The 52,955-nt window shown below is 65.3% G+C and carries 63 protein-coding genes, 1 tRNA gene and 1 riboswitch (2 of these 65 running past the window's edge); of the genes, 31 read left to right on the top strand and 33 right to left on the bottom strand.

From position 1 onward, the window contains the following. The 6 genes from ACSFA2_RS03655 to ACSFA2_RS03630 all read right to left on the bottom strand — a co-directional run. Positions 1–305, bottom strand: partial view of a DEAD/DEAH box helicase gene (locus ACSFA2_RS03655; RefSeq protein WP_435453933.1) — the 5' portion only. 1,210 nt of this gene lie to the left of the window's left edge; 305 of the gene's 1,515 nt are visible here — the first part of the coding sequence; the start codon lies at positions 303–305; the stop codon falls past the left edge of the window. Then, entirely contained in the window at positions 302–1,186 is an 885-nt protein-coding gene (locus tag ACSFA2_RS03650; RefSeq protein WP_435453932.1) for a ParB/RepB/Spo0J family partition protein, read from the bottom strand. Before ACSFA2_RS03650 ends, ACSFA2_RS03655 begins: the two co-directional genes overlap by 4 nt. Before the next feature lie 2 nt (positions 1,187–1,188). Beyond that, complete coding sequence (locus tag ACSFA2_RS03645) at positions 1,189–1,632, bottom strand: hypothetical protein (RefSeq protein ID WP_435453931.1); 444 nt, start codon at positions 1,630–1,632, stop codon at positions 1,189–1,191. Positions 1,633–1,741: 109 nt separating this feature from the next. Continuing rightward, entirely contained in the window at positions 1,742–2,047 is a 306-nt protein-coding gene (locus ACSFA2_RS03640; protein WP_435453930.1) for a helix-turn-helix domain-containing protein, read from the bottom strand. Continuing rightward, positions 2,037–2,417: a hypothetical protein gene (locus ACSFA2_RS03635; RefSeq protein ID WP_435453929.1), complete on the bottom strand. Its 381-nt coding sequence runs from the start codon at positions 2,415–2,417 to the stop codon at positions 2,037–2,039. The genes ACSFA2_RS03640 and ACSFA2_RS03635 overlap by 11 nt, the downstream gene beginning before the upstream one ends. Beyond that, entirely contained in the window at positions 2,414–2,650 is a 237-nt protein-coding gene (locus ACSFA2_RS03630; RefSeq protein ID WP_435453928.1) for a YdaS family helix-turn-helix protein, read from the bottom strand. The genes ACSFA2_RS03635 and ACSFA2_RS03630 overlap by 4 nt, the downstream gene beginning before the upstream one ends. A 78-nt stretch (positions 2,651–2,728) precedes the next feature. Between ACSFA2_RS03630 and ACSFA2_RS03625 the strand changes: the two genes are divergently transcribed. From ACSFA2_RS03625 to ACSFA2_RS03615, 3 genes are read left to right on the top strand one after another with little or no spacing between them, the layout of a single operon-like run. Continuing rightward, the gene (locus tag ACSFA2_RS03625; protein WP_435453927.1) at positions 2,729–3,139 is read left to right on the top strand and encodes a helix-turn-helix domain-containing protein; all 411 of its coding nucleotides are present in this window, start codon (positions 2,729–2,731) and stop codon (positions 3,137–3,139) included. A gap of 40 nt (positions 3,140–3,179) precedes the next feature. Then, positions 3,180–3,461 (top strand): type II toxin-antitoxin system HigB family toxin, encoded by a 282-nt coding sequence (locus ACSFA2_RS03620; RefSeq protein WP_435453926.1) that lies wholly within the window; start codon positions 3,180–3,182, stop codon positions 3,459–3,461. Next, on the top strand, positions 3,449–3,883 hold the full coding sequence (locus ACSFA2_RS03615) for a helix-turn-helix domain-containing protein (RefSeq protein WP_435453925.1): 435 nt from the start codon (positions 3,449–3,451) through the stop codon (positions 3,881–3,883). Before ACSFA2_RS03620 ends, ACSFA2_RS03615 begins: the two co-directional genes overlap by 13 nt. A 216-nt stretch (positions 3,884–4,099) precedes the next feature. On the opposite strand, the gene ACSFA2_RS03610 is transcribed toward ACSFA2_RS03615, so the two are convergent. The 3 genes from ACSFA2_RS03610 to ACSFA2_RS03600 all read right to left on the bottom strand — a co-directional run bounded on the left by ACSFA2_RS03610 (position 4,100) and on the right by ACSFA2_RS03600 (position 7,991). Beyond that, a complete protein-coding gene (locus tag ACSFA2_RS03610) occupies positions 4,100–5,467 on the bottom strand; it encodes a hypothetical protein (protein WP_435453924.1) in 1,368 nt (455 codons plus the stop codon). Positions 5,468–5,848: 381 nt separating this feature from the next. After that, positions 5,849–6,979, bottom strand: a complete 1,131-nt coding sequence (locus ACSFA2_RS03605) for a sensor histidine kinase (protein ID WP_435453923.1) — start codon at positions 6,977–6,979, stop codon at positions 5,849–5,851. 238 nt (positions 6,980–7,217) lie between these two features. Beyond that, a complete protein-coding gene (locus tag ACSFA2_RS03600; RefSeq protein WP_435453922.1) occupies positions 7,218–7,991 on the bottom strand; it encodes a hypothetical protein in 774 nt (257 codons plus the stop codon). 99 nt (positions 7,992–8,090) lie between these two features. Between ACSFA2_RS03600 and ACSFA2_RS03595 the strand changes: the two genes are divergently transcribed. Next, entirely contained in the window at positions 8,091–9,209 is a 1,119-nt protein-coding gene (locus ACSFA2_RS03595) for a hypothetical protein (RefSeq protein ID WP_435453921.1), read from the top strand. A gap of 346 nt (positions 9,210–9,555) precedes the next feature. On the opposite strand, the gene ACSFA2_RS03590 is transcribed toward ACSFA2_RS03595, so the two are convergent. Beyond that, positions 9,556–10,179 carry an Arc family DNA-binding protein gene (locus ACSFA2_RS03590; protein ID WP_435453920.1) on the bottom strand — a complete coding sequence of 208 codons (624 nt, stop codon included), beginning with the start codon at positions 10,177–10,179 and terminating at the stop codon, positions 9,556–9,558. A gap of 272 nt (positions 10,180–10,451) precedes the next feature. Here ACSFA2_RS03590 and ACSFA2_RS03585 point away from each other — a divergent pair, with 272 nt between their 5' ends. The 4 genes from ACSFA2_RS03585 (at position 10,452) to ACSFA2_RS03570 (ending at position 12,863) form a co-directional block, all read left to right on the top strand. Next, positions 10,452–11,222, top strand: a complete 771-nt coding sequence (locus tag ACSFA2_RS03585) for a BRO-N domain-containing protein (protein ID WP_435453919.1) — start codon at positions 10,452–10,454, stop codon at positions 11,220–11,222. Positions 11,223–11,380: 158 nt separating this feature from the next. Further along, positions 11,381–11,779: a hypothetical protein gene (locus ACSFA2_RS03580; protein ID WP_435453918.1), complete on the top strand. Its 399-nt coding sequence runs from the start codon at positions 11,381–11,383 to the stop codon at positions 11,777–11,779. Next, the gene (locus ACSFA2_RS03575; RefSeq protein WP_435453917.1) at positions 11,776–12,663 is read left to right on the top strand and encodes a hypothetical protein; all 888 of its coding nucleotides are present in this window, start codon (positions 11,776–11,778) and stop codon (positions 12,661–12,663) included. Before ACSFA2_RS03580 ends, ACSFA2_RS03575 begins: the two co-directional genes overlap by 4 nt. A gap of 35 nt (positions 12,664–12,698) precedes the next feature. Beyond that, entirely contained in the window at positions 12,699–12,863 is a 165-nt protein-coding gene (locus ACSFA2_RS03570) for a hypothetical protein (protein WP_435453916.1), read from the top strand. Positions 12,864–12,996: 133 nt separating this feature from the next. Here ACSFA2_RS03570 and ACSFA2_RS03565 read toward each other — a convergent pair whose 3' ends face one another. From ACSFA2_RS03565 to ACSFA2_RS03555, 3 genes are all read right to left on the bottom strand, one after another. Continuing rightward, on the bottom strand, positions 12,997–13,221 hold the full coding sequence (locus ACSFA2_RS03565) for a hypothetical protein (protein WP_435453915.1): 225 nt from the start codon (positions 13,219–13,221) through the stop codon (positions 12,997–12,999). A 76-nt stretch (positions 13,222–13,297) separates the two neighbouring features. Further along, positions 13,298–13,537 (bottom strand): hypothetical protein, encoded by a 240-nt coding sequence (locus ACSFA2_RS03560; protein WP_435453914.1) that lies wholly within the window; start codon positions 13,535–13,537, stop codon positions 13,298–13,300. A 253-nt stretch (positions 13,538–13,790) separates the two neighbouring features. Continuing rightward, positions 13,791–13,952 (bottom strand): hypothetical protein, encoded by a 162-nt coding sequence (locus tag ACSFA2_RS03555; RefSeq protein ID WP_435453913.1) that lies wholly within the window; start codon positions 13,950–13,952, stop codon positions 13,791–13,793. Between ACSFA2_RS03555 and ACSFA2_RS03550 the strand changes: the two genes are divergently transcribed. From ACSFA2_RS03550 to ACSFA2_RS03540, 3 genes are read left to right on the top strand one after another with little or no spacing between them, the layout of a single operon-like run. Further along, positions 13,951–14,100 carry a hypothetical protein gene (locus tag ACSFA2_RS03550; protein WP_435453912.1) on the top strand — a complete coding sequence of 50 codons (150 nt, stop codon included), beginning with the start codon at positions 13,951–13,953 and terminating at the stop codon, positions 14,098–14,100. The two genes, ACSFA2_RS03555 and ACSFA2_RS03550, sit on opposite strands and share 2 nt — an antisense overlap. Beyond that, positions 14,075–14,299: an NrdR family transcriptional regulator gene (locus ACSFA2_RS03545; RefSeq protein WP_435453911.1), complete on the top strand. Its 225-nt coding sequence runs from the start codon at positions 14,075–14,077 to the stop codon at positions 14,297–14,299. Before ACSFA2_RS03550 ends, ACSFA2_RS03545 begins: the two co-directional genes overlap by 26 nt. A 28-nt stretch (positions 14,300–14,327) precedes the next feature. Continuing rightward, positions 14,328–15,413 carry a site-specific integrase gene (locus tag ACSFA2_RS03540; protein WP_435453910.1) on the top strand — a complete coding sequence of 362 codons (1,086 nt, stop codon included), beginning with the start codon at positions 14,328–14,330 and terminating at the stop codon, positions 15,411–15,413. A gap of 118 nt (positions 15,414–15,531) precedes the next feature. Here ACSFA2_RS03540 and ACSFA2_RS03535 read toward each other — a convergent pair. The 11 genes from ACSFA2_RS03535 to ACSFA2_RS03485 all read right to left on the bottom strand — a co-directional run bounded on the left by ACSFA2_RS03535 (position 15,532) and on the right by ACSFA2_RS03485 (position 25,845). Continuing rightward, positions 15,532–15,608 (bottom strand) — tRNA-Pro (locus tag ACSFA2_RS03535). A 25-nt stretch (positions 15,609–15,633) separates the two neighbouring features. Beyond that, the gene (locus ACSFA2_RS03530) at positions 15,634–16,110 is read right to left on the bottom strand and encodes a MerR family transcriptional regulator (protein WP_435453909.1); all 477 of its coding nucleotides are present in this window, start codon (positions 16,108–16,110) and stop codon (positions 15,634–15,636) included. A 65-nt stretch (positions 16,111–16,175) separates the two neighbouring features. Next, positions 16,176–16,565: an integration host factor subunit alpha gene (locus tag ACSFA2_RS03525; protein ID WP_435453908.1), complete on the bottom strand. Its 390-nt coding sequence runs from the start codon at positions 16,563–16,565 to the stop codon at positions 16,176–16,178. Next, a complete protein-coding gene (gene pheT / locus ACSFA2_RS03520) occupies positions 16,562–19,000 on the bottom strand; it encodes a phenylalanine--tRNA ligase subunit beta (protein WP_435453907.1) in 2,439 nt (812 codons plus the stop codon). The genes ACSFA2_RS03525 and pheT overlap by 4 nt, the downstream gene beginning before the upstream one ends. 35 nt (positions 19,001–19,035) lie before the next feature. Next, complete coding sequence (pheS, locus tag ACSFA2_RS03515; RefSeq protein WP_435453906.1) at positions 19,036–20,112, bottom strand: phenylalanine--tRNA ligase subunit alpha; 1,077 nt, start codon at positions 20,110–20,112, stop codon at positions 19,036–19,038. A gap of 198 nt (positions 20,113–20,310) precedes the next feature. Continuing rightward, entirely contained in the window at positions 20,311–20,670 is a 360-nt protein-coding gene (rplT, locus tag ACSFA2_RS03510; protein WP_307689828.1) for a 50S ribosomal protein L20, read from the bottom strand. Positions 20,671–20,692: 22 nt separating this feature from the next. Then, positions 20,693–20,896 carry a 50S ribosomal protein L35 gene (gene rpmI, locus ACSFA2_RS03505; RefSeq protein ID WP_132733279.1) on the bottom strand — a complete coding sequence of 68 codons (204 nt, stop codon included), beginning with the start codon at positions 20,894–20,896 and terminating at the stop codon, positions 20,693–20,695. A gap of 144 nt (positions 20,897–21,040) precedes the next feature. Continuing rightward, on the bottom strand, positions 21,041–21,652 hold the full coding sequence (gene infC, locus ACSFA2_RS03500) for a translation initiation factor IF-3 (protein WP_435454169.1): 612 nt from the start codon (positions 21,650–21,652) through the stop codon (positions 21,041–21,043). Positions 21,653–21,727: 75 nt separating this feature from the next. Further along, positions 21,728–23,635 carry a threonine--tRNA ligase gene (gene thrS, locus ACSFA2_RS03495; protein ID WP_435453905.1) on the bottom strand — a complete coding sequence of 636 codons (1,908 nt, stop codon included), beginning with the start codon at positions 23,633–23,635 and terminating at the stop codon, positions 21,728–21,730. Between the two features lie 263 nt (positions 23,636–23,898). Then, positions 23,899–25,218, bottom strand: coding sequence for an isocitrate lyase (gene aceA, locus ACSFA2_RS03490; RefSeq protein WP_435453904.1), 1,320 nt, complete (start codon positions 25,216–25,218; stop codon positions 23,899–23,901). 234 nt (positions 25,219–25,452) lie between these two features. Beyond that, positions 25,453–25,845, bottom strand: a complete 393-nt coding sequence (locus ACSFA2_RS03485; RefSeq protein ID WP_435453903.1) for a gamma-glutamylcyclotransferase family protein — start codon at positions 25,843–25,845, stop codon at positions 25,453–25,455. A gap of 37 nt (positions 25,846–25,882) precedes the next feature. On the opposite strand from ACSFA2_RS03485, the gene ACSFA2_RS03480 reads away from it, so the two are divergent. The 16 genes from ACSFA2_RS03480 to ACSFA2_RS03405 all read left to right on the top strand — a co-directional run bounded on the left by ACSFA2_RS03480 (position 25,883) and on the right by ACSFA2_RS03405 (position 41,476). Next, entirely contained in the window at positions 25,883–26,821 is a 939-nt protein-coding gene (locus tag ACSFA2_RS03480) for a DMT family transporter (protein WP_435453902.1), read from the top strand. A 182-nt stretch (positions 26,822–27,003) separates the two neighbouring features. Continuing rightward, a complete protein-coding gene (locus ACSFA2_RS03475) occupies positions 27,004–27,426 on the top strand; it encodes an SWIB/MDM2 domain-containing protein (protein WP_262077107.1) in 423 nt (140 codons plus the stop codon). Between the two features lie 142 nt (positions 27,427–27,568). Next, a complete protein-coding gene (locus tag ACSFA2_RS03470) occupies positions 27,569–28,207 on the top strand; it encodes a TetR/AcrR family transcriptional regulator (protein WP_435453901.1) in 639 nt (212 codons plus the stop codon). A 113-nt stretch (positions 28,208–28,320) separates the two neighbouring features. Further along, positions 28,321–29,094 (top strand): ABC transporter permease, encoded by a 774-nt coding sequence (locus ACSFA2_RS03465; protein ID WP_435453900.1) that lies wholly within the window; start codon positions 28,321–28,323, stop codon positions 29,092–29,094. 49 nt (positions 29,095–29,143) lie between these two features. Then, complete coding sequence (locus ACSFA2_RS03460) at positions 29,144–30,151, top strand: ABC transporter substrate-binding protein (RefSeq protein ID WP_435453899.1); 1,008 nt, start codon at positions 29,144–29,146, stop codon at positions 30,149–30,151. Between the two features lie 13 nt (positions 30,152–30,164). Further along, positions 30,165–30,941: an ABC transporter ATP-binding protein gene (locus ACSFA2_RS03455; RefSeq protein WP_435453898.1), complete on the top strand. Its 777-nt coding sequence runs from the start codon at positions 30,165–30,167 to the stop codon at positions 30,939–30,941. Positions 30,942–30,975: 34 nt separating this feature from the next. After that, positions 30,976–32,403 (top strand): enolase C-terminal domain-like protein, encoded by a 1,428-nt coding sequence (locus tag ACSFA2_RS03450; RefSeq protein WP_435453897.1) that lies wholly within the window; start codon positions 30,976–30,978, stop codon positions 32,401–32,403. A gap of 172 nt (positions 32,404–32,575) precedes the next feature. Beyond that, on the top strand, positions 32,576–33,556 hold the full coding sequence (locus ACSFA2_RS03445; protein ID WP_435453896.1) for a tripartite tricarboxylate transporter substrate binding protein: 981 nt from the start codon (positions 32,576–32,578) through the stop codon (positions 33,554–33,556). A gap of 38 nt (positions 33,557–33,594) precedes the next feature. Next, positions 33,595–34,758: a Gfo/Idh/MocA family protein gene (locus ACSFA2_RS03440; protein ID WP_435453895.1), complete on the top strand. Its 1,164-nt coding sequence runs from the start codon at positions 33,595–33,597 to the stop codon at positions 34,756–34,758. Positions 34,759–34,769: 11 nt separating this feature from the next. Beyond that, positions 34,770–35,969 carry a dihydrodipicolinate synthase family protein gene (locus tag ACSFA2_RS03435; RefSeq protein WP_435453894.1) on the top strand — a complete coding sequence of 400 codons (1,200 nt, stop codon included), beginning with the start codon at positions 34,770–34,772 and terminating at the stop codon, positions 35,967–35,969. A gap of 41 nt (positions 35,970–36,010) precedes the next feature. Then, positions 36,011–36,982 carry a Bug family tripartite tricarboxylate transporter substrate binding protein gene (locus ACSFA2_RS03430; RefSeq protein ID WP_435453893.1) on the top strand — a complete coding sequence of 324 codons (972 nt, stop codon included), beginning with the start codon at positions 36,011–36,013 and terminating at the stop codon, positions 36,980–36,982. Continuing rightward, a complete protein-coding gene (locus ACSFA2_RS03425) occupies positions 36,972–37,673 on the top strand; it encodes an SDR family NAD(P)-dependent oxidoreductase (RefSeq protein ID WP_435453892.1) in 702 nt (233 codons plus the stop codon). Before ACSFA2_RS03430 ends, ACSFA2_RS03425 begins: the two co-directional genes overlap by 11 nt. Before the next feature lie 11 nt (positions 37,674–37,684). After that, complete coding sequence (locus ACSFA2_RS03420) at positions 37,685–38,602, top strand: NAD(P)-dependent oxidoreductase (protein WP_435453891.1); 918 nt, start codon at positions 37,685–37,687, stop codon at positions 38,600–38,602. 7 nt (positions 38,603–38,609) lie between these two features. Beyond that, complete coding sequence (locus tag ACSFA2_RS03415) at positions 38,610–39,488, top strand: sugar phosphate isomerase/epimerase family protein (protein ID WP_435453890.1); 879 nt, start codon at positions 38,610–38,612, stop codon at positions 39,486–39,488. Between the two features lie 42 nt (positions 39,489–39,530). Continuing rightward, positions 39,531–40,628 (top strand): DNA glycosylase AlkZ-like family protein, encoded by a 1,098-nt coding sequence (locus ACSFA2_RS03410; protein ID WP_435453889.1) that lies wholly within the window; start codon positions 39,531–39,533, stop codon positions 40,626–40,628. A gap of 98 nt (positions 40,629–40,726) precedes the next feature. Continuing rightward, positions 40,727–40,884, top strand: a riboswitch (FMN riboswitch). 88 nt (positions 40,885–40,972) lie between these two features. Further along, a complete protein-coding gene (locus tag ACSFA2_RS03405) occupies positions 40,973–41,476 on the top strand; it encodes a 6,7-dimethyl-8-ribityllumazine synthase (RefSeq protein ID WP_435453888.1) in 504 nt (167 codons plus the stop codon). A 59-nt stretch (positions 41,477–41,535) separates the two neighbouring features. Here the strand turns inward: ACSFA2_RS03405 and ACSFA2_RS03400 are convergent, their stop codons facing one another. Further along, positions 41,536–41,859, bottom strand: a complete 324-nt coding sequence (locus tag ACSFA2_RS03400; RefSeq protein ID WP_435453887.1) for an ArsR/SmtB family transcription factor — start codon at positions 41,857–41,859, stop codon at positions 41,536–41,538. Positions 41,860–41,888: 29 nt separating this feature from the next. Here ACSFA2_RS03400 and arsC point away from each other — a divergent pair, with 29 nt between their 5' ends. Further along, positions 41,889–42,326, top strand: a complete 438-nt coding sequence (gene arsC / locus ACSFA2_RS03395; RefSeq protein ID WP_435453886.1) for an arsenate reductase (glutaredoxin) — start codon at positions 41,889–41,891, stop codon at positions 42,324–42,326. Continuing rightward, entirely contained in the window at positions 42,316–43,038 is a 723-nt protein-coding gene (arsH, locus tag ACSFA2_RS03390; RefSeq protein ID WP_435453885.1) for an arsenical resistance protein ArsH, read from the top strand. The genes arsC and arsH overlap by 11 nt, the downstream gene beginning before the upstream one ends. Positions 43,039–43,049: 11 nt before the next feature. Here the strand turns inward: arsH and ACSFA2_RS03385 are convergent, their stop codons facing one another. Together ACSFA2_RS03385 and ACSFA2_RS03380 are read right to left on the bottom strand one after the other, a co-directional pair. Further along, on the bottom strand, positions 43,050–43,805 hold the full coding sequence (locus tag ACSFA2_RS03385) for a sulfite exporter TauE/SafE family protein (RefSeq protein WP_435453884.1): 756 nt from the start codon (positions 43,803–43,805) through the stop codon (positions 43,050–43,052). Between the two features lie 7 nt (positions 43,806–43,812). Next, positions 43,813–45,066 (bottom strand): MFS transporter, encoded by a 1,254-nt coding sequence (locus ACSFA2_RS03380; RefSeq protein WP_435453883.1) that lies wholly within the window; start codon positions 45,064–45,066, stop codon positions 43,813–43,815. Positions 45,067–45,151: 85 nt separating this feature from the next. Between ACSFA2_RS03380 and ACSFA2_RS03375 the strand changes: the two genes are divergently transcribed. Both ACSFA2_RS03375 and ACSFA2_RS03370 read left to right on the top strand, forming a co-directional pair. After that, a complete protein-coding gene (locus ACSFA2_RS03375; RefSeq protein WP_435453882.1) occupies positions 45,152–46,012 on the top strand; it encodes an AraC family transcriptional regulator in 861 nt (286 codons plus the stop codon). Positions 46,013–46,051: 39 nt separating this feature from the next. Continuing rightward, complete coding sequence (locus ACSFA2_RS03370) at positions 46,052–47,740, top strand: SulP family inorganic anion transporter (protein WP_435453881.1); 1,689 nt, start codon at positions 46,052–46,054, stop codon at positions 47,738–47,740. A 20-nt stretch (positions 47,741–47,760) separates the two neighbouring features. Here ACSFA2_RS03370 and ACSFA2_RS03365 read toward each other — a convergent pair whose 3' ends face one another. The 6 genes in view from ACSFA2_RS03365 to ACSFA2_RS03340 are tightly spaced (at most 26 nt apart) and all read right to left on the bottom strand, a layout consistent with a single transcriptional unit that may run on beyond the window. After that, positions 47,761–48,474 carry an ABC transporter ATP-binding protein gene (locus tag ACSFA2_RS03365; protein WP_435453880.1) on the bottom strand — a complete coding sequence of 238 codons (714 nt, stop codon included), beginning with the start codon at positions 48,472–48,474 and terminating at the stop codon, positions 47,761–47,763. Next, positions 48,471–49,229 carry an ABC transporter ATP-binding protein gene (locus ACSFA2_RS03360; protein WP_435453879.1) on the bottom strand — a complete coding sequence of 253 codons (759 nt, stop codon included), beginning with the start codon at positions 49,227–49,229 and terminating at the stop codon, positions 48,471–48,473. Before ACSFA2_RS03360 ends, ACSFA2_RS03365 begins: the two co-directional genes overlap by 4 nt. Then, positions 49,226–50,104: a branched-chain amino acid ABC transporter permease gene (locus tag ACSFA2_RS03355; protein WP_435453878.1), complete on the bottom strand. Its 879-nt coding sequence runs from the start codon at positions 50,102–50,104 to the stop codon at positions 49,226–49,228. Before ACSFA2_RS03355 ends, ACSFA2_RS03360 begins: the two co-directional genes overlap by 4 nt. Positions 50,105–50,120: 16 nt before the next feature. Then, complete coding sequence (locus tag ACSFA2_RS03350) at positions 50,121–50,996, bottom strand: branched-chain amino acid ABC transporter permease (RefSeq protein ID WP_435453877.1); 876 nt, start codon at positions 50,994–50,996, stop codon at positions 50,121–50,123. 7 nt (positions 50,997–51,003) lie between these two features. Next, entirely contained in the window at positions 51,004–52,224 is a 1,221-nt protein-coding gene (locus tag ACSFA2_RS03345; RefSeq protein WP_435453876.1) for an ABC transporter substrate-binding protein, read from the bottom strand. A gap of 26 nt (positions 52,225–52,250) precedes the next feature. Next, positions 52,251–52,955, bottom strand: the 3' portion of a protein-coding gene (locus tag ACSFA2_RS03340) for a metal-dependent hydrolase family protein (protein WP_435453875.1). The gene runs 528 nt beyond the window's last position; only the last 705 of its 1,233 coding nucleotides appear in the window; its start codon lies beyond the right edge, outside the window — the gene reads right to left on this strand; its stop codon occupies positions 52,251–52,253.

The following is a 52,955-nucleotide window of genomic DNA, read 5'->3' as shown; positions in this document are numbered from 1 at the left end:
GACCAGTCCTCGCGGGGGTGGTTGCCCTGGATCACGCCATGGGCGCCGAGGCCGTATTCGCCAGCCCGCGCGCTGGTCTGGTCGATCAAGGTGATGCGGTCGCACAGGAACGTGGCCCGCTTGCCCTGCTTGAGGGCCTTGTGGGCGATGCGCAGGCCGAGGTAGGTCTTGCCCGCACCCGTTGGCGCCATGAGCATCTGGTTCTTGTGGCCGGCCAGGACGCCCTCGGCGATCTTGATCATCGCGGTGCGCTGGAAGTCACGCGGGTCCGGAAACCCTGCCGGTTCGTCGAAGAGCGTGCTCATGCTGGCTGACCCGCCTTCTTCTGCCAGTGCGCCACCGATCGCTTGAGCGTTGCGATCTCGGTCATCATGCTGTTGATGCGCTGCTGCAGGCCACGGGCCAGCTCTCGCTGCTCCTTGGCATCCTTAAGCGCCGCCGCAAGCTGGTCGCCGGCGTCCAGGACCTTGGCGACCGCTTCGACCTCGCCTTGCGCTTCAGTCAACTGTTCACGCAGAGCGTGCACCTCCTCTTGGAGCGCTGCGACCTGACCTGTCGCGCTCTCGGCCTGCTTCGTCGCATCCGCAGCCTTGATCTCGGCCTTCAGCCACTTCGACGCCGGCACCTTCTTCGGCTTTCCTTGGAAGCGCGCCGGCTTGGAACCGATGAGTGCTTCGGCCTGATCGCCCTTCGGCAACTTGGCGATAGCGGCGGCGGCCTCGACCGAGGTGGCCCCGCTGCGCACGGCCTCGCGCACCTCTTCGACCCCGTGATCCACGATGTGCTTCGCGTCACGAAGGGTGCGCTCCGACACCTTCGCCATGGCCGCCACAGCACTCTGTTTCGGCAATTCGGCAGCGCTGCCGAATTGGGGATTTCCGGCCGATTTCCACTGGAAACAGGTGGCCGCGGCAAGGGCTCGCTGACTGGCGGTCAAGCTCCGGCGCGCGCTGTTCTGGGCCAGGACGAAGTGCCGAGGATCGACGTCGCCGAGCACCACGCTCGGGCAGTCGTACCCCAGCTCCTGCGTGGCCTGGTAGCGGTTCCAGCCGTCCAGCACCATGCCTTCGTAGATCGTGATCGGGTTTTGCACGCCGATGTCGGTGATGCTGTCGAGCAGCGCGTGGTACTCGTCCTCGCTCATCGCGGGGAAAGCGGCGGACAGGGGATGCTGTTGGTACGTCATAGTCAGAACGGCAGGCCGTCGTCGATCGCGGGCTCCCAGCGCACGACGAACCCGCCGACGACATCGGGAATGTCTTGCTCGACTCGTGCGGCCAAGTGCCTGATGTCGGCGGCTAGGAACGTGGTCACGTCGCCGACTCCCCGCAAGTTGCACATCAACAAGCCCAATCCGCAGCGAGCGTTCTCCACGATCCCTGCTGCCGCGAAGGTCGCGCGTGGGCCGCCACCCAGGGGCATCAAGGTGACGATTGGCTGGCGGTCTGGAGGCGAAGGCGGGCTCTTCGCCCAGACGCTGTTCACGATCCCCGCGCTTGTGCAGCTGGAACACACGAGTCCGCCGTACTGCAGCAGAACCAAGTAGTCGTTACCCTCAGCATCTGGAAGCCTGCCCAGATCAACGCTGATGCCGTCGACCATCGGGCCAATATCGAAAACGTTCAGTTCCATGCTCGTCCTTCGTGCTGCATGCACCAGCGGGCGTTCGACCACGACCGGTGAACGCTCAGGTAGTAGAGGAAGTGCGCGACGTAGATCACGCGGTTCACCGGGCGGGCCATCAGTCCCACTCCAGGTTTCGGACGGACTGCACGGCGCTCAGATGCTGCTTGGCCATGAGCAGCAGCGCGTCGACGTAGTCGGGAGGGAAGCAACGCGAAGTGGCGGGCGCGATCTTCAGCCCGGCATGCGCCAGCACCATGGCCAACTTCTCGAGGTGATCGCTGAGGAGGCGCGACACGGTCGATTCGCTGACGCCCATGGCAGCCGCGATCGCGGCCTGGGTGGCGTCGCGCTGCGTCGCCTGCAGGATCGCGGAGACCATCTTTCGGGCACGAGCCTCGGGAGGCTCCAGTTCAAGCAGCACAGGCGCTCCCCTTATTGCGGAGGCTTGCGGCCGGTGCACGGCGCCGCAAAGTGCTGCATGAAGTTGCTTTGCGTCTTGCTGGTGATTCCAGGCAGCCGTGGCCAGACTTCAGGGCAATGAACACACGCCCTCCCCTGGCCGCCGCCAACGATCCCGCCCTGCTGCACTCGAGCACCAGGACCACGCTGTCCACGAACAAGGACGCCGCCACCTGGCGCAGCCGCGTCATGTTCCGGGTCACGAAGCTGGAGATCCGGGTGCTCGACGACGAGGTGGTCATGCGGTTCACCGCCAACGAGTTGGATGTGACGCCGCGCGGCACATCCGCTCGGCGCGAGCGCACCACGCCGTCGAACACGATCGAGTTCACTTCTTTGCCTTCGCGGACGCTGGGCGAGCGCGACGCCGCAAGACGCCCCAGGGCACGTCCGGGCGAATGACTTCGCATCGCACACCCGTCTCCCGCTCGATCGCCGGGCAGTGCTCGGCCGGCACTCTGCCTCGCCAGATCCAGTTACTCGGCGTGCTGTTGGCAACGCCGATGCGGCGCGCCAGTTGCCCGATCCCACCTGCAGCCAACACTGCTTGCCAGAAGCCTTGCATGAGAACCTCACATCTAAACACGATAGAAGCCTCAACCTTAACACGAACGCACTCAGAAGCTATGGGAGAATTTCGTTCGTGAAGACCATCGCAGAACGAGTGAAGGCCGTCCGCCAGGAACTGGGCTGGAGCCAGGTTCAACTGGCGGAAGAGGTGGGCGTGTCTCAGAGTTCCATCGGGAACATCGAGTCGGGCTTCAGGCAGCGCCCGAGGGAGCTCGTCTCAATCGCCAGAGCGCTAAGGGTCTCCCCAGAGTGGCTGGAGACGGGCAAGGGCTCGAGAACAGAGCGTGCGCCCCTCACGCTTGTCGGAGCTGAGGCCGAGCCGGACGTGAGAGCGCTGGTCGAGTACCTAGCCGGCATCGCAGCTCAGCAGCGCCCGACGCTGCGCAAGAACTTGGGGAACCTGCTGGTTGAACTGGTCGAGCATCCCGACGACTTGAGCGTCGTCGAGCAGACCATTGCGGACATCGAGCGGTTCTACAAGTGATCGCGAGCGCGATATCTCATTTTGAGATATGCTTCGGTTCATGCGCCTCATCTCAAACAAGGCCCTGACTGAGTTTGCAGCCAAGCACGTCGAGGCGGATGCGCCCTTGCAAGCTTGGCGCAAGATCATCGAGACAGGTGCTTTCTCGAACTATGCAGAGCTGAAGAACAGCTTCAACGCGACCGATAAAGTGGGTGAGTACTACGTGTTCGATATCGGCGGGAACAAGTACCGCGTGATCTCGGCCATCCACTTCAACCGCCAGATGCTGTTCATCCGCCACGTCTTCACTCACCAGGAGTACGACAAATGGAAGCCGTAATCGACCGCCAAGCAGCTGACGAGTTGGCAGGCCACTTCGCCGCCATCTCGAAGCACGTCCCCCTGCATCCCGTCAGGTCAGAGGGCGAATACGACGCGGCCGTCGCCTCCTTGAATGCCCTCTTGGACGCTGGTGCCGCGGATGAATCGCACCCGCTGGCCGACCTCGTTGCAACGCTGGGAGAACTGATCGGCGACTACGACGAGGTGCACTACCCCGGCAAGGATGTCGCTCCGAGCGAAATGCTTCGTTTCCTCATGGATCAGCATGGACTGAAGCAAACCGATCTCGCGGACGAGCTTGGATCGCAGGGGGTCGTCTCAGAGGTGCTAAACGGTAAGCGAGAGTTGAACCTGCGGCAGATGCGCGCGCTCGCGGGGAGGTTCGCCGTGCCCGTGGCGGCGTTCGTTAGCAACTCTTAGCACCGCCTTAGCCCTGAATGAGGCACTCCGGGTGGCCACTGAATCACGGCATGTTGATTTGAAGGGCAAGCGAGTGAGCCGCATCAGCGATGCGCGCCGCGAGGAACACATCTTTCCACGCTGAGCCTGCTGAGCCTGCTGAGCCTGCTGAGCCTGCTGAGCCTGCTGAGCCTGCTGAGCCTGCTGAGCCTGCTGAGGCTGCTGAGGCTGCTGAGGCTACTCGCCGATCTTTCCCTGCGAGCCTTCCACAAACGGAAGGTCTTGTTCTAATGGAACATCAGGTGCCCTTGGCGGCAATTCCCCGAGTCCGATCAATTCTTTCAAGCCCTGACGGTATTGCGCACCAAGAAACAAGGTGAATCCACTGTCGACGATGCGAAGCATATTCTCTGAAGAATCAAAGTCGAGAATGACAGGCTGAACACGCTTTAAATGCTGCAACTTTCCCACATTCCGAAGCGCCTGGAGTGTATTGTTATAACGAAGGCGCTCTCGATACGGATGAACACGCTGCATTCGCGTAAATATATCGAACGCTTTTAGTCCTCCACGAAGGTCACTAGCGGTCGCATCGATAATCACATACATCAACCATTTGTACATCTCAAGATCGCTTTTCGCGATCCCTTCAACGAACTGCGTTAAAAAGTTCTGGTATCGCCCGGCTTGTTCGCGTGCGAGTCCTTGAACAATTGATTCAACAGCATTAGCATCGTCTATCACAACCGTGGTCGGCTGTGTTTCCGTGACGCGCTTAGCTTCGCACAATCGATAGCATGCCTCTTGCAAAATCCCGACATTGCCTTGAGCTGCGTTCAAAATTGCAAGTCGAACATCCTCACTGAAGCTAATGTTTAACAGCGCCTCTCCTGTGAGAATAATTTTCTTGAGATCATCTTTTTCCCAATTATCCGCATCGATGGGGATAAGCCGGCCAGCAAGGTCCCCATTGTACATAACCAAGCGATTTGACTCTAGCCAGACACCGACAACAATAAATGACAACCGTGATTTTTCATGAAAGGCTTTTAAATCCATCGCAACTTGACGCTGCACCTCCTCGGAAAGATAGTGAAAATCCTCCAGCACAATAAATTTGCTGAAGCCCATCGAAGTCAGTACGCGAATTACATCATTCGGATCTGCCGAATCAATTTCCAGATTTTTCCGCTCTGAAGCCGTTTCCGTTTGCGTGCTGGAACTGCCAACGCCACTTCCTTGCGCGGACGTCACGAATGGGATCGATACGCCTGCCTTAAACTCAACACTCAGTTTCTTTTCGCCCCGCAGGGTGGACTTCTCCGAGACCTCGAGTATTGCACCAGCCTCTTTTAAGACTGAAGCATAGAGCTGACTGATCTGGGTTGCGTTTGCACACTGAACGACAATGTAGTCATCTTCGAGAAGCGAGTGTTTTCGCAGACAGGTCTTGCCTTGTTTCGACCCTCCATAAACCACGATATGCTTCTCGCGGTAGAGGCTGTTTACGAGCTTTAAGTCCACGTAGTCACGAGGCTGATACGTCAGCGGCAACTGCCGTGAGACCCCAAAAACTTCGGGCAAGCGGTGTTTGTCTTGAATCAAGTCGGGACCTCGGGAACGGCAACTGGCCGCAGCGAATTATTGCTCGGGCATCCTAACGAGATCAAAAATATATATAGGTCATCTCGCCGAGCGGACGTTCATGTTGGTCACCCGCCGCATGCTTCCGCACCTACGAGGCCAGCCTACGAAAGGGCAACCGTGTCTGGGCTGAGGATGCCCTGGTCGTGAACTTGGTGCTCGCCCTAACGCTCTCCCTGATATCGCTCGCGGTGAACGGCTCCGTCGGGCCCCTCCCGGCGTAACCGTTCGCCCGCGCTATGCCAGCGCCTTGGCGTCGCCCTTAAGGCGTCCTTCCAGCCCTTCGACCTGCCGTCTGAGCACTTCGACCGTTTCGCTCAGCTCGACCCGCTTGGCGTTCCGCTACGCCAGCCTTCGCAGCGGCAAGCTGATCGTGAAGACGCATCCCTTGCCCGCTATGTCTTGTACGGTCAAGCGTCCACGATCGGCCTCGACACTGCGCCTTGCGATTGATAACCCCAATCCGAGACCACGCTTGTCGTCGAAGCCTTGCTGGAAAGGCTCGAACATCGTGTCGGCGCTGCCGTCCGGGAGTCCGCCGCAGCAGTCCTCCACGTCAATGCTGATCGAATCAGTGGACGTATGCGCATGCAGCGCAACCTCGCTACCTGGCCTGGTGAATTTGAAGGCGTTCTGTAGCAAGTTGCCGAGTGCCGCCATCAGCAGTTCGCGATTGCCTTCGATCGCGAGTTGCGCCTCCACTACGGCGATGCGGAGCGTGCACCCCGTGTCGGCCGCATAGAGCTGGGCAACGCGTCCGGCGTCGGCCAAGAAGATTGCGAGCGAGAAGATGCGCGGATGCGAGGGCACGAGAGCCGCGTCGCGAACAGCCGCCAAGGAATGGTCGATCAAACCTTCCATCGAGGCAAGGCTGCGTCTGAGCACCGCACCAGTCGAGCCGCCAACCGGAAGCCTGCCTGACTCCAGAGCTGCGAACGCAAGCTTGGCGACGTGCAGGTGATTGCGCAACTCGTGCGCGAGAAAACCAATCCGTTCGTTCTCCTCTTCGGCCTGTTGTCTCGCCACTTGGACGTCGCGCTGGGCAGCGAACTCGGTCACCGCATCAGCGATGGCGTTGTCCAGGCAGCGGTTTAGCGTGCGGAACTGGTCGACCGAGAACGGGGCGTCTCGCTCGACGGCGAGGTCTGTGATCGCTTGGCATAAGTCGCCATAGTCATGGACGACTTGGTCGACGGTGTAACCGAGCCCGAGCAGCTCGCCGCCATGAACCGTCGCCGAAACGCCCATCTCCGAGAGCGCCGAGCCTTCGCCTCCCGACGCCCCTGAAATTCGAAGTCCGCCGGCGGTGTCACCACCATCCTCAGCCTCTAACGTGCGCGTCAGTTGGTCGAGAAACATCGGGACCCCGTGCGAAAGTTGCTCGAGGGTCGCGTCTCGCGAGGGCCGCAGCGCGACCTTGTCCTTGCACCGTCGAATGAGCTCCTCGCGATTGTTCAGTAGGAAGCCGCGCATGTCGATGGCCCTGGTGAGCTGCGGCGTGGCGCCGGTCGCAGCAGGGTGGTGGCGGAATCGTCTCGCGTCGCCAGAATTGAATAGCAGTATGCGCCAGGTCGAGGGGTGCCGACGCCCTACCGATCGCGAAGTGCGTACAGGAGTGCTACCGAGATGCAAGATGACTTCGTCGGACACGTACCCCGCTTCGTTGAGACAGCGGATTCTGGCAGGCCACGTCCATCAGCAAGAGCCATAGTCACCACCGCGGATCGAACACCACCTCGTTGACCTCCAGTCGGCATCCCTCGAGTAAGTCGACTTCAATCGATATGTACTGGGCGCAGTGCCTCAGGAACGCCTCGCCGCTCGAGCTGTAGACGTCGGCACCTACCGTGACCTTCAGCTCAGCGCTGTAGCCGGCGGGCCAGCGAACCGAGCACTGAACCTGATCGACGTTCCTGCGGGTCACCATGGCCATGGCAATGGCCGCCAGCTCGCCCCAGCGTCGGCCACGGAACGCCGGAGCGATCCAAGCCTGGCCAGGCTCGACCTCAAGGTCAACTTCTCGATCCTCAGCTGGGTCGGCGCAAACCGCCCACTTCAACTGGAACGACACAAAGCCGACCGGCTGGCCGCCGGCACGCTCCAGGATCACAAGCATCAGCGGTAGCGTCCAGTAAAGCCGGTAGCCGGCCCGCGCGGTGCGCACCTCCCGGCCGGTCTTGCTGTACAGGTCACGCTCAGCGATGCCGATCGTCTTGAGCTCGCCCGGCCGCAGCGGTGCCAGGCTGAGACTGCTGATCCCCTCCTCCACTTTGTGCGTGTCGTCGAGCCGGTGCAGCGCTTGCAGCTTGCGGGCCCAGGTGCGCATCTGGGCGCATGGCCGGCTCACCAGGTACACGACGCCGTCGACCCCCTCTACCGGCATGTCGTCGTCCCAGGCAACCGCTGTCACGGCGTCAGGGTAGATCGGCGGCTGCGGCTTCATCAGGGCGAGGAACAGGGGGTGGCGGCGCTGGGCGATAGGCATTCGCCGTTGTAGCGCCGAACGCGAAAATCGTTGAACACGGGCTTTTCGCTGGTGTTGGTGGCAGTATCACGGGTGTGATTGACCAAGAAAGAGCGCCCAATGCGAATTGCTGACCAGATCGCGCTAGTGTCTCGAGAGTTCGTTTCCGGGGACGACCTTCTAGATGCTGTGGCGAAGCAAGAAGGCGTCACAAGAATTCAAGCCGCGAGCTGGTTTCTGAGGCAACAAGCTGCCTTAGATGCTCTGCCGATGCTGACGTATCACCGCGAGCGACGTGACTTCAGACAAGTCGACACGCCATGGAGCGGTGACGTTTTCAGGGACTTTGGTTCATCCCATCCTGAGGAGCTCGATTGGGATCCTGATGGAGATGGGTACGTAGGCGGATGGCTGGCCTCGCACTTAAAAAAATTCTTCTCTGAAACAGGTGTTCCATTCCCAGAGACATCGTCGACCGCTTCGTCAGAACAAGCTGAGCCCGCCGTGCAAGCCGCAAGAGCGACGTCCGTTCAGTCTTTCCTGGCGGCTAACGGCAGCGATTTCATGTCGCTCTCCGATTGGCTGAAATCCTTCGGCTCAGGGCTGCGCCGCACGTCCATGGCGCTAAGACTGGCAATTGAGCAGGTAGGAGGCTTTGTTCCGATCTACGCAAGGAGTAGCTCTGAGTTCAAACCAGAACCGCTCGAACTCGCCGAAGCGGCTGACCTATGGGCCGACATCCTCACGGAGTTGCATCAGTCGGAAATGATCCCCGACGTGCTTTCAGTACAAGGCGGGCAAGAATTATGGCTGCTCGACCTATACGTGCGCGACACTGACTGCGCCGAATTTTTGCGCCTTGCGGGTTTGCCCCACGAGCAGTTCGATGATCTTAATGGTGGAGTGATCGCAAAAGGCGTATTGGATTTCGAAGCGGCGGCGCGAAGAGAGCAAGAGCCTACCCTCAGGCTTCCCGGGTCAGTAGCCAGTCAGCCGAGCGCCACTGCAGCAGAAGATCAACAGCTCTCTGCAAGAGAGCGCAACGGACTCCTGAGGATCATTGGGGCGCTCTTAAGCGTAGTTTTCGGTGACATGCCAGGGATACCCCGTCATCCGTCGGTCGCTTCAGAGGCCGAGCTGATTCGCTTGCTCGATCAGCATTTTGATGGCTTCGAAGGGCTGTCGGCAAGCAACCTCTCGCGGAAGTTTCCGCAAGCAAAACGCCTGCTACGCAGCTAACTGGGCTCCGCAACTGCGGCCGCATACCGCACTTGCGTTTTCGTCCGCGCCGCGCGCGCCGAGACTTACGTCCATACCGCAGCACACCGGATGCACGGCGGGTCAGCTGGGGCGTGCGATGGAAAGTTGGAGCCTGGTGAAGCGTTTCACCATGACGGGCAGCACCGCAGCCGGAAGACTGGCGAGCATGAGCTTCTTCCAGCGCCGCCCCAGTGACTTTCCAGTCACTCAGAAGCCACTTCTCAGTCCGTCGCAATTTTGCGAGCCGGCACGCAAGCTGCCGGCGATGCACACATGTGATGGCCCAGCCACCAATCGCCCTAAGTTACTCAGTACTGACAATCTCTCAGGACTTTTTTTTGCGGGCCTTGGAGCTGTGAGCGGGCCCCTTGCTCTGCGGATACCGACGAGGATCTGGCTGAAGTGGCGGGCTGCGCCTGAGAATTTCACGATATGCAGCAAGAGGATCGTTTCTCGGTCCTCGCTTCGAGGTTACGGCCGCCAAATCCGCCCGCGCTTGCTTGAGCTTCAGTTCCGCTGCCTCAGCAAGTGCGATGGCATCGTCGAGGCCGCCATCGTCCAGGCTCGCATCGGCTTCGAGAATCACCCTATAGGCGTCCGCATAGGCTTGATCGACCTCGTCTTTGTTCGGCAGTTCGACGCCCAACGCATCAATCGCCAGAAGCGTATCAAGGAATACACGGCAGATCGTGGCGCTCTGAAACAGGCCACCTTCCGCCTGTATGCGCCAGATAGCGGCCTCTTCTTCGGCTTTTGCAACCGCAACCGCCATTGCTTTGACCGCAGTGTCATCGCCCGTTGGGTTCAGCCCGGCTTCAAGCAGTGCAATCAGCTCAGCGTTGTACGAACGACCGGCCTCCTCTGCCGACGCATGAACAGCCGCATGCAAAGCAGGGGGCAGGCGCAGTGCTGTCTTGATGAACTCACTTTGATCCAGTCTGGTAGCCATGCCTCCATGATAGTCCTTCAATGTCAGTCGACTATTTGCCTCCATGACAGAAGCAATGTACAGTCATCAAACGCCTCCATTATGGAAACACGGATGAGTAACCAAAAAGACTTTGTGAAGACAGCCCTACGTCTTCCTCCAGACCTCCATGCATCACTGCATGGGTCGGCAAAGGAAAGTGAGCGCACTTTCAACGCCGAAATCCTTCACCGCCTTCGGGCGACCTACAAGGCCAAGCGCAGCCAGCTACTCACCACCCCGAAAGGAACCCTGTGAACAAGATCGTCCCCTTCAGCTTCGATGGCGCCGCGGTGCGTGCGCTGGACATCGATGGCGAGCCCTACTTCGTCGGCAAGGATGTCGCCGAGGCACTCGGATACTCCAACGCCAGCGATGCGATGACCACACACTGCAAGGGGGTCGCCAAACGCTACCCCCTTCACACTGGCGGCGGCGTCCAGGAAGTGCGCGTGCTGTCCGAGCCTGACGTGCTGCGCCTGATCGTGAGTAGCACTCTGCCAGCCGCCGAGCGCTTCGAGCGCTGGGTGTTCGAGGAAGTGCTGCCGTCGATCCGCAAGACCGGCAGCTACACGGCACCGAAGGCGTCGCCCTCGCCCGTTCGCCTGGCCTACGACGCTGCCAAGGCGTTTCCGCCGCTGTTCCGCGTGGCCCGCCTGCTGGGCTGCGACAAGAACGCCGCTGCGATCAGCGCCAACCAGATGGTCACCAAGCTCACCGACGTGAACCTCATGGCCGGGCTGGGCCAGATCCACCTCGACGCCGAGAGGCAGGACACGCAGTTCTTCACGCCGACTGAACTCGGCAAGCGCATCGGCACCAGCGCGCGTGGCGTGAATCTGCTACTGGCCGAGGCCGGGATGCAGATGAAGCGCGGTGACGTGTGGGAAGTGACCGAGGCTGGCCGCGAGTTCGCTCGGATTCTCGACACCGGCAAGCGCCACGGCAGCGGTGTACCGATCCAGCAGATCAAGTGGTCGCCGAGCGTTTTGCCGCTGCTCGGCAGCGAAAAGGAGGCAGCTTGAAAAATTTTCCCGGCCAACCTAGACGAGAACGTTTGCCGGTTGGTATCTTGAAAGCACGTTTCGGAGAACGGCGATCCGGAATAGGTGAAGCCCAGCGATTGCAGTCGCTGAGGCTTCGATGAAAACCCCCCGCCCGATCAAAAGCAAAGGACATTCACATGGTCAAGGTTAGCACGCGCCCACAAGAAACCGCAACAGCTGTCACCTCGGCAGTGACATCAGTAACCGCGGCGCAACCACCCCTCACGCCGCCCCCGCGACTGACTGTTGCAAGCGCGAAGGACGTCCCTCCGATCGAGTTCGACTCGACGGCAGTCGACATCCTCATCGCACGAACGGAGGAGATCCAGGCACTCGGATCCTGCGCCATGTGCCTAACGGCGGTGCAGAACGAAAGTGGCGACTTCGCAAAATATGAGCTGACGGACAGCGCGCTTCCGCTTCTTTGCGATGTGATCAAGCGCTTGGCTGCTGAAGCAAACGCGGCTGCCCAAGTCCTTTGGGAACAGTATCGGCAGGCACTCAGCGCGGCGAACGGCAAGGAGTACTCCGCATGACCGCCGTCGCCACCAAGCCGCGCAAGAGCGCGCCGAAGCCGGCCGGCGTACCTGCAGCGGCGTACAGGCGCCCGGACCAGGTCTATTCCCCCCTAAGAGGGGAGACTGCCGATGAACGCCTCGCGACTCTGCGCGCCACGCTCCAGACCGCCGACGAAAAGCTCGAGATGGCCTACGACGCGGCCGAGCGCGGCACGCCGGTCGATGTGCTGCTTGACCTGATCAACCACGATCTTCTGTGCAGGGCTGCGCATCCCGCCATCATGGGTGTCGAGGGTGAGCCCTACCCCGATCGCGCACATCTTGAACGGACCCAACTTGCGTTGTTCCCAGTGCTGGCCGCGCTTGAGGGCGCCATGGCACTGGCGGTGGGCACTGTCCTTTCCGCCACGCTGGCCGAAGCGTTCAACCTGCTGGATTGGGCGCAGGAGGAAGCCGACTCGGCCGCGCTGGGTGCGCTGCTGCCCGAGGTGGCAGAGCCCGGCAGCGCGCCGGCGGCGTCAACACCAGCGACGACCGACGTGAGCGAGCCGGATTGCAGCGAGGACGCCGACACCGCGCAGATGCACTTCGGGCACGCCCTGGCGCTCATTGAGAACCTCGCCGACGATCAACAGAAGAGCGTCCTTGTGTTCGCCGCGCGCAACCTCCTGCGGTTCATGGACGGGCTTTTGTGGGATGACATCCAATCCCGCAACACCGACCACCTGAACGATTGCAGCGCGCAGTTTGACGTGATCATCGGAGTCCTCGCGGCGGCCGCACAAGAGGTGGAGCATCCCGACGACGCTTGCGTGTGGGGGATCAGCACCTTAGTCGAGCTCAGTAAGAAGGCGTTGGACGACCACATCGAGAAGGTCGAGTTCACGGGAGATGCATCGTGAACGCGCGCACGCCACAGGCACGACTACTGCGGCTGGTGCCCAAGCCCACCAGCACCATCGACGCCGACCTGGTCGCCTTCACCATCATGGAGTTCATCGATAAGAACTTCCCAACCGTCTGGCGCGTGCTGCCGACGACGGCGCGGGTCCAGATCCGAAACGCCATCGTCAGCGCCGTGCGCATGCAGGAGGTCGGCTAATGATCCGCGACCTCTGGTACGCCGTCGGCACCGGCGCCGTCGTGTTCGTCTTCGCGATGCAGATCGCGCATGGATGGTCACTGTGAGAGCCGCACTGATTACCAAAGCGGCTGTAGACCGCGAGGGCGCTTCGTCAGGCGTCCTTGCACTCGGCGTCGATCCAGCGCATAGCCGCAGCGTCAGCGGCCTCCTCTGCGGCTTCCCGCGTCGGGTAGGTATCGGTCGTCACTTCGTTGATGACTCCATCCGAAACTTCTTCGCTCGAGCTGTCGACGTCGAAAACGCCGCGGTATACGTCTTGCGATTCAACCTTGGAACTTGCGTCGTAGAAACGGCCGCGATGGGTCTTAGCTCTCATGGGATTTTTCCTAGTGAAGGGTTCGGTTCGATCAAACTATTCGCGCTGCTGGTGGCGCATCAAGGGCCAGCGTTCCTCAATCAGAGCTGCGGCCATCGCCCTCGCGCTCATCAACCCAGCCGACCGCTCGCGCTTGGCCGGCGAGCAGTGCCTCGGTCGCACTGCTGTACCTGCCATCGAGGATCTTCAACGTGCGCAACTCGTGACTCGGGGGGCATCGATATCGAACAACTGCGTGATACAGGCCGCTGTCCAGTAGCTCCGCGCTGCACAGGAAGATCCATCCCCTGTGCTCGAAAGTCTCCATCTGATCCATGGTGCACCTCCAAGATTAGGGCGCGACGTTGTCGCCAACCGGGTCAGCGTCTTCGTCCTCTCGCCGCATCTGAAGCTCCCAACTCGCTGCGCCGGCTTGGAATGCTTCCGAGGCCGATGGGTAGCTTGCCTCAGACGCTGAGTGCTCACTCACGCCGCTGTCACCTTGCGACTCGAGCAGGAGCCAGTGGTACGCCCCGTCATGGTCCGGGTCTTCGATCACGGTCAGCGCCAGGTGAGAAAGTCGCATCGCGCTACTCCCTGTCCGGCTCGTCGGTCGTGTTTTTCAGGAAGCCGGCGGCGTTCTCGTCCTTGCCTGGCTCGCCGTCATCGAGTTCCGGCTCGTCGGCTTCTTTCCTAGCGTTCGGGTCAGTCACCAGGGCAGGCTTGGAAGCTGGTCGGATCAGTTCGTTCATGGCATTCCTTCCGGGTGGCGTGTCCGAACACCGTACAGCGCAGGCACCGGGTCAGGCTGTAGGAGATGCGCGCACCTCGATGAGCCACCGCGACCCGGTGCTCGACGATCTGGAGGCTCTCGATGCACTGCCCAGCCTGCACCAGTGAGGACCAGCGCGTCCTGTCGACGCGACCAGGCGCAAGCAAGGTGGCACGGCTGCGGTGCTGCAACGCCTGCGGCCACCGCTGGAACACCGTAGAGCTCGAAGCGCAGAATCTCGCCCGCATGGAATCCGCGGTGAAAGCCGTCCGGACGTTCACCACCCTGTCCAAGGAGATCGCGGATGCCGAGGCCGCGCACGGTTAACAAGAAGATCCCCGACCTCCCTCGAGGCATGCGGAAGGTCGGCCAGGTCTGGTACTGGCGCGGCACCGACGGCCTCACCAAGGAGATCGAGCAGCGGCTGAAGGCGGCCGGGCTCGCGATGCGCTGCGGCACCACGCCGATCCAGGCGCGGCTCTGGTGGGAGAAGCACATTTCGCCCGCGCTGGTGTCGGCCATGCCGGACGACGATGTCGCAGGCACCGTCGAGGAGCTGATCCGCAAGTACGAGGGCGACGACCTGGCGGCGTTCAAGCGCGAGGCGACGCGCAAAGAGTACCAGGGCCGCGTCCGGCGCATCCGCCCAGCCTTCGGCAAGCTGCGCTACGCCAAGACCGAGGTGCAGGCCATGCTGCCGGGCCACCTTTCGGCAGTGGCCATCACCAAGCACCTCTACGACAACCGCGAGCGCGCGGCATCAGCGAACAAGGACGTGCAACTGCTGTCCAGAATCTTCCGCCTGGCCCGCATCCGTTGGGGGCTGACCACATTCAACCCGTGCGACGCGATCGAATACCTGCCCGAGAGCCCGCGCGACCAGTACGTGAGCGATGACCGCTACGACGAGATCTACGCGGCCGCCAGCCCGATCCTGCAGTGCATGCTGGAGATCAGCACGCAGACCGGCGCGCGCGAGGGGATGATCTTCGACATCCGGATCGGCGACTTCGACGACGACCAGATCACGCTGCGCGTCACGAAGAAGCGCAACGGCAAGGGCCACGAGGCGAAGAGCTACACGATGACGCCGGACCTGAAGGCAACGCTGCAGCGCGCGATCGAGCTGCGCAAGAAGAACCGCGGCGGCGCCGTGAGCCTGCCGGCAGACTACCTGTTCATCACCAAGCAGGGCAACCCCTACGGCAAGGAGGCATTCAAGAGCCTCTGGCGCACGGTGCGCACGAAGCTCGGCCTGAAGGCGAGGGAGATCACCTTCCACGACATGCGCGCGAAGGCGGCTTCAGATGCATCGTCGGACGTGGCGGCGCAAGAGCTGCTGCACCACGAAGACGTGAAGGTGACGAGGAAGGTGTACCGCCGGAAGGTCCCGGCCTCGACCCCGTTGCCATCCGCGCGAGGGGGGCGGAATGTGGCGTGAGATTGGCTGAGAAGTCAGCCGATGTCCGTGGGTTTGTCAGGAACCCAGCGAATTTGTCAAAGCCAACGAAAAACGGGTCAGGACTGTTGGTCCTAACCCGTTGATCTATCTAGCAATTTGGTCGGTGTGAAAGGATTCGAACCTTCGACCCCTTGCACCCCATGCAAGTGCGCTACCAGGCTGCGCCACACACCGAAGCCCGCAATTATAGCCGGCCGAATCAGTGCCCCGCGGCCAGCAATTCTCGAATTTCGAACAACTCGCGGCGCAGCTGCTGCCAGGGGCCGGGATCGGAGGTCGTTGCGATCGGCTGCACCGACGCCGCGAACTGGGTGGCCGCCACCCACTCCTCCGGATCGATGTCGGTCGCCTCGACGCCATCGATCAACACCTCGCCTTCACCGTTCGATCCGCCGACCTTGCGACGGTCGCGCTCGGTCTGGGTGAACTCCTGCAGCTTGTTGCGCGCGCCGCTGATCGTGAAGCCCTGGTCGTAGAGCAGATCGCGGATGCGGCGGATCATGAGCACCTCGTGGTGCTGGTAATAGCGCCGGTTGCCGCGCCGCTTCATCGGGCGCAGCTGCGTGAACTCTTGCTCCCAATAACGGAGCACATGCGGCTTCACCCCGCACAACTCGGCGACCTCACCGATGGTGAAGTAGCGTTTGACGGGAATCGGGGGGAGCGTTTTCTCCATTGAAATCAAGATCGTGCGCGCGAAACCTTAGAGGTTACTCCACGCGCACCCGACGCAACAAGCACTTATTCCGCACCCACGCGCCACGCGGTCGCATCGTTGGCGTCTTCGCTGCTTTCCGACTCGTCGGCCATACCGCCCTGGATCTGTTCCTTGAGCTTGGCGCTGGCATGGAAGGTCGCGACGCGGCGCGCGCCGATCGGGATCGCCTCGCCCGTGCGCGGGTTGCGCCCGGGGCGCGGTGCCTTCACGCGGATCTGGAAATTGCCAAAGCCGGAGATCTTGACGTCGGTGCCTTCGATGAGGCTCGTCGACACCAGTTCGAAAAAGGCTTCGACCATGTCCTTGGACTCGCGCTTGTTCAGGCCGATCTGCTCGAACAGCAGTTCGGCCAGATGCGCCTTGGTGAGTGCGGGTGTTTCGAGGGCTTCGAGCGTGAAATCCATGACCTTCATCCTCTCAGTCGCGCGCCGAAGTCGGCACCCAGTCGGTCGACGATCGCGCGCACGGCCGGGTCGACCTGCTCGTCGGTGAGCGTGGCGCCGTCGCCCTGGAAGCTCAGGCGGACGGCCATGCTCTTCTCGCCCGCGACCAGGCCGCCGCTTGCGGCGACAGTGCCATCGCGCGCCGTCTGTGGCCGGTAGATGTCGAACAGCACCGCATCGCGCAGCAGGCCGTTGTTCGATGCCGACGCGATGGCCTGCATGAGTGCGCCGTGCGTGACGCTTTCGGCCACGACGACGGCGATGTCGCGCTCGACCGCCTGGAACTTCGGGACCGGCTTGGCCACCGGCACCGGCCGCTCGGCCAGGGCCTCGAGGTCGAGTTCGAACACGATCGGCGCGTGTGCGAAATCCCACTTCTGGCGCCAGCGCGGATGCAGTTCGCCGACCACGCCGATGACGCGTCCGTCGACCCGCACGCGGGCCGAACGACCCGGGTGCAGCGCCGGATGCTCGGCCACCTCGAAGGTCGGCACGCGCGGTGCGAGCAGTGCCTCGACATCGCCCTTCAGGTCGTAGAAGTCGACGCGCTGCGGCTTGCCGTCCCAGCGCGCTGCCTCGGCATCGCCCCAGGCCAGGCCGGCCAGGCGCATCGGCTGGCGAATGCCCTTGACGGTACTGTCGGTGGTCTCGACCGTGTCGTCGCGCAGGAACACGCGGCCCGCCTCGAACACGCGCACGCGCGGCGCCTTGCGGTCGAGGTTGAACTTCAGCACCTGCAGCAGCGAGCCGATCAGCGACGAGCGCATCACGCTCATCTGGCTGGCGATCGGGTTCAGCAGCTTCACCGGGTTCGCATTGCCGGCGAGGTCTTGTTCCCAGTGCGCTTCGACGAAGCTGAAGTTGATGGTTTCCTGGTAGCCCAGTGCCGCGACGCGGTGGCGCACGGCGAAACGGCTGCGTTGCGCTTCCGGCCGCACGCGGGCGGTGATTGGCGCGAGCGGCGCGGTGGTCGGCAGGTTGTTGTAGCCGATGAGGCGCGCGACTTCTTCGATCAGGTCTTCCTCGATCAGCAGGTCGAAGCGGTGCGGCGCCGGCGTGACGATGACCGTGCCCTCGCCTTCCTCGATCTGCAAGCCGAGCCGCTTCAGTGTTTCGACGCATTGCGCCTGCGTGACGGGCATGCCGATCACGCGGGCCGCGCGGGCGACGCGCAGCGTCACCGGCCTGGCTTCGGGCAGGCGCAGCGTCTCGTCGACGATCGGGCCGGCCTCGCCGCCGCAAATGTCGATGACCAGTTGCGTGATGCGCTCGATGATCTGCACCGTGCGGCTCGGGTCCACGCCGCGCTCGTAGCGGTGGCCGGCATCGGTCGAGAAGTTGAAGCGGCGCGAGCGGCCCTGGATCGCTTCGGGCCACCAGAAGGCGGCTTCGACATAGATGTTCTTCGTGTCGTCGGACACGGCAGTCGCATCGCCGCCCATGATGCCGGCGAGCGATTCGACCGCCTGCTCATCGGCGATCACACCGACCTTCTCATCGACGGTCACGGTGTTGCCGTTGAGCAGCTTGAGCTGTTCGCCGGCTTGACCCCAACGAACCGTGAGGCCGCCGTGGATCTTGTCGAGATCGAAAATGTGCGAGGGCTGTCCGTACTCGAACATCACATAGTTCGAGATGTCGACCAGCGGTGTGACGCTGCGCTGGCCGCAGCGCGCCAGGCGGTCGACCATCCAGGCCGGGGTCTTCGCCGTCGTGGTCACGCCCCGCACGATGCGGCCGGAAAAGCGGCCGCAGAGTTCGGGCGCCAGCACCTTCACCAGCAGCGTGTCGGCCAGCTTGGCGGCAACGGGCGGGATCGTCGGCGTCTTGAGCGGCGCACCGGTCAACGCAGACAGCTCGCGCGCGATGCCATAGACCGACAGGCCATGCGCCAGGTTCGGTGTCAGCTTGAGCGTGAGCAGCGTGTCGTCGAGCTGCAGCACGTCGCGCACATCGGCGCCAAGGGGTGCATCCGCCGACAGCTCGAGCAGGCCGCCATGGTCGTCGCTCAGCTTGAGTTCGCTGGCCGAGCACAGCATGCCCTGGCTCTCCACGCCACGCAGCTTGCCCATCTTGATGAGGAAGGGCTTGCCATCATCGCCCGGGGGCAGTTCGGCGCCGACCAGTGCGCACGGCACCTTGATGCCGACGCGCGCGTTGGGCGCGCCGCACACGATGTTGAGCAAGGCGCCCTGCCCCACGTCGACCTGGCACACGCGCAGGCGATCGGCGTTGGGGTGCTGCACGACCTCCTTGATCTCGCCGACAACGATGCGGCTGAAAGGCGGCGCGGCGGGACGGCTCTCTTCGACTTCGAAGCCGCCCATGGTGAGCGTCTCGGCCAGTTCGGCGCTGGACAGCGGCGGGTTGCAGAACTCGCGCAACCAGGACTCGGGGAATTGCATCTTCTCGTTCTCTCTGGAAACTGATCGGGACCGGCTTATTGGAACTGCGACAGGAAACGCAGGTCGCCGTCGAAGAACAGCCGCAGGTCGTTCACGCCATAGCGCAGCATCGTGAGCCGGTCGGGGCCCATGCCGAAGGCGAAGCCGATGTAGCGTTCGGGGTCGAGCCCCATGTTGCGCACGACGTTCGGGTGCACCTGGCCAGAGCCCGCGACCTCGAGCCAGCGGCCGGCCAGCGGGCCGCTCTGGAACTGGATGTCGATTTCGGCGCTGGGCTCGGTGAAGGGGAAGAAGCTGGGGCGGAAGCGCAGCACCAGGTCGTCGCTCTCGAAGAAGGTGCGACAGAAGTCGGTGAAGACGACCTTCAGGTCCTTGAAGCTGACGTTCTCGCCGAGCCACAGGCCTTCGCACTGGTGGAACATCGGCGAGTGCGTGGCGTCGCTGTCGACGCGGTAGGTGCGGCCCGGTGCGATCACGCGGATCTCCGGCGCCTTGATCGTGCCGGTCGTGTCCTTGGCGGCCGCCTCGAACTCGGCCGCGTACTTCTTGATGTGCTGGTGGGCGTAGCGCACCTGCATCGGGCTGGTGTGCGGGCGCAGGTTGTACGGAATGCCGTCATCGCCATTGATGTCGACATAGAAGGTGTCCTGCATCGAACGCGCGGGGTGGTTGGGCGGGTTGTTGAGCGAGGTGAAGCTGTGCCAATCACTTTCGATCTCCGGGCCGTCGGCCACGTCGAAACCCATGCTCGCAAAGATCGCCTCGATGCGCTCCAACGTGCGGCTTACGGGGTGAAGGCCACCGCCGGCAGGCCGACGCCCCGGCAGGGTGACGTCGAGCGATTCCGCGCGCAGCTGCACCGCGAGTTCTTCGTCGGCCAGTTGCTGACGGCGTTCGGTCAGGGCCGCCTCGATCGCCTGCTTGACCACGTTGATCGCCGCGCCGCGCGACTTCTTCTCGTCGACCGGCAGCTGGGCCATGCCCTTCATCAGTTCGGTGATGCGGCCGGCCTTGCCGAGGAACAGCGCCTTGGCGTTCTCGAGATCGGCGGGCGCCTTGGCGTGGGCAAAGGCGGCCCGTGCGGTGTCGACCAGGGAGTCCAACTCGTTCATGACATTTCTTCGAGGGGGAAAATAAAACACGACTCACGCAAAATGAGTTCAAGCACAGCGCTTTGCTCCTGAATGCAGCACCTGTGCATCCTTGTTTGCGTCAATCCAAATAAAAAAGGGCTGGTGCTTTTTCAAGCGCCAGCCCTTGTGCCGTGGGCGCAGACGGCCGCCCCGAAGAGCGACAGACTGCTGTGCGGGTCAAGCAGCCAGCTTGGCCCTGACCTGCTCCACGATGCCGGCAAAAGCGGCCTTGTCGTGCACGGCGATATCGGCCAGGACCTTGCGGTCGATCTCGATACCGGCCTTGCGGATGCCGTTGGCGAACTGGCTGTAGGTCATGCCCAGTTCGCGGGACGCGGCGTTGATACGCGCGATCCACAACTGACGGAACACGCGCTTCTTGGTGCGGCGGTCACGGTAGGCATATTGACCCGCCTTCATCACCGCCTGTTTGGCGACGCGGAAGACATTACCGCGGCGACCGCGGAAACCCTTGGCGAGGGCGAGAACTTTCTTGTGGCGGGCGCGAGCCGTTACACCACGTTTGACGCGAGGCATGTGTTACTCCTGTTCGTCTGAATTAAATGCCCATGCCGGGCAGCATGGCAGCCATCGAAACCATGTTGGTTTCGTGAACCGTCACTGCACCGCGCAGATGGCGCTTGTTCTTGGTGGTCTTCTTGGTCAGGATGTGACGCTTGAAGGCTTGCCCGCGCTTGACGGTGCCACCGGGACGAACGCGGAAACGTTTTTTCGCGCTGCTCTTGGTCTTCATTTTGGGCATGTTCATGCTCCTTTAATTTGTGCTCGTGAGGCGCTGCGGATACTCCGCAGACTTGTTGGCCCCGAGACACTTCTTTATCCCGCCGCCGCCCCGGTCCGAAGACCGGGGCCACCGCGAAATCCCTTCAAAACCTCTTCTACAAGCTCAGGCCGTGGCCGGTGCCGAAGCACCAGCCTCGGTCGCCGGCTTGCCGCCGTTGGGCTTCTTGCGGCCCGGCGCGATCATCATGATCATCTGGCGGCCTTCCAGCTTCGGAAACTGCTCGACCGTGATCACGTCGGCCAACTCGTCGCGAATGCGATTAAGCAAAGCCAGCCCAAGCTCCTGGTGCGTGATCTCGCGGCCGCGAAAGCGCAGCGTGATCTTGCATTTGTCGCCCTCTTCAAGAAAGCGCTTGATGTTGCGCATCTTGATGTTGTAGTCGCCATCGTCGGTACCGGGCCGGAACTTGATTTCCTTGACCTCGATGACCTTCTGCTTGGACTTCGCTTCCGCGGCTTTCTTCTGCTCGTGGTACTTGAACTTCCCGTACTCGATCAGACGGCAGACCGGCGGATTGGCCGCAGCCACCACTTCGACCAGGTCCACGTCGGCCTCACCGGCCAGACGCAGCGCCTCGGAAATACTCATGACACCCAATGGCTCGTTTTCCGGGCCGACCAGGCGGACTTCCGGGGCCATGATTTCCCGGTTCAGGCGGTGTTGGCGTTCCTCGCGGTGGCGGCGGTCGCGAAATGCAGTAGCGATGGTCAGAATCCTTCAATCAAATTGCTACAGAAACTGTAGCTAACACCGTCGAATCCACGCCCACAAACGGACTTCTCGAAAAAATCAGCGTTTGTGTTGAATGTCGTCGGCGATCTTTTGCGAGAACGCCTCTACCGACATGGCACCGAGGTCAACATTGCCTCGGGCGCGCACTGCGACGGCACCTGCTTCCTTCTCTTTGTCACCTACGACAAGGATGTAAGGAAGCTTTTGCAACGAATGCTTCCGTATTTTATACGTAATCTTTTCGTTGTGCAGATCGAGCTGAACTCTAAGCCCTTGATTCTGCAGCGTTTTCGCCACTGATGCCGCGTAGTCTGCTTGGCCTTCACTGATGTTGAGCACCGCGACATGCACCGGTGCAAGCCACGCAGGCAGCGCGCCGGAGTGGTGTTCGATGAGCATGCCGATGAAGCGCTCGAGGCTGCCGACGATGGCGCGATGCAGCATCACCGGGTGCGCGCGGCCGCTCGTCTCCGTCACGTACTCGCCACCCAGTCGCTCGGCCGTGTTGAAGTCCACCTGCATCGTGCCGCACTGCCATTGGCGGCCGAGCGCGTCCTTCAGCGTGTACTCGATCTTCGGGCCGTAGAAGGCGCCGTCGCCGGGCGAGATGATGAAGTCCACACCCGACCGGCGCAGTGCTTCCATGACCGCGTGCTCGGCCTTGTCCCACAGTTCGTCCGAACCGACACGGTTGTCCGGCCGCGTGGCGACCTTGTAGAGGATGTCCGTGAAGCCGAAGTCGGCGTATACCTTCTGCAGTTGCGCCGTGTAGTTGACGCACTCTTCCAGGATCTGGTCTTCCGTGCAGAAGATGTGGCCGTCGTCCTGCGTGAAGCCGCGCACCCGCATGATGCCGTGCAGTGCACCGCTGGGCTCGTTGCGGTGGCACTGGCCGAACTCGCCGTAACGCAGCGGCAGGTCGCGGTAGCTGCGCAGGTCCGACTTGAAGATCAGGACGTGGCCCGGGCAGTTCATCGGCTTGAGCGCATATTCGCGCTTCTCCGATTCCGTCGTGAACATGTTGTCGCGGTAGTTCTGCCAGTGGCCCGTCTTCTCCCACAGGCTCTTGTCGAGGATCTGCGGGCCCTTCACTTCCCAGTAGCCGGTGTCGCGGTAGATGGCGCGCATGTACTGCTCCACCTGCTGCCACACCGCCCAGCCCTTGGGGTGCCAGAAGACCACGCCCGGCGCCACTTCGTCGATGTGGAAGAGGTCCAGTTCCTTGCCCAGCTTGCGGTGGTCGCGCTTCTCGGCTTCCTCGATGCGCTGGATGTACTGCTCGAGCTGCTTCTTGTCGGCCCAGGCCGTGCCGTAGATGCGCTGCAGCTGCTCGTTTTTCGCATCGCCACGCCAATAGGCGCCGGCCAGCTTCGTGAGCTTGAAGACCTTCAGGAAGCGCGTGTTGGGCACGTGCGGGCCGCGGCACATGTCGACGTATTCCTGGTGGTAGTACAGGCCCATCGCCTGCTCGTCGGGCATGTCTTCGACCAGGCGCAGCTTGTAGTCCTCGCCACGCGACGTGAAGACCTCGATCACCTCGGCGCGCGGCGTCATCTTCTTGACGACGTCGTAGTCCTGCGCGATCAGCGCCTTCATGCGCTCCTCGATCGCCGTCATGTCTTCCGGCGTGAAGGGGCGCTCGTACGAGATGTCGTAGTAGAAGCCTTCGTCAATCACCGGCCCGATCACCATCTTGGCCGTCGGGTACAGCTGCTTGACCGCATGGCCGACCAGGTGGGCCGTCGAGTGGCGAATGATCTCGAGGCCTTCCTCGTCCTTCGGCGTGATGATCTGCAGCTTGGCGTCGTGGTCGATGATGTCGCTGGCGTCGACAAGCTTGCCGTCGACCTTGCCGGCGACTGTCATCTTGGCCAGGCCGGGGCCGATGGATTGGGCGACATCGGCCACGGACACCGGGCCGGGGTACTCGCGCTGCGAGTTGTCAGGAAGCGTGATCTGGATCATGGAGAAAACCTCGGACTGAAAAACAAAAAAAGCGCGGAGGACCGCGCTTTGTTCTGGTGATACGACTGGCGGACCAGCGTGCGCGGATTACCGGTGCGTTCCTTCGAGGGAAGCGCCGCAGGTAGCACGGGTCGTAGTTCGCGGTGTCATAACCAGATTGCCTTTCTCGCTCTTGTGGGTGAGACAGAAGCCGCCGATTCTATCCGCAGCACAGAAAAAAGCCCGGCACGCGGGCCGGGCTTGAAGGTGACAGCAGATCGATCTCAGTGGAACTGCTCTTCTTCGGTCGAACCGGTCAGCGCCGTCACACTCGACTTGCCGCCCTGGATGACTGTGGTCACCTCGTCGAAGTAGCCGGTGCCGACTTCCTGCTGATGCGACACGAAGGTGTAACCGCGCTCGCGTGCCGCGAACTCGGGTTCCTGCACCTTCTCCACATAGGCCGACATGCCGCGCTGCGCGTAGTCTTGCGCCAGATCGAACATGTTGAACCACATCGAGTGGATGCCTGCCAACGTGATGAACTGGTACTTGTAGCCCATGGCGCCCAGTTCCTTCTGGAACTTGGCGATGGTCGCGTCGTCGAGATTCTTTTTCCAGTTGAACGACGGCGAGCAGTTGTACGCCAACATCTTCCCCGGGTGCACCTTGTGCACGGCTTCGGCGAATCTGCGGGCGAACTCGAGGTCCGGCGTGCCCGTCTCGCACCACACCAGGTCGGCATAGTGCGCGTAGGCCACCGCGCGGCTGATGGCCTGCTCCATGCCCTTGTTGGTGCGATAGAAGCCTTCGGCCGTGCGTTCGCCGGTGATGAAGGGCTTGTCGTTCTCGTCGTAGTCGCTGGTGATGAGATCTGCGGCTTCTGCATCCGTCCGTGCGATGACCAGTGTCGGCGTGCCGCACACGTCGGCGGCCATGCGCGCGGCGATGAGCTTCTGCACGGCTTCGATGGTCGGCACCAGCACCTTGCCGCCCATGTGACCGCACTTCTTCACCGACGCGAGCTGGTCTTCGAAGTGCACGCCACCGGCACCGGCCTTGATCATGGCCTTCATCAGTTCGAAGGCATTGAGCACGCCGCCGAAGCCGGCCTCGGCGTCCGCCACGATCGGCGCGAAGTAGTCGACGTAGCCCGCGTCGCCCGGGTTGGTGCCCTTCGACCACTGGATCTCGTCCGCACGGCGGAAGGTGTTGTTGATGCGCTCGACGACGGTCGGGACCGAGTCGACCGGGTACAGCGACTGGTCCGGGTACATCGATGCGTAGCTGTTGTTGTCCGCTGCGACCTGCCAGCCCGACAGATAGATGGCCTTGATGCCGGCCTTGACCTGCTGCATGGCCTGGCCGCCCGTCAGCGCGCCGAGGCAGTTCACGTAGGGCTCGCTGTGCACGAGGTCCCAGAGCTTCTCCGCACCGCGGCGCGCGAGCGTGTGCTCGATGGGGAACGAACCGCGCAGCCGCACGACCTCGGCAGCGGTGTAGCCACGCTTGATGCCCTTCCAGCGCGGGTTGGTGGCCCAGTCTTTTTCGAGGGCTGCGATCTGCTGTTCACGGCTGAGTTGTTCGGTGAGGGTCTGCGGCATGGTGACTCCGTTGCGGTTGATTGATGGGAAGGCGCTGGGCCTTGGCATTCACTGTATGCGCAGGCTTCTGTCTTATGTCTTATATAAGACATATATTTTCTTCAATCAGAACAACAACTTAATCATCAATTTCCTCAATGCGAAATTCTCTTTCTCATATCGAGAAAAAATAGTGCGCCGCAACATGCGCGCATTGCACATCGCGAAAGGCGTTTCCGACAATGAAACGCCGGCTCAGCGGCGAAGCCAATCACCGCCAGGGATCACGGGCCGGCCGGACAGGCGCTCCGGATGGATCTCGTAGACCAGGCAGTTCAACGACTGACCGGCCATCACGACCGGCACCTCCCGCTTGCGGTATTCGCCCGATCCGTCGGCTTTCACTTCCTCGAGAATGTCGAGCGCGGCCTCCACCGCAGCGGTGATGCGGTAGACCTCGCCCACCACCTGGCCGCCCTCGCCCAAAACGAGCCCGGGGTAGGCCCCGAGGTCGTACAGACAGCCGTCGATCGCCGCCGGGCCGACGAACAGCGGCAGCGGACGGTAGCGTGCGATGTCGTTGCGCTCCCCGCGGCGCAAGGTGCCGTAGACGAACACATGGCGAGTCGCCTCTTCGGGTTGGGGCATCATCGAAATCCAATCTCCAGCATCGATCGCCAGTCTAGTGAGCCCTGCCGCCAACGATCCACGCCGCCTCGTCGCCTATGGCTGTCTTGCCCTGAGCATGTCTTTGGTGGGCGCGTACGTGGCGCTCTCCAAGCCGCTGGTCGCTGCCTTTCCCGTGCTGTTGCTCGCGTGGTTGCGCTTCGGCATCGCCGCGCTGGCCATGCCGCACTGGCTGCGCCGGCCAGCCGACGAAGCGCCGATGACGCGGCGCACGCGCAGACTCGTCTTCCTCGAATCCTTCCTCGGCAACTTCATGTTCTCGATCTGCATGCTCTTCGGCGTGAGCCTGACGAGCGCGGTGTCGGCCGGCGTGATCATGGCGTCGATCCCTGCCGTGGTCGCGGTCGCAAGCTGGCTCTTCCTGCGTGAGCGCATCGGCTGGCGCATCGGCATGGCCATCGGTTGCGCGGCCATCGGCATCGGCTTGCTGGCACTGACGCCTGCGCATGCGCCCGTCGACAGCGCGGCGCCGCGCGCGTCGATGCCGTGGCTTGGCAACGTGCTGGTGTTCTGCGCGGTGCTGTGCGAAGCGTCGTACGCCGTCATCGGCAAGTCGCTGACCGGACGACTCGGCCCCAAGCGCATCTCGTCGCTCATCAACCTCTGGGGCTTCGTGCTGTCGACGCCCTTGGGCATCTGGTTCGCGCTGCGTTTCGATTTCGGCGCCGTCAGCGCAGGCCTCTGGGCGCTGCTCGTCGTGTACGCGTTGGCCGCGAGCATCTGGACGGTGTGGCTCTGGATGACCGGCTTGCAACGCGTGCCTGCCGCGCAGGCCGGCGTGTTCACCGTGATGCTGCCCGTGAGCGCGGCCGTCGTCGGCGTCGTGGTGCTCGGAGAAACACTCAGCGCGCCGCAGATCGGTGCCTTCGCGATGGCCCTGGCGGGCGTCGTTCTCGCCACCTGGCCATCACGCACATCGACGCCGATGGCGCACTGAGCGCGCAACGCGTGCGCCCAGAGTGATGAAAGCACCGCTTTCCCCTCTGAAAAAACAACAGCCCCCAATGAAAAAGTCCCGTTTTCCCTTGGAAACGCGTTTTTTCTCCTTTAGCATGCGCTCTGCCAGTGGAGACGCAGCTTTTCATTGGTGAAATGTCCAACCAAAAAAGGAAATCAACCATGGCAACTGCAAAGAAGGCTCCGGCCAAAAAGGCTCCCGCAAAGAAGGCTGCACCGGCCAAGAAGGCGGCAGCACCTGCGAAGAAGGCTGCTCCGGCCAAGAAGGCTGCGCCCGCCAAGAAGGCCGCTCCGGCCAAGAAGGCACCTGCGAAGAAGGCTGCACCCGCCAAGAAGCGCACGCCCAACGCAGCGTTCATGAAGGCCCTGACCCCCAGCCCGGCACTCGCCGCCGTCGTCGGCTCCACGCCGCTGCCGCGCACCGCTGTGGTCAGCAAGCTGTGGGACTACATCAAGAAGAACAACCTGCAAGACAAGGCCAACAAGCGCAACATCAACGCCGACGCCAAGCTGAAGGAAATCTTCGGCAAGGCCCAGGTCTCGATGTTCGAGCTCGCCGCCCTGATCGGCAAGCACGTCAAGTGAGCCCCCGCGGCGCCTCGTGCGCTGCATCGAAAAAGCCGGCAACCGCCGGCTTTTTTTTCGTCCGCTGCTTCTGCGTTCCGCATCGTCGATGCGACGGAGGCAGCCACCATAATTCCCTCCCCGGTTAGTCTGAACCCGAACGATGGCCTCTTCCTCTTCGCCCCCGCGCCTGCGCGACGCCGACAAGTCCCAGCTGACCATCTTGACTGCGGCGCTCGATGAGTTCTCGCAGTTCGGCCTCGCCGGCGCGCGCGTCGACCGCATCGCCGAGCAGGCCGGCGTCAACAAGCGGCTCATCTACTACTACTTCGGCAACAAGGACGACCTCTTCCTCGCGGTGCTCGAGCGCACCTACGCCGACATCCGCGCGGCCGAGCAGGCGCTGCACCTCGATGCCATGGACCCGGTCGAAGCGGTGCGGCAGCTGGTGTCCTTCACCTGGCGCTACTACCTCGAGCATCCGGAGTTCATCACACTGCTCAACAGCGAGAACCTGCACCAGGCGGTGCACCTGAAGCAGTCCGCGCGCATCCAGGAAATGAACTCGCCGCTGGTGCAGTTGCTGGCCGACGTGCTCGACCGCGGCCGGCAGCAAGGCCTGTTCCGCGACGGTGTCGACCCGATCCAGCTCTACATCTCGATCGCGTCGATCTGCTACTTCTATCTTTCCAACAATGCCACGCTGTCCGCCATCTTCGGCCGCGACCTGAAGGCGCCGAAGGCACTGGCCCAACGCCTGTCGCACATGACGGAGATGGTGCTCGGCTACGTGCTGCGCTGACCCGTGCTTTCCCTAGGTGTCGTTGACACCGCATCGACCGCGCTCCAACAATTCACCGCTTGGTGATTTAAACGCGTCGTCGATGTGATGCGCGTCCCCGGAGACCACGCTCGATGCTTCGCAGGCTTCTTCTGCAACCGGCCCTGCGCCCGTTCTTTCTCATCGTCGTGCTCCTGGTGCTCTGGGACCTGGCCATCCGTCTCTTCAGGATCCCGGCCTACCTGATCCCGCCGCCACTCGAGGTCGTGAAGCAGCTCATCGCCGAATGGCCGCGCCTGCTGAGCGAGAGCTGGAAGACCACGCTCGCCACACTCGGTGGCTTCGGGCTCACGATCGTCATCGGCATCCCGATGGCCATGGTCATCGCGTACTCGCGGCTTGTCGAGTCGTACGTCTATCCGCTGCTGGTGTTCTCGCAGAGCATCCCCAAAGTCGCCATCGCGCCGCTGTTCGTCGTGTGGTTCGGCTTCGGCATCTTCCCGAAGGTGATCTCGGCCTTCCTGCTGGGCTTCTTCCCGGTGGTGGTGTCGACCGTGATGGGCTTCAAGTCGGTCGAGCCCGACATGCTCGACCTGGCCCGCTCGATGGGCGCGAGCCGCCTGCAGACCTTCTTCAAGATCAGCCTGCCGCAGGCACTGCCGGCGATCTTCAGCGGCCTGAAGGTGTCGGTCACCCTGGCCGTCGTCGGCGCGGTGGTCGGCGAATTCGTCGGCTCCAACTCGGGCATCGGTTACGTGCTGCAGGTGGCCAACGGCAACTTCGACCTGCCGCTGATGTTCGCCGCGCTGGTGGTGCTGTCGAGCATCGGCGTGGTCCTGTTCGTCGCCGTCGACCTGGCCGAGCGGCTGATGATTCCCTGGCACGCCTCGCAGCGCCAGCTGCAGTGAGTCCCGCCCTTCTTCATTCCTGCACACAGAGACAACTGGAGACCACACCATGAAGAGACTGCTCCCCACACTGATCGCCGCCGCTGCCACCGCGGCGCTCCTGGCAGCGACGCCCGCCCACGCGCAGACCAAGGCGCCCGAGAACGTCACGCTGATGCTCAACTGGTACCTCTACAGCGAGCACGCGCCTTTCTTCCTCGGCAAGGAGCGCGGCTTCTATGCCGAAGAGGGCATCGACCTCGACATCCAGGAAGGCCGCGGTTCGGCCGTCACGGCGCAGGCCGTGGCCGCGAAGTCGGCGACCTTCGGCTACATCGACGTCACGACCATGATCAAGGCCGCCGCCAAGGGCGCACCGCTCAAGTCGACCGGCGTGCTGTTCCAGGTGAGCCCGATGTCGGTGATGGGTTTCACCGAGAAGAACATCAAGACGCCGAAGGACATCATCGGCAAGACGGTGGCGACCACGCCGGGCGACTCGATGTCGCAGATGTGGCCGCTCTTCCTCAAGGTCAACGACATCAAGCCCGACCAGGTGAAGATCGTCTCGGGCGACGGGCAGACCAAGCTCAACGCCGTGATGAACGGCCAGGCCGACCTGCTGCTGGGCTACGTGATGGACCAGGCCATCAAGCTGCAGGACGCCACCGGCAAGCCGGTCACGCCGATCCGCTTCGCCGACTCGGGCGTGAACCAGATCAGTTCGGGGATCATCGCCAACAAGAACCTGCTGACCGAGAACGCTGACCTGGTGAAGCGCTTCATGCGCGCGTCGACCAAGGCCGCGGAAGCCGCCGAGAAGAGCCCTGAAGCCGCCGTCGATGCGATGCTCAAGGCCAACCCCAAGGCCGGCGTGCGCGACACGCTCATCGTCGGCATGAAGCAGAGCGTCGCGCTCTATCACACCAAGGAAACGGCGAACCAGCGCCCCTTCCGCGTGAGCATGAAGAACGTGAACGACTCGCTCGACCTGCTGGTGCAGTACGGCGGCATGGACGCGGCCACGCGCGGCAAGCCCGAGGACTACGTGACCCTCGACTTCCTACCCGCGAACTGACCCCTCCTCGTCCATGTCCGATGTCCTGATCGAAGCCCGCGGGGTCACCAAGGTCTACCAGACCAAGGACGGCCCGGTCGAGTCGCTGAAGCCGCTCCACTTCGCCATCCACCGGGGCGAGTTCGTCTCGATCGTCGGTCCGTCGGGCTGTGGCAAGAGCACCTTGCTGAAGATGGTGGCGGGCCTGCTGCCGATCACCGCCGGCGCACTCACGCTGTCGGGCAAGCCGATCCAGGGCGCACAGAAGGACGTGGGCATCGTGTTCCAGAGCGCGGTGCTGCTGGCCTGGCGCAGCGTGCTCGACAACATCCTGCTGCAGGCCGAGATTCGCCGCCTGCCGATGGCTGCGGCGCGCGCACGCGCCGCCGAGCTGATCGCGATGGCTGGCCTGAAAGGCTTCGAGGGCAAGTACCCGTGGCAACTGTCCGGCGGCATGCAGCAGCGCGCATCGATCTGTCGCGCCCTGCTGCACGACCCGACCGTGCTGCTGATGGACGAGCCCTTCGGCGCGCTCGACGCGATGACGCGCGAGAAGATGAACCTCGAGCTGCGCCGCATCTGGGCGGCGTCGGGCAAGACGGTGATGCTCATCACGCACAGCATTCCCGAGGCGGTGTACCTGTCGGACCGCGTCATCGTGATGAGCGAGCGGCCGGGCACCATCGCCGCCGTCTACGACATCGACCTGCCACCCGAGCGCCCGCTGGACATCATGGGCTCGGCCGCCTTCGGCGACTACGCCCGAACGATCCGCGCGCATTTCTTCTCGCAAGGCATCCTCGACCACTGAGCCGCGTGCGTCGGATGCGCGCTGGAGATTGCACATGGCCCCTGCGGCGCCCCGCTTCCACGTCGACGACATCCGCTTCACCGAACGCGAGGTCCGGCTGCGGCTCCCCTTCCGCTTCGGCGCCGTGACGGTCACCGCCTGTCCGCAGGTGTACGTGCGCGCCCGCATCCGCTTCGAGGATGGCCGCACCAGCGAAGGCTGCGCGGCGGAGATGATGATCCCCAAGTGGTTCGACAAGAACCCGGCACTGTCGAACGCGCAGAACTTCGAGCAGCTGCGCCAGGCGCTGCGCAACGCACGCGAGGCCTACACGACGACCGGTGCGGCGCAGTGCGCATGGGACCATTTCGCCGAGCACTACGAGGACGTGCTGGCGACGGGCTCTCGCCAGGGCCTGGGGCCCCTGGTGGCCAGCTACGGCCCCGCGCTGATCGACCGCGCCGTGCTCGACGCCGTGTGCCTGCATCGGGGCTGCAGCTTCGGCGAGGCGATGGCCCGCAACCTCGCCGGCATCGACCTGGCACGCCACGGCCTGGCACCCGACCTGCACGATTTCGACCTCGACGGCTTCCTGGCGCAGCCGCGCGGACGCCCATCGATCGCGGCGCGACACACCGTCGGCCTGGCCGATGCCATCCGCGATGCGGACCTCGGCGATGCTGCACCCCACGACGGCTTGCCCGCGTCGCTCGAAGCCGCCATCGCACGCTACGGCCACCGCCACTTCAAGCTCAAGCTGTCGGGCGACACGCACGCCGACCTCGACCGCCTGACGCGCATCGCCGAGGTGATCGACACGCAGGCTGCATTGGTCACGCTCGACGGCAACGAGCAGTACGCAGACGTCGAGGCTTTCTCGCAGTTTCTCGACGCCTTCCTCGCCGCGCCGCAGCTGAAGACGATGGCCGCGAAGACGGCCTTTATCGAACAGCCCATCCAGCGCGCGCACGCACTCGAACACGACGTGCGCACGGCCGCAGCACGCATCCCGTTGCTGGTGGATGAATCCGACGCCACGCTCGACAGCTTCCTGCAGGCCCGCGCGCTCGGCTACACCGGCGTGTCGAGCAAGAGCTGCAAGGGCTTCTACAAGTCGATCGTGAATGCGGCGCGCTGCGCACAGTCCCGCGCACAGGGCCAGGCGCTGTTTCTTTCCGGCGAAGACCTCACGATGCAGGCCGGCGTCGGGCTGCAGCAGGACCTGGCGCTCGTCGGCTGGCTGGGCCTCGAGCACGTCGAGCGCAACGGCCACCACTACGTCGACGGCATGGCCGCATGGCCCATCGACGAGCAGCGTGCCTTCGCGGTGCGGCACCCCGCGCTGTACGCCGAGAGCCACGGCGCGGTGCGCCTGCGCATCGTCGGCGGACAGATCGACCTGTCGTCGCTTGGTACGACCGGCTTCGCCACCGGCGAGCGCGGTGCCGGCATCCGCTGGGATGCCATGGGCACGGCCTACTGAACCCCACCCGACGCGGGTCTGCGTGCCCGGGTAATCCCTGACCCCGACCTTCCGCACGGCAATTGACCGTCGATGGCCATCGGCCGAAAATCATCCTCAATTCACCAATTGGTGAATTAACAAGTTCACCGGCGCCCGCGCGGGTGCGCCCAAGAAATCAACGGAGACTTTCATGACCACTTTCGCCCGCATCGCCACGGCCGCCTCGATGGCGTGCATCGCCGCATTGACCACCCCAGGCGCCGTCGCGCAGAACGCCTATCCCAACAAGCCGATCCGCGTGATCGTGCCCTTCGCCGCCGGCAGCACCACGGACATCATTGCCCGCGCCATCACCGACAAGATGGGCCAGAGCATGGGTCAGACGCTGGTGGTGGACAACCGCGGCGGCGCCAGCGGCACGATCGGGCAGCAGGCCGTGGCCACGGCCGCGCCGGACGGCTACACGATCATGATCCACTCGTCGTCGCACACGGTGAGCCCGTCGACCTTCGCCAAGCTGCCCTTCGACACCGTGGCCGACTTCACCGGCATCACGCCGATCTCCACGCTGCCGAACGCGCTGGTCATTTCGCCGTCGAAGAACATCAAGACATTGAAGGATCTGGTGGCGGCCGCCAAGGCCAAGCCCGGCACCATCAACTTCGCCTCCGCCGGCCAAGGCAGCGCGACGCACCTGAACGCCGAGAAGTTCAAGATGGCCGCGGCCATCGATGCGACCAACATCCCGTTCAAGGGCTCGGCCGATGCGGTGACCGAGGTACTGTCGGGCCGCGTCGACTACTACTTCTCGCCCATCGCGCCGGTCATCGGCCAGATCAAGGAGGGCCACCTCTTGGCGCTGGCCGTCGGTTCGCCCAAGCGCGCGGCCGCGCTGCCCGACGTGCCGACCACGGCCGAAGCCGGCGTGCCCGGTTCGGAATTCAACTTCTGGATCGGAATGATGGCGCCGGCCAAGACGCCGCGCGACATCGTCACACGCCTGCACGACGAGGTCGTGAAGGCACTCGCAACGCCCGAGGTCAAGGAGCGCTTCCTGAAGCTCGGCGCCGATGCCTGGACGCTGCAGCCCGCGCAGTTCGACGCCTACATCAAGGAAGAGATCGGCAGCAACGCCAAGCTGGTGAAGGCCGCCGGCCTGTCGCCGCAATAAACCTCCACCCCATTCCAACCGCAGCAAGCAGAGAAACCATGGCTACACAACGACTCGGACTCATCATGCACGGCGTCACCGGGCGCATGGGCATGAACCAGCATCTGATCCGCTCCATCTGCGCCATCCGCGCGCAAGGCGGCGTGACGCTCTCCAACGGCGACAAGGTCATGCCCGACCCGATCCTCATCGGCCGCAACGCCGAGAAGATGGAAGCACTGGCCAAGAAGCACGGCATCGCACGCTGGGGCACCGACCTCGACAAGGCGCTCGAGAACCCGGACGACACGATCTTCTTCGACGCCGGCACCACGCAGATGCGCCCCACCCTGCTGGCGAAGGCGATCCGCGCCGGCAAGCACGTGTACTGCGAGAAGCCGATCGCGACCAACCTCAACGAAGCGGTCGAGATCGCGCGCCTCGCCGAAGGCTCGGGCCTCAAGCACGGCGCCGTGCAGGACAAGCTCTTCCTTCCCGGTCTGCGCAAGCTCGACATGCTGCGCCGCGCCGGCTTCTTCGGCCGCATGCTGAGCGTGCGCCTGGAGTTCGGCTACTGGGTGTTCGAGGGCGACCTGCAACCCATCCAGCGTCCCTCGTGGAACTACCGCAAGGAAGACGGCGGCGGGATGATCCTGGACATGATGTGCCACTGGCGCTACGTGCTGGACAACCTGTTCGGCGAAGTGAAATCGGTGAGCTGCATCGGTGCGACGCACATTCCCAAGCGCTGGGACGAGAACGACCAGCCCTACGAAGCGACCGCCGACGATGCCGCCTACGCCACCTGCGAACTCACCGGCCACAACGGCGAGCCGGTGATCGCGCAGATCAACATGAGCTGGGTCACGCGCGTTCGGCGCGACGACCTCGTCACCTTCCACGTCGACGGCACCGACGGCTCGGCCGTGGCCGGACTTTCGTCGTGCCGTGCGCAGTCGCGCGTGGCCACGCCGCGCCCGGTGTGGAACCCCGACGAGAAGCAGACGATGAACTTCTTCGACCAGTGGCAGGAGATTCCGGATTCGCAGGTCTACGACAACGGCTTCAAGATCCAGTGGGAGCATTTCATCCGGCACGTGGTGGAGAACGAGCCGTACAAGTGGACGCTGCCCGAAGGCGCCAAGGGCGTGCAGCTGGTCGAGGCCGCACTCGAATCGTGGAAGGACCGCCGCTGGGTCGACGTGCCCGCGCTGAAGGTCTGAGGAGCGACGCCATGGCACTCACCCTCACCCTGCCGACCGCGAGCGGCTCTCTCGCACCGTACACGCTGCGCGGCAGCGTGCCGGTGAAACCGCCCGCCGGCGTCCAGTTCAACCGCATCGCCTACTCGGCCGCGCACGTCGTGGCCGACCCGCTCGCCGTGGTCGACCCGTGGCTGCAGGCCGCCGTCGACTGGGACACCACCATCGCCTACCGCCAGCACCTCTGGTCGCTCGGCCTGGGCGTGGCCGAGGCGATGGACACCGCGCAGCGCGGCATGGGCCTGGACTGGCCGACCTCCCTGGAACTGATCCGCCGCTCGCTCGACGCCGCGAAGGATTTTTCTCGTGATGGAAGCGGCGCGCTGGTCGCCTCGGGCTGCGGCACCGATCACCTGAACCTCGACGACGTGAAGAGCGTCGACGACGTGATCCGCGGCTACGAGGAGCAGATGGCCGCCATCGAGAAGCTCGGCGGCAAGCTGATCGTGATGGCGAGCCGCGCGCTGGCTCGGGTCGCGAAGAGCCCGGCCGACTACGAGCGCGTGTACGACCGCATCCTGTCGCAGGCCAAGCAGCCCGTGGTGCTGCACTGGCTCGGCGAGATGTTCGACCCGGCGCTCGCGGGCTACTGGGGCACGTCGAACGTCGATGCCGCCATGGACACAGCCGTGGGCATCATCGCGGCGCACCCGGACAAGGTCGACGGCATCAAGATCTCGCTGCTCGACAAGGACAAGGAGATCGCGATGCGCCGGCGCCTGCCTTCCGGCGTGCGCATGTACACCGGCGACGACTTCAACTACGCGGAGCTGATCGCGGGCGACGGCTTCGGCGCCGAGCCGATGCATGGCCAGAGCGATGCGCTGCTGGGCATCTTCGACGCCATTGCGCCGGCCGCGAGTTCGGCGCTCGGCGAGCTCGCGCAGGGCAACGTCGAGAAGTTCCACGCCATCCTCGGCCCGACGGTGCCGCTGTCGCGCCACATCTTCGCGGCGCCCACGCGCTTCTACAAGACCGGCGTCGTGTTCATGGCCTGGCTCAACGGCCACCAGAAGCATTTCACGATGGTGGGCGGCCAGCAGAGCACGCGTTCGCTGCAGCATTTCGCGGAACTGTTCCGCCTGGCGGATGCGGCCAGCGTGCTGGAGAAGCCGGAGCTGGCGGTGCAGCGCATGAGGACGCTGCTGGCGCTGCACGGCGTCGAAGCCTGAACGAACCGCCACTTCAGACAACAACAACCGGAGACAAGACCATGAAGAAGAGATTCCTGCTGAAGGCCATCGTGCCGCTGGTGCTGGCCGCCGTCGCCGGGGTCGCGTCCGCGCAGGCCTGGCCGGCCAAGCAACCGGTGCGCGTCGTCATTCCCTTCCCGCCCGGTGGCACGCTCGACACGGTGGGCCGTCTGCTGGCGCAGAAGCTGGGCGAGCAGACCGGCCAGACCTTCATCGTCGAGAACCGACCCGGCGGCAACGGCACCATCGGCGCCGACAATGTGGCCAAGGCACCGGCCGACGGCTACACGCTGCTGTTCAACGCCTCGACCTTCACGACGGCGCCGATGACGATGAAGTCGGTGCCCTACAGCGTGGTCGCCAACTTCACGCCGGTGGCGCTGGTCGCCAAGGCGCCGCTGTCGGTGGCCATCAACAAGAACCTGCCGATCACCGACGTGAAGTCGCTGGTCGCTTACGCCAAGGCGAACCCCGGCAAGATGACCTTCGCGGTCGGATCGATCGGCTCGGCCGGCCACCTGTCGACCGAGATGCTCAAGCGCGCCGGCAAGCTCGACTACCTGATCGTTCCGTACAAGGGCACGGCGCCCGCGTTCCAGGACCTGATCGGCGGACAGATCGACGGCTTCATCGACCCGATCCTCGGCTCGCTGCAGTACCACAAGAGCGGCATGCTGCGCGTGATCGCCGTGACCTCGAAGGCGCGCGCGGCCAGCCTGCCCGACGTGCCCACGGTGGGCGAGACGATCGACGGCTACGAGTTCTACAGCTGGTACGGCCTGTGGGGCCCGGCCAAGCTGCCAGGCGACATCACGCAGCGCCTGAACGCCGAGGTGAACAAGGCGCTGGCCAGCGCCGACATGCGCGAGAAGCTCACGCCACAGGGCCTGCTGCTGACGCCAGGCTCGGTCGACGACTTCGCGAAGTTCCAACGCGACGACATGGCCGCGTCGCAGAAGATCATCACGGAAGGCAACATCCGTGTCGAGTGAACGGCGGCACGCTGTCGTCACCGGCAGCAGTTCGGGCATCGGCTTCGCCATCGCCCGGCGGCTGCTGGACGATGGCTGGCAGGTCACCGGTTTCGATATGGCGCCGGCCGCGCTCGATCACGCCGCCTTCAACGCGGTCGCGGTCGACCTGCGCAACGGTGCGGCCACCGAGCAGGCGAGCCGCGTCGCGCTGAACGACGGCGCCGTCGATGCTTTGGTGCATGCCGCCGGCGTGCTGCGCGTGGGGCCGCTTGGCGCGCTCGACGCCGACGAGGGCCAGCTGATGTGGCAGCTGCATGTCGATGCGTTGACGCGCATCGCAGGTGTGCTCGTGCCACGCATGCAGCAGGCGGGCCATGGCCGTGTCGTGATGGTCGGCAGCCGCGTCGCGCGTGGTATGGCCGGACGCAGCCAGTACGCGGCGACAAAAGCTGCGCTCGTGGCGCTGGCGCGCAGTTGGGCTGCGGAGGCGGTCGCCCACGGCGTGACGGTGAACGTCGTCTCGCCCGCAGCGACTGCAACCGCGATGCTCGACGACCCGGCGCGCCAGTCGGCGGCGCCGCGCGTGCCGCCGATGGGCCGGCTGATCCAGCCGCAGGAGATTGCTGCCCTGGTGGCGTACCTGCTGTCGCCCGATGCGGCGGCGATCACGGGGCAGGAGATCCAGATCTGCGGTGGGGCGTCGCTGTGACCTCGCCGTCTTTGCCTCGCCCAGCGTTCGATCGATCGCTGCCGGTCGGCCTCGTCGGTCTCGGCCTGGTCGGCACCGCACTGGCACAGCGCCTGACGCAGGCGGGCTTCGAGGTCGTCGGTTTCGACATCCGGGCCGAGGCGCGCGATGCGCTGCAATCGCAAGGATTGCGCGTCGCCGCATCGCCCCGAGAACTCGGCGCCGTCTGCCAAGTCATCGTGCTCGCCGTGTTCGACACCACCGGTGCCATCGAAGCCATCGAAGGCCCGGAGGGCCTCATCGCAGGCGGCGCGGTGCGCGCGGTCATCGACTGCTCGACCGGCATCCCCGAGGCGCTCGAAGCGCTGGGCCAGCGGCTGAGCGCACACCACATCGACCTCATCGAAGCACCGCTGTCGGGCTCGAGCCGCCAGATCGCCGCCGGCGAGGCCACGCTGCTGCTGGGCGGCGACACCGAAGCGATCGAGGCGCTGGCACCCTGGCTGTCGGCGCTGTCGTCCAAGCGCATCCATGTCGGCGGCGCCGGGGCCGGCGCGCGCGCCAAGCTGGCGACCAACCTGGTGCTGGGCCTCAACCGCGCGGCCCTGGCCGAAGGCATGGTGCTGGCCGAATCGATGGGCATCGCACCGGCGCGCTTCCTCGAACTCGTGCTGGCCACGCCGGCGCGCTCCGACGCCGCGCTGGCCAAGGGCGCGATGATGGTGAGCGAAGACTTTGCGCCGCAGTCGCGCATCCGCCAGCACCTCAAGGATGTCGACCTGATGCTCGCCCACGGCCAACGCACGGGGCAGCGCCTGCCGCTGTCCGAGACCCACGCCGCGCTGATGCGCGCCGCCGTCGCCGCGGGCGATGGCGAGCTCGACAACGCCGCCATCCTGCGCCAGCTGCGCCGAGAGCGGACATCCCCCAACGTCACCGACACCCACTGAGATTCCGATGCGCGACTTCTCGCAGAACCACGACTGGCTTTCCATCAACACCGCCACGGTGCGCAAGCAGCGCGGCGCCGAGGTCCCGCTCGACCGCATCATCGACCAGTGCGCCGAACGCAGCATCCGCGCCATCAGCCCGTGGCGCGACCAGGTCGCCGCCGTCGGCCTCGACAAGGTCGCCGCGCAGCTGAAGGCGCACGGCATCGGCCTGTCGGGCTACTGCCGTGGTGGCTTCTTCCCGGCGCCCGACGCGGCCGGCCTGAAGGCCGCGCTCGACGACAACCGCCGCGCCATCGACGAGGCGAAGACGCTGAACGCGCCCTGCCTGGTGCTGGTCGTCGGCGCCCTGCCCGGCGCGCTCGATGGCAAGGCCGCCTACACCGACATCGCCCGCGCGCGCAGCGAGGTGCGCGACGGCATCGCCGCGTCGCTCGACTACGCCCGCGAGGTCGGCATGCCGCTGGCCATCGAGCCGCTGCATCCGATGCAGGCGGCCGACCGCGCCTGCATCAACACGCTCGAACATGCGCTCGACGTCTGCGACGAGCTCGACCCACAGAAAAGCGGAATGCTCGGCGTGGCGCTCGACATCTACCACGTGTGGTGGGACCCGAAGCTGCAGCAGCAGATCGCGCGTGCCGGAAAGGAGCGCCTGCTGGCCTACCACGTGTGCGACTGGCTCACGCCGACCCGCGACCTGCTCTCCGACCGCGGGATGATGGGCGACGGCGTGGTCGAGCTGAAGAAGATCCGCGGCTGGGTCGAGGCCGCGGGCTTCGACGGCTTCAGCGAAGTGGAGATCTTCTCGATGCTGGACTGGTGGCAGCGCCCTGGCGAGGAAACCCTGGACGTCTGCATCGAGAGGCACAAGACCGCGGTCTGAACGCCCAGAGCGGGCCGGGTTTGGCTGTGCTGCAATCGGCATATGGCCGACCCCACCCTCGACGACCTGCGCCGCTACGCCGTCGCCCGCACCCTCTTCAAGCCCACGACGCTGCCGCGCGCCATCCGGCAGCTCGGCTTCGTGCAGGCCGATCCGATCCGCGCCCCGGCGCGTGCGCAAGACCTGACGCTGCGGCATCGCGTGAAGGACTATCGCGCGGGTGACCTCGAGCGCCGCTACGCCAGGCTCGACATCGAGGAGGACTGCCTGGTCAACTACGGCTTCCTGCCGCGCGAGCACCTCGCACTCATGCATCCGCGCGAACCGAAGAAGAAGCCGTGGGATGCGGCCACGCGTCGCAAGGCCGCCGACGTCCTGGCCTTTGTGTGCGAGCGCGGCGAAGTGCATCCGCGAGAGGTTGAATCACACTTCGCGCATGGCCGCATGACCAACTACTGGGGCGGCTCCAGCAATGCCAGCACGCACCTGCTCGACGGCATGCACTACCGCGGCATGCTGCGCGTGGTGCGGCGCGACAGCGGCACGCGGATCTACGCGGCGGTGAACCACTCGCCGCCGATCGACGACAGCCCGACCGGCCGCGCCCTGCGTGCCGCGGCGCTGCTCGAACTGATCGTGCGCAAGTACGCGCCGCTGCCCGCAAGCAGCCTGACCTATCTCGTGCGCCTGCTCAACTACGGCGCCCCTCATCTGGCGACGCAAACCCAGGCCGCATTGCGCGAAGCCCGCGAGGTGCTCGGCAGTTGCCGCATCGATGGCACGACCTGGTACTGGCCCACGGACGAAAACCCGCGCTCGCGCCGCCACGCACCGGACGATGCAGTGCGCCTGCTCGCGCCCTTCGACCCGGTGGTGTGGGACCGCCGACGCTTCGAGCTGCTCTGGGGCTGGGCCTACAAGTTCGAGGCCTACACGCCCGAACCGAAGCGGCAGTTCGGCTACTACGCGTTGCCGATGCTGCAGCACGAGTGCGTGATCGGCTGGGCCAACGTGTCCGCACGCGCGGGATCGCTGCAGCCGAGCTTCGGCTACGCCGGCAAGAAACCGACGGGTGCGGCGTTCCGCGCGGCGCTCGACGACGAAATGCAGCGCATGACGCACTTTCTTGCAGGGCGCTGAGCAGCCACCTCGCGGCGCCCAAGGGTTTTGCCGCAGGGGCGACAGCGTCCATTTCGCGCCGTGCCTAGAATCCACACCGCCCCGGTGCAAGCCCGGGCATGCGTTCTCAGGGCGGGGTGAAACTCCCCACCGGCGGTGATGGCGACTCGTTCGCACAAGCCCGCGAGCGCCTGCGGTGCGTCACGTGCAGCAGGGTCAGCAGATTTCGGTGCGATTCCGAAGCCGACGGTCACAGTCCGGATGAAAGAGAGCGCGTCATCGTGAGCCCGGCCGCGCGGTTTCGTGCGACTGGACGCATGGTTGCGTGCGCCCTGATTCAGGAAACCTGCTTTCAAAGGCACGCCATGAGTCAGATCAACGACCTTCCCCTTTCGGCCATCTCGGCCTCCGAGCCGCAGCGCGTCGCCTTCATCGAGGCGCAGTGGCATGCCGACATCGTCCACCAGGCACGCCATGCCTTCCTTGCGGAAATGGAACGCCAGGGCTTCGCGCGCGACCGCATCGACGTGATCGCCGTGCCCGGTGCCTTCGAGATCCCGCTGCATGCCAAGCGCCTGGCGCTGTCGGGCCGCTACGCCGCCATCGTCGGCTGCGCGCTGGTGGTCGATGGCGGCATCTACCGCCACGAGTTCGTCGCCCACACGGTGGTGGGCACGCTGATGTCGCTGCAGCTCGAGACCAACGTGCCGATCCTTTCGGCCGTGCTAACGCCGCACCACTTCCACGAGCATGTCGAGCACCGCAAGTACTTCCACGCGCACTTCGCGGTGAAGGGCACCGAAGCGGCCGACGCCTGCATCAGGACCATCGAAGGCCTGCGCCAGGTCGAGGCGCTGCTGGCCGCCTGAGCGGTTATCCGTAGCCCTCGAGGGGGAGGAGCCGCAGGCGCATCCGGGGTGGGCTTTGCTCAGCGCCCGGACGCCACCGCGGTGCTGGCCGCGCAGGGCTCCCCCTCGCAACAGTTCTCGGTGAGGTACCCGATCAACGCGCTCATCCGGCCGAAGGCTGCGCGGTAGATGAGATGACGCCCGCTGCGCTCCTGCGTGACCATGCCGGAATGCAGCAGCTCCTTGAGATGGAACGACAGGCTCGTGCCAGGCACCGCGATGGCGCCGATCAGCGCCCCGGGCGTCATGCCCTCGGGCCCGGCGACCACCAGGGCGCGAAAGACCTGCAGGCGCACCGGTTGCGCAAGGGCAGCGAGGGATTTGACGGCGTCGTGAGCTTCCATCATTCAATATTAGTTGGATAATTGTATCCATGCCATCCACACGCCCCGCCATCACCATCTTCCACAACCCGGCCTGCGGCACGTCACGCAACGTGCTGGCGCTCATCCGCAACAGCGGCGTCGAGCCCGAAGTCATCGAGTACCTGAAGCAGCCGCCCGGCAAAGAACGCCTGCGCTCGCTCGTCGCCGCCATGGGCACCGGCGTGCGCAGCCTGCTGCGGCAGAAGGGCACGCCCTACGACGAGCTGAAGCTGGACGACACCACCTGGAGCGACGAGCAACTGCTCGACTTCATGGTGCAGCACCCGATCCTGATGAACCGTCCGGTGGTGGTCACGCGGCTGGGCACCCGGCTGTGCCGCCCCTCGGAGACGGTGCTCGACATCCTGCCCTCGCCACAGCAGGCGGCCTTCCGCAAGGAGGACGGCCAGCCGGTGGTCGGCGAGGACGGCCGCCGTGTGGACTGACGACCTGACCCTGCCGGCACTTGACGCCGCCCTCTTCGCGCCGACCGACATCGCGCGGCTCTGGCCCCCGGCTCGCGCAACGCATGCGCCGCGCATCCTGATGCTCTACGGCTCGGTGCGCGAACGCTCCTTCAGCCGCCTTCTCAGCTGGGAAGCGGCGCGGCTGCTGCAGGCACTGGGCGCCGAGGTGCGGGTGTTCGACCCGCGCGGCCTGCCCCTGCCCGACGACGCGCCCGACAGCCACCCGAAGGTGGCCGAGCTGCGTACGCTCGCCGCCTGGTCCGAAGGCATGGTGTGGACCTCGCCGGAGCGGCACGGCGCCATGACCGGCATCCTGAAGTCGCAGATCGACTGGATCCCGCTCGCCCTGGGCGCGGTGCGGCCGACGCAGGGCAAGACGCTGGCCGTGATGCAGGTCAGCGGCGGCTCGCAGTCCTTCAATGCCGTCAACCAGATGCGGGTGCTCGGCCGGTGGATGCGGATGCTCACCATCCCCAACCAGTCGTCGGTGGCGAAGGCCTTTCTCGAGTTCGACGAGGCTGGCCGCATGCGGCCTTCGGCCTGCTACGACCGGGTCGTCGACGTGATGGAAGAGCTGGTGAAGTTCACGCTGCTCACGCGCGACAGTGCGGGCTACCTGGTCGACCGCTACAGCGAGCGCAAGGAAAGCGCCGAGGCGCTCTCGGCACGAGTGAACCAGCGCGCGATCTGAGGCAGCCCCGCTCAGCGCTGCAGCAGCGCCGGCAGCGAGGACGCCAGCAGCATCACGCCCGACACCGTCAGCAAGCCCAGCACGATCTGGCGGAAGGCCGCGTCGCTGATGCCGACGTAGAGCCGCGCACCGAGCAGCACCGGCACCAGCACGCAGCTGGCGACGATGGCCAGCATCGGCAGCATGGCCAGGCCCACGTTGCCGGCGCCCAGGTGCAGGGCGAAGGCGACGGTCAGCATGGCGAGGTTGAAGTTCTGAATGACGGCGCGCTGCGCGTCCTTGTCCATGCGGCGCAGCGTGCACCACAGCGTCGGGATGGCGCCGGCGAAGCCGCCCACGCCGCTGCAGACGCCGCCGGCGAGGCCCGCCACCGCATCGGCCATGCGTCCGCCGGCCGTGACGCGCGGCAGGTTGCGCGCCATCAGCATGGCCGGACACCAGACCACCAGCAGTGCGCCCAGGCAGGCCTTGAACACGGTCACGTCGAGCCGCGGCAGCAGCCAGACGCCGAGCGGCACGCCGACCAGCCCGCCGACGACGAAGGGCAACAGCAGGCGCTTGTCGAAGCGGCGCTTCTGCGAGAAAGCGGCGATGAGCTGCCCGGTCAGCGCGCCGAAGGTGGCCAGCACAGCGGCGAGCTTCGGCTCGACCGTCCAGGCCCAGATCGACATCGCGACCAGGCCGAACGCAAAGCCCGACAGGCCCTGCACGAAGCCCGCCACGGCCGCGCCGAGTGCGACCAGCAGGTAGAGCGAAAGCGGCTCCAAGCGCCGCTCAGGCCGAGGCCGGCACCAGCGCCTCGCGCCGCACCCGGCGCACATTGAAGGCGCTGGCGATCAGCACGCCCTGGACCAGCGCCAGCCCGACGATCACCGCCGTGTAGCGGCCGCTGTCCATCAGGCGCCCGAAGACCAGCGGCGCCACCGCCTGCCCGATGTCGAGCCCGGCGTAGACCACGCCGTAGACGCGACCCGTGGCGTTGGCCGGCGTCGACTTCTTCACCAGCAGGTCGCGCGACGGGCCGGCGATGCCCGATGCGAAACCCATCGCACCGAACAGCACGGGCACCAGCACCGGCGCGAAGTCGCCGAACGCCAGGAACAGCGCCAGCATCGCGGCAATGCCGAAGCCCGCCCCGACGATGCGCTCGCAGCGCGACGGGTCCGACGCGAGGAAGCCGCCGACCACCATGCCGGCCGCGCTCGCCACCATGTAGACCGTCAGGCACACCGCGATCAGCGCCACCGGCACGGCGTGCAGATGGCCGGCCGCGGCCGGCGCGAAGGTCTGCACCACGCTGATGACCATCGCGTAGAAAAAGAAGAAGCCGAAGCACATCCACACCGCCGGGATGCGCAGGAAGTCGAACTGGCCCGCCGTCGGCAGATGCGCGTCCTGCCCGGTGACCTTCTGCACCGCCTTCACGTCGAGCGCGAACACGCCGCGGTAGAGCCACAGCACCACCAGCACGGCCAGCGCCAGCGCGCCGGCCGCGGCGAGCGCCACGCGCCACGAACTCGCCAGCGCGATCGGCACCACGAAGGCCGGCGCCAGCGCCCAGCCCAGGCTGCCGGTGATGCCGTGCACGCTGTAGGCATGGCCCAGCCGCGTCGGCGCGACCTTGCGGTTGAAGAGCGTGTAGTCGACCGGGTGGAACACGCCGTTGCCCACGCCGCCGACCACCGCGCTGGCCAGCAGCATCCAGTAGCTCTGCGCCATCGCATAGCCGAAACCGGCCAGCCCGAGCAGGCCGAGCCCGACGAACAGCACGGGCCGCGGGCCCAGCTTGTCGACGATGAAGCCCGAGGCCGCCTGCACCAGGCACGAGACGACGAAGAACACGGTGAGCACCGCGCCCAGCTCGGTGTAGCTGACGTTGAACGCGTCCTTCAGCCAGGGGAACAGCGGCGCCAGGATCAGCTGGCTGAAGTGGCTGATCGCGTGGGCCAGGCCCACCAGGCCGATGAGCTGCGCGTCGGTGCGCAGTGTGTTGTCGGCGGGCGAGGGGGAAGCGGAGGCTTGGGACATGGCGGCGTGCGAAGGGAGCGGGCTCCGATCGTAGGCCGGGCAGACGCGGCAGAATGCCGATAGATGGACAACATTTGTCGAAACCATGACAGTTGCTGAAACCAAGACCGAAACCGCCCGACCACGGCCCCTGAACCCTCCGCCGACGACCACGGTGGAGCCGCTCACCCCGCACCTCTACGCGCCCGACGCGGTGCGCCCGCTGCGCGCCAAGGAGCACTTCCTGCAGGCCGACACCTTCGTCGAACTGCACGTCCACCCCTGGCCGCAACTCACCTTCTCGACCCGCGGCGTGATCCGGCTGAGCACGCAGGACGGCAGCTACATCGTGCCGCCCTCGCGCGCGTTGTGGGTGCCGGCGGACGTGCCGCACAGCATCACGCTGATCGAGGACGCCGAGCTGCGCACGGTGTACGTCCACAGCTGGCTGGCGCCGCCCTGGGAGCGCTGCGAGGTGCTGGAGATCAGCCCGTTGATGCGCGCGCTGATGCTGGCGCTCGACACCACGCCCGACGGCCGGACGCCGGCCGACCCGCAGGCGCCGCACCGCGAACGGATGATCGCGCCGCTGCTGATCGACGAGATCGAGCGCGCCACGCAGATCCGCATCGACGTGCCGCTGCCCGCCGACAAGCGCCTGCGCCAGCTGTGCGAAACGCTGCTGCGCAACCCGGCCGACCGCGCGACGCTGGCCGAGCGCGCCACCGCCATCGGCGCCAGCGAGCGCACCGTGGCGCGCCTGTTCCACCACCAGCTGGGCATGAACTGGCAGCAATGGCGACAGCAGGCCGTGATGGCGCACGCCCTGCCGCTGCTGGCACGCGGCATGGCGGTGAGCCAGGTCGCCACGGCCTGTGGCTATGCCACCGACAGCGCCTTCTGTGCGATGTTCAAGACGGCCACCGGGCGCTCACCCACCGCGTTCCAGCACAAGAAGCCCAGATAATCCTGCGGTGCATCTCGAACCCTCCCGCGCGCCGGCGTCATGGCGATGAACCGCGACCAGCTTCTGCGCTGGTTCCCCTTCCTGGCCTGGCCACGCCCCGACCGTGCCCTGCTCGTCAACGAAGCGTCGGCCGGCATCACCGTCGCGCTGATGGTCATTCCGCAGGGGGTCGCCTACGCCGCGCTGGCGGGCATGCCGCTGGTCACCGGCGTCTATGCGGCGCTGTTCCCGGCCCTCATCGCGGTGCTGTTCAGTTCGTCGGCGCGGCTGTCGGTCGGGCCGACCGCCCTCACCAGCCTGCTGGTCGGTGCGTCGCTGGCACCGCTCGCCGTCCCGGGCAGCCGCGAATGGGTGGCGCTCGCGGTCTGGCTCACGCTGTTGTCGGGCGGGATGCAGTTGCTGCTGGGCGTGGCGCGCTTCGGCTGGCTGCTGCGGCTGGTGAATTCGCCGGTGCTGATGGGCTTCACGCAGGGCGCGGCGGTGCTCATCACGCTGTCGCAGCTGCCCGCCCTGCTCGGCTTCACCGGGCGCAGCTACGCGCAGTTGCTGCAGGGGCCACCGCCCGATTTCCTGGCGATCGGCTTCGGCCTCGGAGGCATGGCGATGCTATGGGTCGGCAAGCGTCTCGCGCCGCGCTTCCCCACCACGATGGCGCTGGTGGCCGTCAGCGCCGCGGCGAGCGCCGCCGTCGGCTATGCGCTCAAGGGCGGTGCCGTGATCGGCGCCTTGCCGTCGGGCCTGCCCTCGTTCTACTGGCCCGGCGGGCTGAGCGCCACCGAGCTCGGCACCCTGCTGCTACCGGCCTTCCTCATCACACTGGTGAGCTTTCTGGAAACGGCGTCGAGCGCCAAGGTCGACAACGCGCGCGCCGGCAAGCTCTGGAACGAGAACCAGGACCTGATCGGTCAGGGCCTGGGCAAGATCGCTTCCGGCCTCACCGGCTCGTTCCCCACCAGCTCCTCGTTCTCGCGCTCGGCCATCACGCTGTACGCCGGGGCCAAGACGCAGTGGTCCACGCTGTTCAGCGTGCTCGTCGTGGCGGCTGCGCTGCTGTGGGCGATGCCGCTGCTGTTCCATGTGCCGCAGGCCGTGCTCGCGTCGGTGGTGGTCACGGCCACGCTGGGGCTGCTGAAGCCCCGGGCCTTCGTCGCGCTGTGGCGCATCTCGCGCATCGAAGCCGCCATTGCGGTCGCGACCTTCGTGTTGACCATCGCGACCGCACCGTCGATCTACTGGGGCGTGCTCGGCGGGCTTCTGGCGGCGCTCGCGCACTACATGTACCGGCACCTGCACCCCCGCATCATCGAGGTGGGCCTGCACGCCGACGGCAGCCTGCGCGATCGGCACCTGTGGCACCTGCCGCCGCTGGCGCCGAACCTCTACGCCTTGCGCATGGATGCGGAACTCGACTTCGCCTCGGCCAGCACGCTGGAACACGCCATCACCGCGGCCCTGGCCGAGCGGCCGGGGCTCACCGATGTGTGCCTGTTCGCGCACCCCATCAACCGCGTCGACCTGACCGGCGCCGAAGTCTTCGGCAACATCCGCCGCCTGCTCGAATCGCAGGGCGTGCGTCTGCATCTGTCGGGCCTCAAGCTGCCGGCCCAGCAGGTGCTGGAACGTGCCGGGCTGCTGAAGCCCGGTGCGCTGTTCTTCAGCTACCGAACCGATGCGGAGGCGCTGGCGGCGCTGTCGCGGCCCCCGCACGAGGTGCCGGTCGCCGCCTGAGACGGCCCTCGGTCGGCCTGTCAGTGGTTCCCGAGGTACAGCTGCGCCATGCGCTCGTCGTCGAGCAACCCTTGCGCTGCGCCCTGCAGAACGCAGCGCCCCTGGTCGAGGATGTAGCCCTGCTGGCTGATCTGCAGCGCCTGGCGCGCGCGCTGCTCGACCATGAGCACGGCCACGCCGGCGGCCGGGAGCTTGCGCACCATGTCGAAGACCTTGCCCACCAGCGACGGTGCGAGTGCGGCCGTGGGTTCGTCGAGCACCATGATGCGCGGCGACGGCATGAGCGCGCGGGCAAAGGCCAGCTGCTGGCGCTCGCCGCCCGACAGCTCGCTGGCCGGCTGCGGCAGGCGTTCGACCAGCGCGGGGAAATCGACCAGCACCTCGTCCATGCGGCGCCTGACGTTCGGCACGCCGCGCACCACCAGCAGGTTCTCGCGCACCGTCAGCGAGGGGAACACGTTGGCCACCTGCGGCACGTAGGCCAGGCCGGCGTCGAAGCGGTCTTCGGCCGACAGCTTGGTAATTTCTCGCCCGTTCAAATGGATGCTGCCCGACACGCGCGGCAGCAGCCCCAGCAGCGCCTTCACCACCGTCGACTTGCCGGCGCCGTTGGTGCCGGCGATGGTGACGATCTCGCCCGGCGCGACGGCCAGGTCGATGCCATGGATGATGTCCACTTCCGAGTAGCCGCCGCGCAGCTGCGCAATCTGCAGCAGGTTGCCCGCCACGCTCATACGACGCCTCCCATATAAGCCTCTTGCACGCGCGGGTCGTCCAGCACGGTGTGCGGGTCGCCTTCGGCGAGGATGCGTCCGCGGTCCATCACGATCATCCGGTTCGACAGCGCCTTCAGCGCCTGCAGGTGGTGCTCGATCACGACGAAGGCGATGCCGCGCGCATGCAGTTCACGCACGCGCTCGCAGATCTCCTCGATCAGCACCGGGTTCACGCCGGCGAAGGGTTCGTCCAGCAGGATGCAGCGCGGGTCGAGCATGAGCACACGGCCCAGTTCGACCAGCTTCTTCTGGCCACCCGACAGTCCGCCCGCCTTCACGTCGCGCACCCGCGCCAGGTTCAGGAACTGCAGGATGCCGTCGGCCTTGTCGGCCAGTTGCGCTTCGTGCGCGCGCAGGCTGCGCGTCTGGAAGAAGGCGTTGACCAGGCGCTCGCCTTGCGGGTTGGCCGCGGCTGCGAGCAGGTTCTCGTGCACCGTGAGGCTCTTGAACTCGCGCGGGATCTGGAAGGTGCGCACCAGGCCCATGCGCGCGCGCCGGTACGGCGGCGTGCGCGTGATGTCGTGTCCGTCGAAGGTGATGCGCCCGGCATCGGCCGGCTGCTGGCCGGCGATGGCGGCGAACAGCGTGCTCTTGCCCGCGCCGTTGGTGCCGGCGATGCCCAGGATCTCGTTCTTGGCCAAGTGCAGCGACACATCGTCGACCGCCTTGAACCCACCGAATTGCCGTGTGACGGCTTCCACAGTCAGCATCATTTCGCCTTGCCTCCGAAGAGGCCGTTCGGCCGGTACAGCGTGACCAGGATCAGCGCCAGGCCCACCGCCGCGAGGCGCAGGCTGGCCATGCCCACTTCGGACACGCCCGGCACCCAGTCCTTGGCGAAGCGCGAGCCTTCCAGGAACACCATCAGCAGCAGCGAGCCGAACACCGCCCCGCGCACCGTGCCCGTGCCGCCCATCACCAGGCCCATCCACACATAGAAGGTGATGAGCGGGATGAACTGCTCGGGCGTGATGAAGGTGATGAAGTGCGCGTAGAACGCACCGGCCACACCGGCCAGCGCCGCACCCAGCATGAACACCTGCACCTTGAACCAGGCCGGGTCCTTGCCGAGTGCGGACAGCGCGGCCTCGTCGTCGCCGATGGCCTTCAGCAGGCGCCCGAAGGGACTGCGCGCGAGGCGCACCGTGCCCCACGACACCACGGCGACCAGCACCAGCAGCGTCGTGAAGATCGCCATGTCGGACGCCCCGCCCCACGCGGCGAACAGCTTGGGCAGACCGGGCAGCCCCTGCACGCCGTGCGTGAGCCAGCCTTCCTGCTGGATCGAGATGCGCACGGCTTCGGAGAAGCCCAAAGTAACAATGGCCAGGTAGTCGTCGCGCAGGCGCAGCGACAGCAGGCCAATGGGCAGCGCGAGCAGGCCCGACAGCACGCCCGCCGCCACGAAGCACAGCGGCAGCGGCACGCCCTGGAGCGACAGCAGGCCCGAGGTGTAGGCCCCCACGGCGAAGAAGGCCACGACGCCGAAATTCACCAGCCGCGTGAGGCCGAACTGCAGGTTCAGGCCCAGCGCCAGCAGGCAGTAGATGAGCGCGATGATGCCGATGGCGCAGAGGTAAGCAATCATGAAGTCGACTCCTTGCTCAGCGCACCAGCTGCACGCGGCCCATGATGCCGGCCGGGCGCAGCAGCAGCACCAGCGCGAGCACCACGAAGGACAGCACCAGCTTGTACGACGGCCCCAAGAGCGGCACCGACAGCTCCTGCGCCACGCACAGCAGCAAGGCGCCCAGCACGGCGCCCACCGGGCTGCCGATGCCGCCCAGCACCATCGCGGCGAAGGCGGGGATCAGGCTCTCCCAGCCCATCTCGGGACTGACGATGGACTTCATGCCGAGCAGCACGCCGCCCACAGCGGACAGCGCGCCCACCAGCAGCCACAGCGTCAGCATCAGGCCATTCGCGCGGATGCCGCTGGCGCGGGCCAGGTCGGCACTGTCGGCCACGGCACGCAACTGGCGGCCGAAGCTGGTGCGGTAGATCAGCACGAACACCACCAGCAGGCAGGCCGCGGCGATGCCGGCGATGACCAGGTCGGTCGGCAGCACGCGCACGCCGCCGAAGTTCCAGGCGCGCATCAGCGGCAGGTCGAAGGTGCGCTGGTCGTGCCCGGCGAAGAAGGAGATCAGGCTGCGCAGCAGGAAGCCGAGACCGATGGCCGCGAGCATCGACGACACCATCGGCCGCCCGGCCAGCTTGCGGAAGATCAGCGCGTACGAGCCGGCCGACACCACGGCGGTCACCGCCATGCTGGCCAGCGCGGCCGCCCACAGCGGCCAACCGCCGAGCATCTGCACCGCCACGGCGGCGTACGCCCCCGTGGTCATGAAGTCGCCCGCGGCCGCGTTGGGAAAGCGGTTGACGCCCATCACCAGGGTCATGGCCAGGGCGGGCAACGCCACCACGAGGCCCTCGATCAATCCGTTGATCAGCAGGTTGGCAAAGTCGATCCAGGTCATTGCGTCATCAGGTCGTGATCGACACCACGTCGCGGCGCACCAGCTGGCCCTTTTCGATGATGTACACACCGAAGTCGGGTGTCGCGTCGCCGGCCTTGTCGAAGTCCAGCTTGCTCGATGCGCCTTCGTAGTTCACCTTGGCCTTCTTGGCCAGCTGCGCCTTGCCTTCGGCGAAGGTGAACACGGCGGCGCCGGGCGCGTTGGACACGTCGCGGATCTTGGCGTTGATCTGCTCGATCGTGGCGCGCGGGCCGGCGGCTTCCATGGCCAGGCCGAGCGCGATCACCATGTCGTAGGCCATCGCGGCGTAGATGTTGGTCGATGCCGCCTTGCCGCTGGCCTTGGTGAAGGCCGCATCGAAATGCGCGTACGACGCGCTCTTCTCGTTGGACACGGTGTCCACCGAGATGATGCCTTCGCACACGTCGGGGCCCAGCGCCTTCACGAGGTCGGGGTTGGCGGCCCAGCCGGGGATGATCCACTTGTTGTCGCCGCCGGCCTGGAACCACTCGCGCAGCAGGATGGTGGTGTCGGGCAGGTACGAGCCCATCACGATCACGTCGGGCTTGGCCGCGAGGATCTTCTGCAGCTCGCTGCGGTAGCTCGGGCGGGCCGGCTCGTAGGTCACATGCTCGACCACCTTGCCGCCGCGCTGGGTCCAGGCGCGCGTGAAGCCTTCGACGTTGCCCAGGCCCGACGCGTTGTTGAACGCCATCGTCGCGGGGCGCTTGAAGCCGCGCTTGGTGCAGATCTCGGCGAACGCCGCGCCGAAGCGGTCGTTGGTCGCCTGGAAGCGCCACACCAGGTCTTTCGTGTCGAGCGTGGAGATGGCCGGCGCGCCGGAGACGTTCATCTCGATGAGGCCGGCCGCGTCGGTCAGCGGCATCACGGCAAGCGTCACGCCCGAGGCCCAGGTGCCCAGCAGTGCCTGCACCTTGTTCACTTCGATCAGCTTCTTGGCCGCGAGCACGGCGGCGTCGGGCTTGGTCTGGTCGTCTTCGGTGAAGAGCTCCAGCTTGCGCCCGCCGGCACCGCCCGCGGCGTTGATCTCGTCCACGGCCAGGCGGATGGCCTGCTGCATGCCCGGGCCGTAGGGGCTGCCGGCACCGGTGATGGGCGTGAGCGAGCCGATGCGGAAGACGTCCCCCTGCTGGGCGAAGCCGATGGTGGGCAGGCATTGCAGTGCGGCAGCGGCGCCGCCGAGCTTGACGAAGTTTCTACGTTGCATGGTTGTCTTCCGGTCAGGGGTTGGAGTCAGAGGGTGTTCTTGAAGATCGCGCCGTCCTTGACGATGGCGCGGATGCGCTCGCCCTGGTTCAGCAGGCAGCCGATGTCGGTGAGCGGGTTGCCGTCGACCAGCAGCAGGTCGGCGATGGCGCCGGCCGTGACTTCGCCGAGCTGGCCTTGCTGGCCCAGGATCTCGGCGCCGATCAGCGTGGCCTGCTGCAGCACCGGGCCGTTGCCCAGCACGTCGGCGCGCAGCCGCAGCTCGTCGGCCTGCAGGTAGTGCGTCTCGGCCAGCAGGTCACTGCCCAGGCCCATCTTCACGCCGGCCCTGGCCAGGATCTCGATGGCCGCACGGCCCTGCCCGCGCACAGAGTCGATCTTGGCGATCGACGCGGCCGGCAGCCCGTAGCGCTCGCCTTCGTTGGCCAGGCCTTCGTAGGTGATGAGCGTGGGCACCATGAAGGCGCCCATCTCGGCCATCAGTTCGGCCGTGGGGGCGTCGACCAGGTTTCCGTGCTCGATGGTGCGCACGCCGCAGCGCACGGCACGCGCGATGGCGCGCGGCGTATAGGCGTGGGCCATCACGTAGGTGTTGGCGTTGGAGGCTTCTTCGACGACGGCGCGCAGTTCGGCTTCGGAATAGCCCAGGTTGCCGATCGGGTCGTTGGGCGACGCGACGCCGCCCGAGGCCATCACCTTGATCTGCGTCGCGCCCTTGAGGATTTCCTCGCG

Origin of the sequence: Variovorax cryoconiti (assembly GCF_051216395.1) — a bacterium.
Lineage (GTDB): Bacteria > Pseudomonadota > Gammaproteobacteria > Burkholderiales > Burkholderiaceae_C > Variovorax.
This window is presented reverse-complemented; position numbering and strand designations above follow the sequence as displayed.

What these genes read in the sequence shown, in the direction of transcription:
- ACSFA2_RS03650 (WP_435453932.1), bottom strand. Translation starts at nt 1,186, where the DNA reads ATGACGTACCAACAGCATCCCCTGTCCGCCGCTTTCCCCGCGATGAGC.
- ACSFA2_RS03645 (WP_435453931.1), bottom strand. Translation starts at nt 1,632, where the DNA reads ATGGAACTGAACGTTTTCGATATTGGCCCGATGGTCGACGGCATCAGC.
- ACSFA2_RS03630 (WP_435453928.1), bottom strand. Translation starts at nt 2,650, where the DNA reads ATGCAAGGCTTCTGGCAAGCAGTGTTGGCTGCAGGTGGGATCGGGCAA.
- ACSFA2_RS03620 (WP_435453926.1), top strand. Translation starts at nt 3,180, where the DNA reads ATGCGCCTCATCTCAAACAAGGCCCTGACTGAGTTTGCAGCCAAGCAC.
- ACSFA2_RS03615 (WP_435453925.1), top strand. Translation starts at nt 3,449, where the DNA reads ATGGAAGCCGTAATCGACCGCCAAGCAGCTGACGAGTTGGCAGGCCAC.
- ACSFA2_RS03605 (WP_435453923.1), bottom strand. Translation starts at nt 6,979, where the DNA reads ATGCGCGGCTTCCTACTGAACAATCGCGAGGAGCTCATTCGACGGTGC.
- ACSFA2_RS03600 (WP_435453922.1), bottom strand. Translation starts at nt 7,991, where the DNA reads ATGCCTATCGCCCAGCGCCGCCACCCCCTGTTCCTCGCCCTGATGAAG.
- ACSFA2_RS03595 (WP_435453921.1), top strand. Translation starts at nt 8,091, where the DNA reads ATGCGAATTGCTGACCAGATCGCGCTAGTGTCTCGAGAGTTCGTTTCC.
- ACSFA2_RS03590 (WP_435453920.1), bottom strand. Translation starts at nt 10,179, where the DNA reads ATGGCTACCAGACTGGATCAAAGTGAGTTCATCAAGACAGCACTGCGC.
- ACSFA2_RS03580 (WP_435453918.1), top strand. Translation starts at nt 11,381, where the DNA reads ATGGTCAAGGTTAGCACGCGCCCACAAGAAACCGCAACAGCTGTCACC.
- ACSFA2_RS03575 (WP_435453917.1), top strand. Translation starts at nt 11,776, where the DNA reads ATGACCGCCGTCGCCACCAAGCCGCGCAAGAGCGCGCCGAAGCCGGCC.
- ACSFA2_RS03565 (WP_435453915.1), bottom strand. Translation starts at nt 13,221, where the DNA reads ATGAGAGCTAAGACCCATCGCGGCCGTTTCTACGACGCAAGTTCCAAG.
- ACSFA2_RS03560 (WP_435453914.1), bottom strand. Translation starts at nt 13,537, where the DNA reads ATGGATCAGATGGAGACTTTCGAGCACAGGGGATGGATCTTCCTGTGC.
- ACSFA2_RS03550 (WP_435453912.1), top strand. Translation starts at nt 13,951, where the DNA reads ATGGCATTCCTTCCGGGTGGCGTGTCCGAACACCGTACAGCGCAGGCA.
- ACSFA2_RS03555 (WP_435453913.1), bottom strand. Translation starts at nt 13,952, where the DNA reads ATGAACGAACTGATCCGACCAGCTTCCAAGCCTGCCCTGGTGACTGAC.
- ACSFA2_RS03545 (WP_435453911.1), top strand. Translation starts at nt 14,075, where the DNA reads ATGCACTGCCCAGCCTGCACCAGTGAGGACCAGCGCGTCCTGTCGACG.
- ACSFA2_RS03540 (WP_435453910.1), top strand. Translation starts at nt 14,328, where the DNA reads ATGCGGAAGGTCGGCCAGGTCTGGTACTGGCGCGGCACCGACGGCCTC.
- ACSFA2_RS03530 (WP_435453909.1), bottom strand. Translation starts at nt 16,110, where the DNA reads ATGGAGAAAACGCTCCCCCCGATTCCCGTCAAACGCTACTTCACCATC.
- ACSFA2_RS03525 (WP_435453908.1), bottom strand. Translation starts at nt 16,565, where the DNA reads ATGAAGGTCATGGATTTCACGCTCGAAGCCCTCGAAACACCCGCACTC.
- pheT (WP_435453907.1), bottom strand. Translation starts at nt 19,000, where the DNA reads ATGCAATTCCCCGAGTCCTGGTTGCGCGAGTTCTGCAACCCGCCGCTG.
- pheS (WP_435453906.1), bottom strand. Translation starts at nt 20,112, where the DNA reads ATGAACGAGTTGGACTCCCTGGTCGACACCGCACGGGCCGCCTTTGCC.
- rplT (WP_307689828.1), bottom strand. Translation starts at nt 20,670, where the DNA reads ATGCCTCGCGTCAAACGTGGTGTAACGGCTCGCGCCCGCCACAAGAAA.
- rpmI (WP_132733279.1), bottom strand. Translation starts at nt 20,896, where the DNA reads ATGCCCAAAATGAAGACCAAGAGCAGCGCGAAAAAACGTTTCCGCGTT.
- thrS (WP_435453905.1), bottom strand. Translation starts at nt 23,635, where the DNA reads ATGATCCAGATCACGCTTCCTGACAACTCGCAGCGCGAGTACCCCGGC.
- aceA (WP_435453904.1), bottom strand. Translation starts at nt 25,218, where the DNA reads ATGCCGCAGACCCTCACCGAACAACTCAGCCGTGAACAGCAGATCGCA.
- ACSFA2_RS03485 (WP_435453903.1), bottom strand. Translation starts at nt 25,845, where the DNA reads ATGCCCCAACCCGAAGAGGCGACTCGCCATGTGTTCGTCTACGGCACC.
- ACSFA2_RS03475 (WP_262077107.1), top strand. Translation starts at nt 27,004, where the DNA reads ATGGCAACTGCAAAGAAGGCTCCGGCCAAAAAGGCTCCCGCAAAGAAG.
- ACSFA2_RS03470 (WP_435453901.1), top strand. Translation starts at nt 27,569, where the DNA reads ATGGCCTCTTCCTCTTCGCCCCCGCGCCTGCGCGACGCCGACAAGTCC.
- ACSFA2_RS03465 (WP_435453900.1), top strand. Translation starts at nt 28,321, where the DNA reads ATGCTTCGCAGGCTTCTTCTGCAACCGGCCCTGCGCCCGTTCTTTCTC.
- ACSFA2_RS03460 (WP_435453899.1), top strand. Translation starts at nt 29,144, where the DNA reads ATGAAGAGACTGCTCCCCACACTGATCGCCGCCGCTGCCACCGCGGCG.
- ACSFA2_RS03455 (WP_435453898.1), top strand. Translation starts at nt 30,165, where the DNA reads ATGTCCGATGTCCTGATCGAAGCCCGCGGGGTCACCAAGGTCTACCAG.
- ACSFA2_RS03450 (WP_435453897.1), top strand. Translation starts at nt 30,976, where the DNA reads ATGGCCCCTGCGGCGCCCCGCTTCCACGTCGACGACATCCGCTTCACC.
- ACSFA2_RS03445 (WP_435453896.1), top strand. Translation starts at nt 32,576, where the DNA reads ATGACCACTTTCGCCCGCATCGCCACGGCCGCCTCGATGGCGTGCATC.
- ACSFA2_RS03440 (WP_435453895.1), top strand. Translation starts at nt 33,595, where the DNA reads ATGGCTACACAACGACTCGGACTCATCATGCACGGCGTCACCGGGCGC.
- ACSFA2_RS03435 (WP_435453894.1), top strand. Translation starts at nt 34,770, where the DNA reads ATGGCACTCACCCTCACCCTGCCGACCGCGAGCGGCTCTCTCGCACCG.
- ACSFA2_RS03430 (WP_435453893.1), top strand. Translation starts at nt 36,011, where the DNA reads ATGAAGAAGAGATTCCTGCTGAAGGCCATCGTGCCGCTGGTGCTGGCC.
- ACSFA2_RS03415 (WP_435453890.1), top strand. Translation starts at nt 38,610, where the DNA reads ATGCGCGACTTCTCGCAGAACCACGACTGGCTTTCCATCAACACCGCC.
- ACSFA2_RS03410 (WP_435453889.1), top strand. Translation starts at nt 39,531, where the DNA reads ATGGCCGACCCCACCCTCGACGACCTGCGCCGCTACGCCGTCGCCCGC.
- ACSFA2_RS03405 (WP_435453888.1), top strand. Translation starts at nt 40,973, where the DNA reads ATGAGTCAGATCAACGACCTTCCCCTTTCGGCCATCTCGGCCTCCGAG.
- ACSFA2_RS03400 (WP_435453887.1), bottom strand. Translation starts at nt 41,859, where the DNA reads ATGGAAGCTCACGACGCCGTCAAATCCCTCGCTGCCCTTGCGCAACCG.
- arsC (WP_435453886.1), top strand. Translation starts at nt 41,889, where the DNA reads ATGCCATCCACACGCCCCGCCATCACCATCTTCCACAACCCGGCCTGC.
- ACSFA2_RS03380 (WP_435453883.1), bottom strand. Translation starts at nt 45,066, where the DNA reads ATGTCCCAAGCCTCCGCTTCCCCCTCGCCCGCCGACAACACACTGCGC.
- ACSFA2_RS03375 (WP_435453882.1), top strand. Translation starts at nt 45,152, where the DNA reads ATGACAGTTGCTGAAACCAAGACCGAAACCGCCCGACCACGGCCCCTG.
- ACSFA2_RS03370 (WP_435453881.1), top strand. Translation starts at nt 46,052, where the DNA reads ATGGCGATGAACCGCGACCAGCTTCTGCGCTGGTTCCCCTTCCTGGCC.
- ACSFA2_RS03365 (WP_435453880.1), bottom strand. Translation starts at nt 48,474, where the DNA reads ATGAGCGTGGCGGGCAACCTGCTGCAGATTGCGCAGCTGCGCGGCGGC.
- ACSFA2_RS03360 (WP_435453879.1), bottom strand. Translation starts at nt 49,229, where the DNA reads ATGATGCTGACTGTGGAAGCCGTCACACGGCAATTCGGTGGGTTCAAG.
- ACSFA2_RS03355 (WP_435453878.1), bottom strand. Translation starts at nt 50,104, where the DNA reads ATGATTGCTTACCTCTGCGCCATCGGCATCATCGCGCTCATCTACTGC.
- ACSFA2_RS03350 (WP_435453877.1), bottom strand. Translation starts at nt 50,996, where the DNA reads ATGACCTGGATCGACTTTGCCAACCTGCTGATCAACGGATTGATCGAG.
- ACSFA2_RS03345 (WP_435453876.1), bottom strand. Translation starts at nt 52,224, where the DNA reads ATGCAACGTAGAAACTTCGTCAAGCTCGGCGGCGCCGCTGCCGCACTG.